The sequence below is a fragment of the Curtobacterium sp. 'Ferrero' genome, from assembly GCF_002412165.1.
Lineage (GTDB): Bacteria > Actinomycetota > Actinomycetes > Actinomycetales > Microbacteriaceae > Curtobacterium.
The window spans coordinates 1-52566 of record NZ_NXIA01000020.1 but is presented as its reverse complement, the minus strand read 5'-3'; the positions used below and the strand labels follow the sequence as shown (position 1 = coordinate 52566).

Here is a 52566-nt window from a genome sequence, read left to right as displayed (position 1 = left end):
GTTCCGGGGCGACGATCCCGATCGTCAGCGCGAACATGAACTCGGTCACCGGGCCCCGGCTCGCGGCCACCCTCGCCCGGCGCGGCGGCCTCGGTGTCCTCCCGCAGGACATGCACCTGCAGGACCTCGACGCGGCGATCCGGTGGGTCAAGGACCAGCCGGTCGACTTCGACACCGCCTACGACCTCGGCGCGGACACCACCGTCGCCGAGGCGCTCGAGCAGCTGCTCCCGGTCGCCGGGCGCGGCGTGGTCGTCCGCGACGGTGCGGGCGAGTACCTCGGGTGTGTCCCGGCCACCCGGCTCGGCACCGCGGGCCCCGACGCGACCCTCGGCGACCTGCTGCACGGCGCCTCGACCGCGATCGACGCGGAGGACGCCGGCACCCCGCGGCACGTGTACGACGTGCTGACGGCGGCGGAGGTCGACTTCGCACCGGTGACCCGGCACGGCCGCGTCGTCGGCACGACGAGCCCCACGAGCGCGATCCGGTCCGACATCTACACGCCGGCCGTCGACCGCGACGGTCGGCTCCGGGTCGCGGCGGCGCTCGGCATCAACGGGGACGTCGCGGCGAAGGCGAAGGCGCTCGTGGCCGCGGGCGTCGACGTGCTCGTGCTCGACACCGCGCACGGCCACCAGGAGGGCATGCTCCGTGCCCTCGACACCGTCGCCTCGCTCGACCTCGGCATCCCGCTCGTCGCCGGCAACGTCGTCACCGCCGACGCCGTGGCGCACCTGGTCGGCGCCGGCGCGTCGATCATCAAGGTCGGTGTCGGTCCGGGTGCGATGTGCACCACCCGCATGATGACCGCGGTCGGTCGTCCGCAGTTCTCGGCCGTCCTCGAGACCGCCGCGGCGGCGAAGTCGCTCGGTGCGCACGTCTGGGCCGACGGCGGCGTGCGGTACCCGCGCGACGTCGCGCTCGCCCTCGCAGCGGGGGCCTCTGCCGTGATGATCGGCTCGTGGTTCGCGGGGACGCTCGAGGCGCCGGGCGTCCTCCGGCGCGACGCCGCTGGCAAGGCCTACAAGGAGAGCTGGGGCATGGCCTCCGCCAAGGCCGTGCGGGAGCGGTTCGAGCGGCTCGACCCGTACGAGCGGGCACGCAAGGCGCTCTTCGCCGAGGGCATCTCGTCCTCCACGATCTACCTCGACCCGGAGCGGCCGAGCGTCGAGGACCTGCTCGACATGATCACCACGGGCATCCGCAGCTCGGCGACGTACGCGGGGGCGTCGTCGCTGGCCGAGTTCCACGAGCGGGCCCTCGTCGGCATCCAGTCGGCGGCCGGCTACGAGGAGGGCAAGCCCCTGCCCGTCAGCTGGTAGCGCGGGCCGCAGGCGCCGGGCGGCGACGCGCGCGTCGCGAGAGCGACAGGGTGCCGCCTGATCGCGGCGGGGATCTGTCGCTTTCGCGGGGTGGACGGCGACGTTCGGCGGCAGCCTGTCGCTTTGGCGAGATGGTCGCGACCACCGTCGGATGGAAGGCGCGCTGCCAGGCTGCACCGCGCCTCCAGACCGTCCACCGTCGCGAGAGCGACAGGGTGCCGCCTGATCGCGGCGGGGATCTGTCGCTTTCGCGGGGTGGACGGCGACGTTCGGCGGCAGCCTGTCGCTCTGGCGGGGTGGTCCGCGACGTTCGGCGACAGCCCGTCACGACGGCGGGGTGGTCGCGACCACCGTCGGACGGGAGGCGCGGTGCCAGCGGGCACCGCGCCTCCCGTCCGTCTGCTGCGTGCGGCTAGCGGCGTCGGGTCGCGTCCTCGACCTCGCCGACGAGTTCCTCGAGGATGTCCTCGAGGAAGAGCACGCCGGTCGTCCGGCCCTCGGCGTCGAAGGCCCGCGCCACGTGCCGACCGGCGCCGCGCATGGTCGCGAGGGCGTCCTCCAGGTCCATCTCCGTGTACAGGGAGATGAGCTGCCGGATGCGCTTCGGGGGCACCGGGTCGTCGTACTCGTCCGGCCGGAGGTCGATGACGTCCTTCACGTGCACGTAGCCCGTGGGGGAGCCGTCCTCGGCGACGAGCACGTAGCGGGAGAACCCGCGCTGGGCCACGGCCCGTTCGACGTCGCCCGGGGTGGCGTCCTCGGGCAGGGTGACGAGCTCGGCCATCGGCACCGCGACGTCCTTGACGTGCTTCTCCGTGAACTCGAACGCCATCCGGAGCGTGCCGCCGTTGTCCACGAGGGTGCCCTCGCGGCGGGACTGCTCGACGATCGTCTGCACCTCCTCGACGGTGAACGCGCTGACGGCCTCGTCCTTCGGTTCGACCCGGAACAGCCGCAGCACACCGTTCGCGGCCTCGTTGAGCCCGACGATGACCCAGTGCAGGCCGTGCCCGATGTACCAGAGCGTCGGGACGAGGAGCAGGGCCGCCCGGTCCGGCATCGAGAACGAGATGTTCTTCGGCACCATCTCGCCGAACACGACGTGCAGGAACGACACGAGCAGCAGCGTGATGACGAACGCGACGGTGCCGATGACCTCGACGTTCCAGCCGGTGAGGTGGAGCGGCCCCTCGAGGAGGTGGTGGATCGCCGGCTCGGACACGTTCAGGATGAGGAGCGAGCACACGGTGATGCCGAGCTGCGTGGTCGCGAGCATGCGGGTGGCGTGCTCCATCGCCCACAGGGTCATCTGCGCGGCCTTCGACCCCTCCTGGGCACGCGGCTCGATCTGCGAGCGCCGTGCGGAGATCACCGCGAACTCGGCGGCGACGAAGTAGGCGTTGCCGAGCAGGAGCACGACGAGCCAGAAGATGCCCCACCAGTCGGCGGCCGACGAGGCGGACCCGCCGGCGGCGACGACGGTCATCGCGGTCATCGGGTGCCGCCCTTCGTGGTCGTGTCGTCGACGGTCGGGGTGGACCGGGTCGACGGGATGATGATGCCGGTCGCCGGCGTCTCGGCGACCACCGGGTCCGGTGTCCAGCGGATGCGGTCCACGCGGCGCCCGTCGAGTCGTTCGACGCGGAACACGCCGCCGTCGATGCGGACCTCGTCGCCGACCACGGGGAGCCGGCCGAGCGTCGACATGAGGAACCCGCCGACGGTCTCGTACGGGCCGTCCTCGGGCACGGTGACCCCGGCGCGGTCCTCGAGCTCGTCGGGGCGGAGGAGACCGGGGAACGTGAGCCACCCGCGGGAGCGCACGACGTCGATGCGCGCACGGTCGTGCTCGTCCGACACCTCGCCGACGATCTCCTCGACGAGGTCCTCGAGCGTGACGACGCCCGCGGTCCCGCCGTACTCGTCGACCACGATCACCATCTGGTAGCCGCGCCCACGCACCTCGGCGAGCAGTGTGTCGCCGGGCATGGTCTCGGGCACGCGCTCGGCGTCCGTCATCAACGCGCCGACCGGCACGTCCGGACGCTTCTCGCGCGGGACCGCGACCGCCTGCTTGACGTGCACGATGCCGACGACGTCGTCCGCGTCCTCCTCGATCACGGGGAAGCGGCTGAACCCGGTGCGCCGTGCGAGGGCGATCACGTCCTCGGCCGACTCCGACACCCGGATGGTCGACAGGCGGGGGCGGGGCGTCATCACGTCGCTCGCGTCGAGCTCGGAGAACGAGATCGTGCGCTCCAGGAGCGTCGCGGTGTCCTGCTCGAGCGAGCCCTCCGACGCGGAGCGGCGCAGGAGCGAGGTGAGCTCCTCGGCGCTCCGCGCGCCGGACAGCTCCTCCTGCGGCTCGATCCCCATGGACCGGAGGACCGCGTTGGCGGTGCCGTTCAGGACCGCGACGGCGGGCTTGAACACGGTGGTGAACCCGACCTGCAGCGGCACGACGAGCTTCGCGGTCCGCAGCGGGAGCGCGAGCGCGAAGTTCTTCGGCACGAGCTCGCCGAGGATCATCGACAGGAGCGTCGCGATCACGAGCGCCACGACCGACCCGACGGTCTCGACGACCGCCTCGGGCAGCGCCAGCGCGAGGAACGGCGCCTCGAGCAGGGTCGCGATCGACGGCTCGAGCAGGTACCCCGTGAGCAGCGTGGTCAGGGTGATGCCGAGCTGCGCGCTCGACAGGTGCGTCGACGTGACCTTCAGCGCGCCGATCACCGGCCCGAGTCCGGCCTCACCGCGGTCACGGCGGGCCTCGACGTCGGCCCGGTCGAGGTTGACCAGCGCGAACTCGGACGCGACGAACACGCCGGTGCCGAGGGTCAGCAGGATGCCGCCGACCAGCATGACGACGTCGACGGGACTCATTCGTCACCCCCCGGGCCGTGCGGGGAGGAGCTGCTCACCGTGTGAGCGGCGGGTGAGTGCGAGGGCGAAGATGCGTTCGGAGGATCGTCCACAGTGCTCGACATCGTACTGCCTGCGCGTCCGGGAAACCGTGAGGACGTACAGGTGTGGGCACCTAGGCCGTCACCCGCGCCCGGTGGTACTGCTGCGGCTCGTAGTCGACGGCGACGCCGAGCTCGGCCGCGGCCCGGAGCGCGAACGACGGGTCCCGCAGGAACTCCCGCCCGACCATCACGACGTCCGCCTGCCCGGTCGCCACGATCTGCTCCGCCTGGAACGCCTCGGAGATCATCCCGACGGCGATCGTCGGGATGCCCGCGTCGCGCCGGACGGCGGCTGCGAACGGCACCTGGTAGCCGGGGCCGACCGGGATCGGCGCGCTGGCCACGTTCCCACCGGTGGACACGTCCGCCAGGTCGGCGCCGTGCTCCGCCGCCCACCGGGCGACCTGCGTGGTCTCGTCGAGGGTGAGGCCGCCATCGACCCAGTCGGTCGCGGAGAACCGCACGACCACGGGGAAGCCGTCGCCGACCTCGGCTCGGATCGCGTCGAGCACCTCGAGCAGCGCCCGCGCCCGGTTCTCGAGCGAGCCGCCGTACTCGTCCTCGCGGCGGTTCGACAGCGGTGACAGGAACTGGTGCAGCAGGTAGCCGTGCGCCGCGTGCACCTCGACCAGGTCGAAGCCCGCCTCGACCGCACGCCGGGCGGCCGCGGCGAACGCGAGCGCGACGACGCGGATGTCCTCGGCGGCGAGGGCCCGCGGTTCCGCGTAACCGTCGAACGCGACGGCCGACGGGGCGACGGTCGCCCAGCCGCCCTCGTCGGCGGGGACGGTCCCGCGAGCGGTCTCCCAGGGGCGGTACGTCGAGGCCTTGCGCCCGGCGTGGGCGAGCTGCACGCCCGCGGCCGCGCCCTGCGCGTGCACGAAGTCGACGATCGGCCGGAACGCGTCGCGCTGCTCGTCGTTCCAGAGCCCGAGGTCCTGCGGGCTGATCCGCCCCTCCGGCACGACGCCGGTGGCCTCGACCACGACCGCGCCCGCACCGCCCTTCGCGAACGACCCGAGGTGCACGAGGTGCCACGGTGTCGGGACACCGTCCTGCCGCTCGACCGAGTACTGGCACATGGGGGAGACCCAGATGCGGTTGCGGACGGTGAGGTCCCGGACGGTGATCGGTTCGAACAGGGCGTGCGTCACGCGGTGGCTCCTTCTGGCGTCGTCTCCGCCAGCTCCTGCAGGAACGCGCGGAGTCCGGACGGCGACGTGTAGTGGTGGCCGACCGCTCCGATCGCATCCGCGCCGGCGGCGTTCTCGGCCCTGTTGTCGACGAACACCATCTGCGCGGGCGTGATTCCCAACCGCTCGCAGGTGGTGCGGTAGACGGACGGATCGGGCTTCAGGACGTGCTCCTCCGCGCTCACGACGACCGTCTCGAACAGCGACCCCATCGGCGACCGGCGGTACGGGTCGCCGAAGTCGAAGCCCGCGTTCGAGAGCAGTGCCACGCGGGTGCCGGCGTCGTGCAGCTCCTCGACGAGCGCGAGCGTCTCCGGCTCGACCTCGAACCAGCCGGTGAAGTCGATCGCCCAGAACCGGTGCACGTCCGTGACGCTCCAGCTCCGGCCGGTCCGCTCGGCGATGGCACGCCAGTACGCCAGCACCGACAGGTCACCGCGGTCCAGGTCGTGCCGGAGCTCCTGGTACACGGGGAACAGCTCCGCCGCGGGCACCCCGGTCGCCGCGACCAGGGCGTCCCGGGACGCGTGCGGCGTCCGGCTGATCACCTCGCCGTAGTCGAAGACCACCACACGACCGGGGAGGAACAGGCTCATGCGCCCCACCGTACTGTGGGCACGATGAGCGACCCCGTGCCCTTCCGCCCGTCCGACGCCGCAGCCTGGGTGACCGCCCCGCACGGCGAGTCCACCAAGTACCGACGGGGTGTCCTCGGCGTCGCCACCGGCTCGGACCGGTACCCCGGAGCCGCGGTCCTCGGCACCGACGCCGCCGTGCACACCGGCGTCGGCATGGTCCGCTACGTCGGTCCGTCGCGCGCCACCGAGCACGTGCTCTCCCGTCGCCCCGAGGTCGTGTCCGGCGTCGGCCGGGTGCAGACCTGGCTCGTCGGCTCCGGGATCGCCGCCGACTCCCTCGACGAGCTCGACCAGGCCACCGCCGAGGCCTTCCGGCACGCGTCCGGTCGGCCGGGGTCGGGCGACGGCGTCCCCGTGGTCGTCGACGCCGGAGCGATCCCGCTCGTCGGACTCGGGCCCCTCGCCGTCCTCACCCCGCACGCCGGCGAGGCCGCACAGCTCCTCGGCGAACCCCGCGACGCCGTCGAGGCCGACCCCGCCGCCGCCGCGCTCCGCGCCGCACGGCAGACCGGCAGCGTCGTGCTCCTCAAGGGTGAGCACACCCACGTCGTCACGCCCGACGGCGACGTGCGGCTCGTCGCCTCCTCCGCCACCCCCTGGCTCGCCACCGCCGGCGCCGGGGACGCGCTCGGCGGCGTCCTCGGCGCGCTCGTCGCGACCCGCCAGGGGGCGGCCGAGGCTGCGGGAGCGTCCCTCTCGCCGTCCGACCTGGCACACCTCGCCGCGACCGCGGCCGTCGTGCACGGCCTCGCCGCCCGCCGCGCCTCCGGCGGCGGCCCGTTCCCCGTCACCGCGCTCGTCGAGCGCCTGCCCGGCGTGGTCCGCGACCTCGTCGTCGACGGCGACGCCGGCTGACCGACACGGGCCGGACGGGAGGCGCGGGGCGGCGCCGCCCCGCGCCTCCCGTCCGGCCCCGGTCGCCGTGGCGACCCGCACAGCGGACTGCGGGACACGGCTCGGTACGCTCGTCCGGTGCAGCGGAGACCCTGGATCGAGCCCGTCCTGTTCGTGACGGCCTTCGTCGGCGTGCACGCGCTCCTCTGGTGGCTCGCCGTCACGGTCCCCAACCAACCGATCGGCGACGTGACGATCACCTACCGGCGGTGGATCGAGACCGGTCAGCAGGCGCACTTCTGGGTCGGGATCGACGAGGACTGGGTGTACCCGATCCTCGCGATCGTGCCGATGGCCGTCGCCGCGCTCGGCGGGGTGTCCTCCATCGCCACCGGGTGGCTGCTCCTCATGGTGGTGCTCGACGCCGCGGCCTGCGCGCTGCTCTGGCGGCACCACACCGCCGTGGGGCCCGTCCGGCTCCGCGCCGTGTGGTGGTGGCTGCTGTTCCTCCTCGCCCTCGGACCGATCGCGCTGGGCCGCATCGACACCGTCGCGACCGCACTGGCGTTGGCCGGGGTCGCGTTCGTCGCCTCGCGCCCGGCCGTCGCGTCCGTGCTCCTCACCGCCGCCGCGTGGACGAAGGTGTGGCCAGCGGCACTCGTCGGCGTCCTCGTCCTGCTCCGCCGCGGCCACCGGGGTGCGGTCCTCGGCGGCGCGCTCGTGACCACCGCGCTCATCGTGCTCGTCGACGTCCTCTACGGCGGCGCGGCGCACCTGTTCTCGTTCGTCGGCGAGCAGGGGACCCGGGCGCTGCAGATCGAGGCGCCGCTCGCCACACCGTTCCTCTGGGCGGCCGCGGCACACGTCCCCGGGGCCGCCGTCTACTACGACCACGAGATCCTGACCTTCGAGGTCTCCGGAGCCGGCACGCACGCGGCCGCCGCAGTGTCGACGCCGCTCATGGCGCTCGCCGTGGTCGCCGCCGTCCTGCTCGCGCTCCTCGCCGTGCGCCGAGGAGCCGCCCGCGCCGAGGCCGCGCCGCTCCTCGCGCTCGTCCTCGTCGCCGCGCTCATCGCGACGAACAAGGTCGGGTCGCCGCAGTACGTCGGCTGGTTCGCGGTGCCGATCGTGTGGGGGCTGGTCGCCGGGCCGGGGAGCGCTCGCCGGTTCCTGCCCGTCGCGGTGGTCGCGCTGCCGATGGCGTTCCTGACGCAGCTCGTGTACCCGGGCTACTACGACCAGGTACTCACGGTGCAGCCGTGGATCCTCGTCGTGCTGACGGTCCGGAACGTGCTCGAGGTCGCGCTCCTGGTGTGGGGGTTCGTCGCGCTCGTGCGGCTGGGGCGGGCGGGGCAGGCCTCGAGGTCGGGCGCGTCGGGCGGGTCGTCGCGCTCCTCGCTCGAGCGCGGCAGGATGGGCGCATGATCGTCGCCTTCTCCGTCGCTCCGTCCGGTGGACCTTCCGCTGCCGAGGACGGCTCCGTGCACGATGCCGTCGCCGCCGCCGTCCGGGTCGTCCGGGAGTCCGGGCTGCCCAACCGCACCTCGTCGATGTTCACCGAGCTCGAGGGGGAGTGGGACGAGGTCATGGACGTCGTGAAGCGGGCCACCGAGGCCGTCGCGCCCTTCGGCACGCGGGTGTCGCTCGTGCTCAAGGCGGACATCCGCCCCGGGCACACGGGCGAGCTCGACGGCAAGGTCGAGCGGCTCGAGGCGGCGCTCGACTCCTGAGACGCCGTGCGACCCGCGACACGCCGCGCGCCTCCCGCGGATGTCGGTGGTCGGGTGTGTCCTGTCGGTGACGGACGCGAGGGGCGTCCGCACGACGACGAGGAGCTGCTCATGATGCACGACGGCTGGTGCCCCGACTGCGACCTGCGTTCGGTCGTCATCGACTCGGACACCGTCGGCGACCACGCCTGGGCGACGTGCAGCGAGTGCGGGGCCGGCTGGGTCCACCGCGACGAGCTGCCCGAGTATTCCTCGACGCAGGCCGCCGGATCGACCCAGGAGCGTCGCGCGGCGTGACGTCGGCCTGAGCCGGGGCGCACTCGCTCGAATCGATTCGGCACGGCGTCTTCCGTGGCGGGGTTGGAGCGTTCTACACTGCTTGCAGCGGCCCGGTCCGACCGGGCCGTCACCCGTTCGCCGCTGAACCGGGGCCGCCCGATCCGGGCTGGCCGATCCCGCGCCGGCTGCCGTTCGCGTCGGGTTCCGGACGGCCCGCACGGACACGTGTCCCGCTGGTCCGTGCCGGCCGGTCCACTGCTCGTGTGAGGACCGTCGGCGTCCTTCCGCAGCCCCTGTCCGCTCCCGTCCGAGAACAGGCTCCATGACCCACCTCACGCCGACGCGCCGTGCCGTCGCACTCATCGCCCTCGCCCTCGGCGGGTTCGCGATCGGATCGACCGAGTTCGTCGCCATGGGGCTCCTGCCGAACATCGCCGCGGCGCTGCTGCCCGGCCAGTACGCGGCGGACCCGGACGCGGGGATCGCCCACGCGGGGTGGCTCGTGAGCGCGTACGCCCTCGGCGTCGTCGTCGGCGCCCCGACGATCGCGGCGGTGTCGGCGAAGTTCCCGCGGAAGGGGCTGATCCTCGTCCTGCTCGTCGGGTTCGTCCTGGCCACCGTCGCGAGCGCCGTCCTGCCCTCGTTCGGGCTCGTGCTCGTCGCGCGGTTCGTCGCGGGCCTGCCGCACGGGGCCTACTTCGGCATCGCCTCGATCGTGGCGGGCGACATGATGGGACCCGGCAAGCGCGGCAAGGGCATCGCGATGGTGCTGCTCGGGATCTCCGTGGCGAACGTCGTCGGCGTGCCCGCGATCACCTGGGTCGGACAGGTCGCCGGCTGGCGCATCGCGTACGGCGTCGTCGCGGGGCTGTTCGCCCTGACCTTCCTCGCGGTCGCCGCGTTCGTGCCCCGTTCGGCTCGGGACGAGCACGCCACCATCGCCCGGGAGCTCCGGGCCTTCCGCGAGCCGCAGCTCTGGATCGTGATGGGCCTCGGCGCGATCGGGTTCGGTGGCTTCTTCGCGGTGTACTCGTACATCTCGCCGCTCGTGACGAACGTGACCGGTCTGCCGGAGTCGGCCGTGCCGCTGGTCCTCGTCGTCGTCGGGCTGGGCATGGTCGTCGGCGGGGTCGTCGGCGGCCACCTCGCCGACCACAGTGTGCGGCGCACGATCTACGGCGGGCTCCTCGCCCTCGTCGGAGCCCTGCTCGTCACGGTCCTCGCGGCGCAGTGGACGGTCGGGATGTTCGTGGGGGCGTTCCTGCTCGGTGCGACCTCGTCGGCGATCCCCCCGGCGGTGCAGTCCCGGCTGATGGACGTCGCCGGCGATGCGCGGACGATCGCCGCGGCGCTGAACCACTCCGCGTTCAACATCGGCAACTCGCTCGGCGCTGCGCTCGGCGGGGCGGTGATCGCCGCCGGGTTCGGCTTCACGGCTCCGGGTTGGCTCGGCATCGTGCTCGCGCTGCTCGGTGTCGGGGTGACGGCGATCAGCTACGGGGTCGAACGCCGGTCGACCGCCCGCGCGGCGCTCCGCTCGTCGCACCCGTCGACCGGACCGATCACCGCCCCGGTCCCGACCGTCTGACGCGCCGCCCGCGGTGCCGATCGCGTCCGGACAACGAGAGTCACCCCTCATCACGTCGGTGCGTGGTTCGGGGTGACTTCGGTTGTGCGAGAGCCGTGCTGGCCGCGCTACAGGCCGAGCGGGCTGCCGTCCTGGACGATGATGCCGTCGGTGATCGCCCGCTTCCGGAGCGCCACCTTCGTGCCGACGTCGAATCCGGCGACACGGTACTTCTCCCGGATGCGCTTGAGGTAGCTCTTCGCGGTCTCCTCCGAGATGCCGAGCTGGTACGCGACGCTCTTGACCGGCTCGCCGCCGCCGTACAGTGCCATCACGCGGCGCTCCTGGGCGCTGAGCTTCGGCACGCCGCCGACGTCACCCGAATTGATCGCCAGGTCGAGCTCGGCCGACACGTACTGCTCCCCACGCTGGGCGGAGCGGATCGCCTCGACGATCATGTCGGCGTCCTCGCTCTTCACGAGGTAGCCGAGGGCGCCGGCGGCCAGGGCCTCCCGCACCACGTTCGGCTCCGAGTAGGTGCTCATGACGACGGTCTTCACGCCGGCGGTCTTCAGCGTCGAGATCTTCAACGAGACCGGGATCGAGTCCTTGAGGTCGAGGTCCAGCAGCACGACGTCGACCGGGAACGCGGGGCTCGTGAGCAGCTCCGGCCAGGTCGTGACGGCGGCGACCAGGGTGATGTCGTCCGCGGCGTTGCGGATCCACTCGGTGAGCGCACCGAGCAGCATCTTGTGGTCGTCGACGAGTGCGAGTCGGATCGGTTCCTCTGGAGTCGCCATGGTGGCGTCCTTTCTCGGGGTCTGGCCCGATCCTAGGGGGAGGGGGCGCACGGCTCGGGCAGGCTGGTCAGGGTGTCCGGCGGTCGGTCGGGCTGCCGTCGGGCAGCCTCGTCGGTCGACGGGAGCGGGCTACATCGTCGGGTGTCGGTCCACGACGCAGTGGGCGACGATGCGGAGCACGCCGTCCTGCACGGTCTCGGTGAACGGCCCGATGCGCTGCAGCGCGCTCCAGGTCGCCGGTCCGAGGCGTCGGCGGGTCACCCCGCGGGACTCGATCACGATCGGCACGTCCATCGTCTCGTCGGTGACGGGGTGCCCGTCGGACCCGACGGGCCCGAGCGTCACGGAGACGACGGCCTGCCCGGGTTGCGCCGTGCGGCCGTCACCGGCCATCTGCCACACCGCCTGCAACAGTCCGTCGCGTTGCGCGGGGGACAGGTGCCCGGCGAGCGACGACGGGTCGGCGACGCTCACCGCCCGGCCCAGGTGGTCCGACTCCGTGATGGCGTGGTAGAGCCAGGTCTCGCGCCGACCCTCGATCAGGTGCAGCCGCAACTCGGTGGCGAGCGACGCCGCGACCGAGGCCGAGGCGTCCGACAGCGGCAGCGGGTCCGTGCCGTTCGCGACGGCGTCGAGGAGCTTCTCGGCTGCGAGGTCGAGCCGGGCGAGCTCGTCCGACGCGAGCATGCCGACGGCGAACTGCGGCGCCTGCACGTTGCTCTGCACGAGGACGCGGTCGAGCTCGCGCTGCACGAGCTGTCGGAACCGGTGCACGACGAACAGCGCCACCGACGGCGGGACCACCACGAGGGCGAGCAGCGACACCATGGCCGGCAGCGTGTCGGTGGTGACGGGCGTCGAGGCGACGCTCATCCCGATGAACGCGGCGCCGAGCACCCCGATGGCGACGGCGACCTCGCGGGCCGGCCGGAGGGTCGTGATGGGCAGGAGCGCGAAGCCGGCGGCGACCGACGCCGTCGCGGTGTGGGCGATGTCGTGGTCCGGCCAGATGCCGATGAAGTCGAGTGTCACCACGCACGCCAGCACGACCCCGATGAGCGCGAAGGCCGGGCCGGTCAGGCGTTCGCCGTACGTGAGCAGGCTCAGGCCGACGCCGATCGCGGCGACGAGGTACAGCCCCCACGCGGCGGCGGGCAGCCACGGGTCGGTGTACTCGGGCCAGCGGACGAGGAAGAACACGATGCCGGCGACGGCCTCGATCGCGGTGAGCACGGCCCCGCCGAGCCCGAGGTACCCGGCGCCGAGCGACGCGCCCGGCTTCGCCGCCTGCCGGAGCGAGCGGGCACCGGTGGACGTCGACGGCAGGCCGCGCGCCTGCCGACGCTCGCTGCCCCGGTACCGCTCCCGTGCCTCCCGGCGGGTCCGCGGAGCGGGCTGCACGGTCTCGCCGGGCAGTCCGCGGCTGATGGTGTCCTCGGGGAAGCGGCTCGTCATCGGGGTGCCTCCAGGACCACGGTGGTGCCGGAACCCGGCGCGGAGAAGAGCTTGGCGTCGCCGCCGACCTCGCGGAGCCGGTTCACGACGCTCTCCTTGAAGCCGAGCCGTTCGGCACTGACGTCGGTGATCTCGAACCCGACGCCGGAGTCCGTCACCATCGCGCGCACCGTCTCGGCGTCGTGGACGATCGTGACGTGGGCCTCGCCGACCCCGGCGTGCCGGCGGACGTTCTCCAGGCACTCCCCGAGTGCGAGGAGGAAGGCGTCGAGCACGTGCGACGGCAGGAGGACCTGCCCGGTGCCGTGCCAGCTGACCTCGAGCCCCATCCGCCCGAAGCGCTGCTTCACGGACTCGAGGGTCTGGCCGAGCGGCGACTCTTCTTCGCGGGTGAGCGAGTAGTCGCCGGACTGCTGCGGCTGCGGGGTGGCCCCGAGGCGGAGGTGGCGGAGGAGTCGGGCGTCCTCGGCGGCCTGCTCGCGCATCGCCTGCTCGGAGACGCCGACCCCGGAGTGCGCCAGGAGCGTCAGCGTGGCGAGCACGGTGTCGTGCAGGAGCCGCGCTCCCTGCCTGCGCTGGGCCTCGGTCTCGCTGGCCTGCCGTTCGGCGCGGTGTGCGGTGCCGATGCTGTAGATGCGGCGGGCGACGCGGGGGATGCTGCGGGAGATCCACGCCGCGATGACCGCGATGAGGACCCAGCCGAGCACGACGCCGCTGACCGGGCCGGACAGCACCGAGCCGGTCGCCCACACCATCGAGCCGACGCTGACGAGCCCGGCGAGCACCGTGAGCGCGAGCCCCAGCGGCTGCCCGCGCTGCGCCATCAACGGCGACGACAGCGCACCGGCGGCGAGGGGGATCGCCGCACTGGCGATCACGGGGCGTGTGGGGCCGTCGACGCTGAGGAGCAGCAGCGCGAGTGCGCCGAGGCCGGCGGCGAGCACGAGCGCGGTCCACCAGACGGAGCCGTTCGACCCGAAGAGCACGAGGCCGGCGATCATGACCGCGATGCAGGCGAGCGCCCCGACGAGTGGACCGACCGGCACGGCGAGGGCGCACAGCACGCCGACGACGCTGATCAGTGCGCAGACGACGCCGACGACACGGGTGGTCGACCGGAGCAGTCGGTCGCGTTCCTGTGCGATCAGTTCCATCGGTGTCCTGTGCGGTCCAGCAGTGTGAAGACGAGTGTCGGTCAACCCGAGCAACCGCCATCATTCCACGCACGGCACCCGTTGGGGGGTGTTCGGCGCGGCATGCCCGATCGGATGTGTCGACGATCGTCGTCCGGACCGACGCGCCGGCGGCTCACCCGAGGAGGCGACGGAGGTGCTCCCCGACGGCGTCGTGCTCGATGAGGAAGCCGTCGTGGCCGAACTCGCTCGGGATCACCGCGGCTCGGTCGCCGTCGAGCGTGTGCGGGATGCCCGCCGCGATCCGGTGCTGGTCCTCCACGGGGAACAGGCGGTCGCTGGAGATGCCCACCACGAGCGTCCGAGCCGTGATCGACCCGAGCGCCTCCCGGACGCCACCGCGACCGGCACCGACGTCGTGCGAGTCCATCGCGTGCGTGAGCGTCAGGTACGAGGACGCGTCGAACCGGCGCGTGAACTTGTTGCCGTGGAAGTCGAGGTAGCTCTCCACCGAGAAGCGGCCGTCGTCGCCCAGCGGGGACACGTCGCTCTGCCAGGACCGGTCGAACCGGCCGTTCAGCTCGTCGGGCGCCCGGTAGGTCATCAGCGCCATCCGCCGGGCCAGCGCGAGCCCCCGGTGCGGCCCCTCGCCCGGCTCGGAGTCGTAGTAGTCGCCGCCCGCGAAGGCCGGGTCCATCTGGATCGCCGCCCGCTGCAGGGAGTTCGCCGCGATCTGGTCGGCGGTCGTCTGCGCGGTGCTCGCCAGCACGGCGAGCCGCTCGACCCGGTCCGCGTGGCTGATCGCGAACTCGAGCGCGTGCATGCCACCCATCGACCCGCCGACCACCGCCGCGAACCGCTCGATGCCCAGGCGGTCCGCGAGTCGCGCCTGCACGGCCACCTGGTCGCGGACGGTGACGAACGGGAAGCGGGAGCCCCACTCGACGCCGTCCGGTGCGACCGAGGACGGGCCCGTCGTGCCGTGGCAGCTGCCGAGCATGTTCGGGACGACGACGAAGTACCGGTCGGTGTCGATCGCCCGGCCTGGTCCGACGACGTCGCCCCACCAGCCCGCCGTCCGGTGCCCGGGGCCGGCGTCGCCCGTCACGTGCGAGTCGCCGGTCAGGGCGTGGAACACCAGGACGGCGTTGTCCCGCGTCGGCGACAGCGTGCCCCACGTCTCGTACGCCACCCGGACGGACGGGATCCGCCCGCCGCGGACCCACTGCTCCCCGAGGGACTCGAAGCGCCGGTGGCCGGGGTCGTCGCCGGGGCGCCAGGCGCCCGTCACGGGGGGCTTGCCGAGCGTGCCGAGGGCGGTGCCGGGCACGAGGGACGAGGGCACGGAGTCCTCGGGGGTCGTCTGCCAGTCCATCGTCCGACCAGTCTGCCGGGAGGCCCGGGTCACCGCCGCCGTGTTACGTCGCCCCGGGCGGGTCGTCGTGCCGTAGGGCGCGTGGTCGCGCAGGGCGGCGCGGCCTCTGCACGCATGTGGCGAGCACGACGAAGCACGTGTCGATCGACGCGTGCTTCGTCGCGGTCGCTACGCGACGTTCGATGCGCGCGCAACGATCGACGTCCCACGTGTCGATCGACACGTGGGACGTCGAAACGCTCGCGTTTCCTGGCCGGGGCGCGGGGCGCGGGGCGCGGGGCCCGGGCGGGGCCGGGGCGCGGGGCGCGGGGCGCTACGCGCGCAGGCGCTCCGACTCGGCACGGGCCGCGGCGAGCCCGGCCTCGAGGTCCGCCCGGAGGTCCTCGACGTTCTCGATCCCCACCGACAGGCGGACGAGCCCCGGCGTGACCCCGGTCGTCAGCTGCTGCTCGGGCGTGAGCTGCGAGTGCGTGGTCGACGCCGGGTGGATCACGAGCGAGCGCACGTCGCCGATGTTCGCCAGGTGCGAGAACAGCCGCAGGTTGTCGACGAACGCCTTGCCCGCGTCCACGCCGCCCTTGAGCTCGAAGGACAGCACGGCTCCGGCGCCCTTCGGCGCGTACTTCGTCGCCGCCGCGTACCAGGGCGAGGTCGGCAGCCCGGCGTACGACACGGAAGCGACGTCCGGGTGGCGGTCGAGCCACTCGGCGATCTCCTGCGCGTTCTGCACGTGCCGCTCGATCCGGAGCGACAGTGTCTCGATGCCCTGCAGGAGCGCGAACGCCGTGTCGGGGGAGTTCGAGGCACCGAGGTCGCGGAGCAGCTGCACCCGCGCCTTGATGATGTACGCGAGCTGGTCGCCGACGGCCTGCGCGAACACGGCCCCGTGGTACGACGGGTCCGGCGTGTTGAACTCCGGGAACCTCTCGGCGTGGTCTGACCAGACGAACCGGCCGCCGTCGACGATGACGCCGCCGATCACGGTGCCGTGCCCGCCGAGGAACTTCGTCGCCGAGTGCACGACGATGTCCGCGCCGTGCTCGAACGGGCGGATGAGGTACGGCGTCGCGATCGTGTTGTCGACGATGAGCGGCACACCGGCCTCGTGTGCGACGCCCGAGACGGTCTCGATGTCGAGCACGTTGATCTTCGGGTTGCCGATCGTCTCCGCGAAGAACAGCTTCGTGTTCGGGCGGACCGCGCGACGCCACTCCTCGGGGTCGTCCTGGTCCTCGACGAAGGTGGTCTCGATGCCGAGCTTGGCGAGCGTGTACTTGAAGAGGTTGTACGTGCCGCCGTAGATCGACGAGGACGACACGATGTGGTCGCCCGCACCCGCGATGTTGAGCACGGCGTAGGTCTCCGCGGCCTGCCCCGACGACACCAGGAGCGCGCCCGAGCCGCCCTCGAGCGCGGCGATGCGCTGCTCGACGACGTCGTTCGTCGGGTTCATGATCCGCGAGTAGATGTTGCCCGGCTGCGCCAGCGCGAACAGGTCGCGGGCGTGGTCCGAGTTCTCGAACACGTACGACGTCGTCTTGTAGATCGGCGTCGCGCGCGCACCCGTGGTCGGGTCCGGCTGGGCGCCGGCGTGGACCTGCGTGGTCTCGAACCGCCAGGCGGCGGCCTCGTTCGTGCTCATCGGTGCTCCTGTCGGTCGCGGTGGTCGGGTGCGCGCCGTCGGCCGGGAGGCACGTGGCGGCGCTGCGTTCCGCGTCACGCTACGCACGTGGCCGGTCGTGCACCAGCGCCACCGCCACACGACGTAACGCGCGTCACGGAGGCGAGCCGTGCCTCCCGGACGGCGCAGCGCGCCCACCGCACCGTGCCCACCGCGCTGTGCCTACCGCGCCGTGTCCTTCCGGAACAGCCAGTCGACCTTCGGCTCGAGCAGCCAGCGCATCGCGCGCCGCACGAACGGCTGCGCCAGGAACAGGCTCACCGCGCATGCCAACGCGACCATCAGCAGCACGTACGGCCACGCCGAGTGCTCACCGGCCAGGATGCCGCTCTCCCGGATCGGGTACAGCACGAACGTGTGCAGTAGGTAGACGTACATCGTCGCCGCCCCGAACCGCGTGATCCAGACCGTCCGACGGGGCACGAGCAGCAGGAACGACGTCGTCAGCACCGCCGCGAGCACCATCAGGCCCAGCCGGACGGCACCCGCCCACCAGGCGTCCTCTCCGAGTCCCGAGTAGGAGTCGTCGTAGAAGAACCAGTGGTGCAGGTCGAACTCCTTGAACTGCGGGATCCAGATCGCACACGACACCGCCCACGCCGCGAACACAGCAGCCGCGGCCACCCGCACGCGCACCACCGTCCGTCGAGGCGCGTCGTACCAGCGGTCGAAGAGCCCCCACTGCTTCACCTGCCAACCGACCAGGAAGAACGGCAGCAGGCTGATCGCCCGGCTCAGCGACAGCGTCGAGTCCACGTTGTCGAAGTAGCCCACCCCGATGCTGAACACGACCGCCCAGAACAGCGGCCACCGCAGCTGCGCCAGGTACGGCAGGATCAGCCGGAAGATCCCGAGCGCGAGCAGGAACCACAGGGTCCACGTCGGCTGCGTCGGGTTGAACTCCTTGCCGCCCTCCACGATCGCCTGCACCACGGTCCAGATCGTCTGCATGATGACGTACGGCACGACGATGTCGCGGATCGTCCGCTGCATGCGCTGGGCCGTCGGGGTGTCCGCCGACGAGAAGTACCCGCTGATCACGCCGAACGCGGGCATGTGGAACGCGTAGATGAACGTGTACAGCGCCAGGGCGTGCTCGCTCGCCGACGTCTGCCGTTGGATCGCGTGACCGATCACCACGAGCGTCACCGCGAGGAACCGCGCCGTGTCCCACATCGGGATGCGCTGCGACACCCGCCCGGGCTCCAGGCGCGTCGTCGTGGCTGCGGTCGTCATGGCCCGACACGCTACCGGCTGCGCGGGCGTCGTGATCGCTACGGTGGACCGACACACCCATCCGTTCGGAGGAACACCCATGACATCTCGTCGCGCCGTCGTCACCGGAGCCAGCTCGGGCATCGGAGCCGCGACCGTCCGGCTCCTGCGCTCCCGCGGCTGGGACGTCCTCGCCGTCGCCCGGCGCGAGCAGAAGCTCCGCGCGCTCGCCGAGGAGACCGGAGCGACCTACCTCGTCACGGACGTCACCGACGCCGACGCGGTCGCGGCGCTCGCCGACCACGTCCGGGGGTCCGGCGGTGTCGACGTGCTCGTGAACAACGCCGGCGGCGCACTCGGTTCGGCCTCGGTCCAGGAGTCCGACGTCGAGGACTGGCGCGCCATGTTCGAGGTGAACGTGATCGGCACCAAGCGCGTGACGGCGGCGCTCCTGCCCGTCCTCCGGTCGACGGCCCGCACCGCCGGGCACGCCGACGTCGTGACCGTGACCTCGACGGCCGGGCACGTGGCGTACGAGAACGGCGGCGGGTACAACGCCGCCAAGTTCGCCGAGCACGCGCTCGTGGGAGCCCTCCGGCTGGAGCTGAACGGCGAACCGATCCGGGTGGTCGAGATCGCACCCGGTCTGGTGAAGACCGACGAGTTCGCCCTCACCCGCTTCCGGGGCGACGAGGCGAAGGCGGCGGCGGTGTACGACAACGTGCCCGAGCCGCTCGTCGCCGAGGACGTCGCGGAGGCGATCGTGCACGCCGTCGAGCTCCCGGCGCACGTGAACCTCGACCTGGTGACGGTCCGGCCGGTCGCGCAGTCGGCGCAGCACAAGCTGGCGCGGGGTCCGCTGACGCCGAAGGCCTGAGCTGAAGAAGATGGTCTGAGCGGACGCGGCGGTCCGGCCGCTGCTCGTCACCGGCCCGGCGGTCCGGGGTCGTCCGCCGGGCCGGTGCGCACGCGCCCGGACCGGTGCGCACGCGCCCGGACCGGATCGCGGGTCGCGGGCGCGGGGTCCGTGCCGGTACCGTGGTCGGATGCCGATCAGCAGCGACCCCGAGCCCGTGGCCCAGGCTCCCTCGACCGTGACCGTGACGAGCGGGCCCGAGGTGCTCGGCTGGTTGGAGTTCGGCGACGCCGCCCGCCTGCTCGCCAAGGACGTGCTGTCGTCCGGTTTCGAGCCCGAGGTCGTCGTCGCGGTCGCCCGGGGCGGGCTGATCATCGCCGGTGCCGTGGCCTACGCGCTCGGCACGAAGGAGTGCGGCTCGATCAACGTCGAGTTCTACACCGACGTCGAGCAGCGGCTCGAGGAGCCCGTCATCCTCGCGCCGGCGCTGGACGCCCCGAGCCTCGCCGGCAAGAAGGTGCTCGTGGTCGACGACGTCTCCGACTCCGGCCGCACCCTGCGGCTCGTCGTCGACATCATCGCGAACGCGGGCGCCGACGTCCGCAGCGCCTGCCTGTACTCGAAGCCCGGCACCGTCCTCGAGCCCGACCACGTCTGGCGTCGGGTCGACGGCTGGATCACGTTCCCGTGGAGCGCGCTCGCCCCGGTGACGGCCGAGTCGTGAGCATCCACCTGGTCGGCGGCGGACTCCTCGCCGCCGCGGACGCCGCCGCCCCGTTCACCGCGGAGGCCACCGCGCGTGCCGCCGCCGTCGGCCGCACCACGCCGCGCATCGGGCTGCTGTCCGTCGCCCGCGCCGACGGGAGCTCGCCCGCCAGCACGGCCGACATCGCGGAGACGCTCGGGGGAGCCCGCGCCGCCGAGGTCGTCGTGACCGAGGTCGCAGCCGGCGCCGTGTTCGACACCGCCGTGCTCAGCGACATCGACGCGCTCGTGGTCGCGGGCGGTGTCACGCCGGACTACCTCACGGCGATCGCCCCGATCGTCGACCAGGTCCGGCTCCTGGTGTCCGACGGCCTGCCCTACCTCGGCTACTCGGCCGGCGCGATGATCGCCGCGGACCGTGCCCTGGTCGGCGGCTGGCGCATCGGCGGGGTCGAAGTGTGCCCGGAGGAAGCGTCCGAGGGGCTCGACGAGGTGGAGCTCCGCGAGGGGCTCGGGCTCGTCGACCTCACCGTCGACGTCCACGCCGTGCAGGCCGGCACGCTCGCCCGGCTCATCGCGAGCGCCGAGGCCGAGTTCGTCACCGCCGGGCTCGCGATCGACGAGGACACCACGCTCGTCGTGGGCGAGGGCGCGCTCGAGGTCCGCGGCACCGGCAGCGTCTGGCGGGTGATCGCCGGCGAGGAGTCCGTGTCGGTCGCCACCATGGGCGCATAGGCCCCGTGGAACCGAGGCCCCTCGCCGAGCTCGTCGACCCCGGGTGGGCCCGCGCGCTCGCCCCCGTCGAGGACGACGTCCACCGGATGGGCGCCTGGTTGCGTGCCGAGGTCGCGGCGGGGCGGCCGTACCTGCCCGCCGGTGCCGACGTGCTCCGTGCGTTCCGTGACCCGTTCGACGACGTCCGGGTCCTCGTGCTCGGGCAGGACCCGTACCCGACGCCCGGTCACCCGATCGGCCTGTCGTTCGCGGTCGACCCCGGGGTCCGGCCGGTGCCGCGGAGCCTCGCGAACATCTACACCGAGCTCCGTGACGACCTCGGCGTCGAACCGCCGGCGCACGGCGACCTCCGCGCCTGGTCCTCCCGCGGCGTGCTGCTGCTCAACCGGGTGCTCACGGTGCGCGCCGGTGACGCCGGGAGCCACCGTGGCAAGGGGTGGGAGGCCGTCACCGACCAGGCCGTCCGGGCCCTCGTCGCCCGGGGCCGTCCGCTCGTCGCGGTGCTCTGGGGCGCCCAGGCCGCGACCGTCCGGCCGCTGCTCGGGGACACGCCGGTCGTCGCATCCGCCCACCCCTCCCCGCTGAGCGCCCGCCGCGGCTTCTTCGGCAGCCGTCCGTTCTCACAGGTCGACGAGCTGCTCGTGGCGCAGGGGGCCGAGCCGGTCGACTGGTCCCTGCCCGCCTGACCGCTGCGCGCGCCGGACCGATGCGCGCGCCCGTCCGCCGTGTGTGCCGCGGAAGCGACAGACGCGCGTGCTCGTCCGCCGTGTGTGCCGCGGAAGCGACAGACGCGCGCGCTCGTCCGCCGTGTGTGCCGCGGAAGCGACAGATGCGTGCGGGCCGCCGGCGGGCATCTGTCGCTTTCGCGCCCCATCCGCACCGCGCCCCATCCGCACCGCGCCCCATCCGCACCGCGCCCCATCCGCACCGCGCCCCAGCCGCCCCCACACGCCGAGCCGCACGGAACCGGCATCGTCGGTGCTCCGACCCGTAGGCTCGACCCGTGCTCGAGGAGGAATACCAGCGACGACGGGTGCTCCCGCGTCACCTGCGCGCCCCCGTCCCGCAGGAAGCCGCGTTCGCCTACACGATCCGCGCGGCCGAACCCACCGACCTGCCCGACGTCCGCGAGATCCACACGCACTACGTCCGGAACTCCTCGGTCACGTTCGACCCGTCGGCGTTCACCTTCGCGGCGTGGAAGCGACGGTACGACGAGGTCCGTCGCCGGGGGTTGCCGTTCCTGGTCGCCGAGAACCCGTCCGGTCAGGTGCTCGGGTACGCCCTCGTCGACCCGTGGAACCCGCGCGACCGCTCGAACCACGTCGTCGAGGACTCGATCTACCTCGGCGCGGCAGCCGGCGGGAAGGGACTCGGACGAGCGCTCATGGAGGCGCTCCTCGACGAGTGCCGGGCAGCCGGCGTGCGCGAGGTCATCGCGGTCATCGCCGACCGCCAGGCCGAGGCGTCGATCCGCCTGCACGAGCGACTCGGCTTCGAGGAGGTCGGCCGGATGGGCAAGGTCGGCTTCAAGTACGACCGTTGGCTCGGCACGGTCACGATGCGGCTCCGCCTGCGGGGACCGCGCCTGTTCGCCCGCGCCCGCGACACGCGCTGACGCAGCCCGACGCGCACCGCGCGCAGCTGGCGGACCGGCACGACGCCGACACCGCCTGTCGGGAGGCACGGGGCGGACCCGCACCGTGCCTCCCGTCCGTCAGGTGGTCGGCGCCTCCGCGACGAACTCCTCCCGCGTCACCCGCAGCAGCTCGCGCGCTGCCGCGCCCGCGCCCGCGCCGTCCCCGGTGACGAGCAGCCGCCCGACCTCGGCGTGCCGTTCCGCGGCGTCCCGCGTCCACTCGGTGATGGTGTCGCGCGCTTCGGACGTCCGGGTCCGCAGCAGCGCCTCGACGGTCCCGGCGAAGTGCGCGAACACGGCGTTCCCGGACGCGGTGAGGAGCCCGCGGTGGAAGCGGACGTCGGCCTCCAGGTAGGCGCGGCTGTCCTCCCGCGCGCAGGCGTCGAGCATGTCGGTCGCCGCGTCGAGCACGGTGGACGCATCCGCGGCGCCGGCGGCCAGCGTCGCCGCGACGGGCTCGACGCCGAGCCGCAGTTCGAGGAGCTCCCGCTGCTGGGTGAAGTAGGCGGGGGAGGCACCGCGCCACCGGATGACGGTCGGGGCGAGCAGCTCCCACGAGGCGGCACCGAGCACTTGCGTGCCGACCCGCTGCCGGGGCTCGACCAGCCCGAGCGACTGCAGGACCCGCAGGGCCTCGCGCACCACCGAGCGGGACACGCCGAACTCGTCCGCGACGTGCTCGGGCCGGACGACGGCGCCGGCGGCGAGCTCGCCGTCGACGATGCGCTGCCCGAGCGTCTCGAGCACCTGGGCGTGCAGTCCTCGCGGGGTCGGCATCGTTCCTCCATGCAGTACGGGTCACGCGGTCGCCGTGACGCGAGGTCCATCGAAGCGGCAGACTGCGCCGCAGGGTGCTCGGCACGCGGCACGACGTGATGTAGTCTGATTAATCAGATTATTCAGGTCGGTGCTGCGGCACCAGACCGACGAACGAAGGCGACGGAGCCGCGCAGCTGCGGTTCCAGGAAGGGGCCCAGATGCCTCACGCTCTCCCGGTCCACTCGACCGTCCTCGCGGCAGGGGGTGGTGGGACCTCGACGGTCGACCCGTCGGGTCCCGTCGTGCAGCTCGTCGTCGCGGCGCTCATCGGCGTCGTCGTCATCATCGGGCTCATCACCTGGCTCAAGGTGCACCCGTTCATCGCGTTGACGATCGGCGCGCTCGGGGTCGGGATCGGCGCGGGACTCGCGCCGGACAAGGCGGTCACGAGCTTCGGCAACGGCTTCGGCGCGACCATGACGAGCGTCGGGATCCTCGTCGGCCTGGGGTCGATGTTCGGCAAGATGCTCGTCGACTCCGGAGCGGCCGACCGGGTCGTGGACACGCTCGTCCGCCGGTCGTCCGCGGCGGCCTTGCCCTGGACGCTGGCCCTGATCGGCGCGCTCATCGGCCTGCCGATGTTCTTCGAGGTCGGTCTCGTCCTGCTCATCCCGATCATCGTGCTGGTGGCGAAGCGCAGTTCCGTGCCGATCATGAAGATCGCCGTGCCCGCGCTCGTGGGCCTGTCGACCATGCACGCCTTCGTGCCGCCGCACCCCGGGCCCCTGGTCGCCATCGCGACGGTGGGCGCGAACCTCGGCACGACCCTCGCCTTCGGCATCGTGCTCGCCATCCCGGTGATCATCCTGTCCGGCCCGGTCTTCGCGTCCTTCGCGGCGCGGTGGGTCGACATCCCGGCACCCGACATCTTCGGCTCGCGCGGGTCGGCGCACGGTTCCGACGACCCGGCATCCGCCGGACGGGAGGCGCGGCGCGGCCCCGCCACGCAGGACACGGCCTCCCTGCCGAACGGCAAGAGCGACTTCACCCGCGTCATCAGCGAGCCGCGCAGCCCGTCCTTCACCGTGGCGGTGGTGGGCATCCTCCTGCCGGTCGTCCTCATGCTCGCCCAGGCCGTCCGCGAGGCCACCGCACCGGACGCCTCCGGCACGTGGGTCGGCGTGCTCGACTTCCTCGGCACCCCGATGATCGCGATCGGCATCGCCGCGCTCTACGCCATCGTGTTCTTCGCGCTCGGCGGCGGCATGGACCGGTCGGCGGTCTCGAAGTCCCTCGAGAGCGCGCTCCCGCCGGTCGCCGGCGTGCTGCTCATCGTCGGTGCCGGCGGCGGGTTCAAGCAGGTCCTCATCGACACCGGCATCGGCGGGGTGATCGCGGACGCCGTGCAGGAGTCCGGCGTGTCGGTGCTGCTCGTCGCGTGGGTGGTGTCGGCGCTCGTCCGCGTCGCCACCGGTTCGGCGACCGTCGCGACCGTGACCGCCGCGGGCATCATGGCGCCCATCGCACACGACCTGTCGTCGCCGATGACCTCGCTGCTCGTGCTCGCGATCGGTGCCGGCTCGGTGTTCCTGTCGCACGTGAACGACGCCGGGTTCTGGCTGGTGAAGGGGTACCTGAACACCACCGTGGGCCAGACGTTCAAGACGTGGACGGTGCTCGAGTGCCTGATCTCCGTGTTCGGCCTGCTCGGCGTCCTGCTCGCCGGGGTGTTCGTCCGGTGAGCGACGGGACGAGCGGCGCCCGTGTCCTGGTCGTGATGGGGGTCTCCGGCTCCGGCAAGTCGACCCTGGCCGCGAGCGTCGCCGAACGGCTCGGGTGGGAGTTCGCGGAGGGCGACGCGATGCACCCGCCCGCCAACGTCGCCAAGATGGAGGCCGGCACCGCGCTGACGGACGCGGACCGGTGGCCGTGGCTCGACGTCGTCGCGGAGTGGATCCGGTCGCACCTCGATGCGGGCGCGCCCGGCGTGGTGACCTGTTCGGCGCTCAAACGGTCCTACCGCGACGTGCTCCGGGCACCGGGTGTCGTGTTCGTGCACGTCACGGGTGACGACACCCTGATCGCGGAGCGGATGGCCGGTCGCGCCGGGCACTTCATGCCGACGTCGTTGCTGGCGTCGCAGCTGGCGACGCTCGAGCCGCCGCAGGACGACGAGGCGCACCTGACCGTCGCGGCCGCGGGGAGCCCGGACGAGCAGGTCGCGGACGTCGTGGGGCGACTCGGGATCACCGTGCACTGAGTGGTCGGGCGCCGGGGAGCGGGCGCGTCCCGTGGTGGAGGCACGTCCCGTGGTGGAGGCGCGTCCCGTGGTGGGCACGTCCCGTGGTGGGCGCGTCCCGACCCCCAGTGGTCGGGGCGCGCCCACGGTGCGTGAACGGCTGGCAGCCCTGGTCAGGCCTTGGACACCATGATCCAGCTCACCTGGATCCCGTACTTCGTGCTCGGCGAGATGCGCAGGTCGGTGATGCCGTCCTTCCCGACCTGTGTCGTCGCCGACAGGGTCCGGTAGGTGCCGTCGATGGGCTGGTCCGTCGCGATCGTCCGACCGTCGAGCGACACGGCCGCCGCGCGTCCGGGGGCGCTCTTCGTCCACGGGTCCCAGAACCCGACGTCGACCCGGTAGCGACCGTGCCGGAGGCCGCCGAGTGCGTACTCGAGGTCGGTGGCGTCGGCCTGCCACCGGACGGTGGTCGTGATGCTGCCGCCGCTCGTCCCCGAGACCCCGCCGGTGGTGCCGAAGTACCCCCAGTGCGTGCCGGTCCGCGGGTCGACGCCGAAGCGCTGGTCCGCGGTGCTGTTCAGGAGCCGGTCGCCCCGGCGGTGGAGGAACGCCAGGTCGGCGGTGTGGTCCGCCGTGCCCTGTCCGCCGGCGTCCACGAAGTACGCCAGGTGCTTCGGCAACACCGTGACGTCCCGGGTGAACGTGCGCCCGTCGTCGAGCGTGCCGGTGACGGTCTGTTCACCCGCGGTGCGCAGCGGTGCGTCGGCCCAGGAGACCCGGTGCGTGCGGGCGGTGCCGCCCTCGCGGACGCTCACGCGCTTCGGGAGCGCTCCGGAGTCGCCGAGCGTGACCTGGCCGGGCACCGCGGTCGTCACCGTCCACGGCTGGTACGTCCGCAGGTCTGCGAGGGTCCACTCGCCGGTGTCGCACGAGAACGTCATCGAGCCGCCCTCGCCGAACCGCACCGGCAACCACACACTCGGGGCGGTGCGCAGGTCGTCGGCGTTGTTCCAGCGGTCACCGATGTACACCACGCGTCCGTCGCCGAGGTTCAGGAGCGAGGTACTCTGGGAGTCGCAGGTCGTGCCGGAGTCGGTGCCGGTCGCCGGGTTGCCGTGGGCCGTCCACGTGCCGAGGATGTCCGTCGCCGTGGCGTACGCGGCCGCGTTCGGCGCCCAGCCCGTCGCGCCCGAGGTGACGAGGTAGTAGGTGCCCCCGACCTTCGTGAGCGCCGGTGCCTCGCGCTGCCCGCCGATCCAGGGCTGCGGCCGCCGGAAGTCGACGCCCTCGACGGCCTTCGACGGGTCCGCCGACAGGTTGGTGTAGTCGGCGTCGAGCTTCGAGATGTAGAGCGTGAGGTTCTCCTCGCTCGCGTAGACGATGTAGGCCGTGCCGTCGTCGTCCACGAAGAGGTTCATGTCCCGCGCCATCCCGGGGGAGTCCGGCTGGTGGTTCGACGGATCGTCCGCGGGTACCCGGTCGAGCCGGTACGAGTCAATGTAGCGGAACGGCCCGGTCGGTGAGTCGGACACGGCCACGCCGGCCTGCGCCTTCGCGTACTGCGCGTCCGAGGTGTCCGTCGGCCCGTCGGCGTGCACCCACATGACCCACTTGCCGGTCTTCGCGTTGTGGATCACCTTGGGCCGTTCGAGGATCGCGCCCGGACGGGTCGTGCTCGGAGCCGTCACGCCGAGGTCCCGGTACACGGCGTCCCGCTGCGCCTGGTCGTAGCCTCCGTAGAGCGCGGCGAAGTACGGATCGTCGAAGTCCGAGCGACTCGTCATCGTCCGGAGCGCCAGGCCGTCGTCCTCCCAGTTGTACAGGTCGTACGACGAGTACACGTGGACGCCGCGGGTGTCGCTGTACCCGTTCACCCGGTCCTCGCCGTACCAGTAGTAGACGGTCCTGCCGTCCGTGTCGGTCGCGGTGACGACCTGGCCGCCGTGGCCCTGGATCGGCTCGCCGGTGTCGTCGAGCCACTGCTCACCCGGCCGGAACGAGCTGTACGTCGTCGCGGCGGAAGCCGGTGCGGCCGCCACCCCGGTGGTCGCGAGCCCGGTGGCCGCGAGCACGGCGGCGATCCCGATCGCCACGAGTGTCCGCCATCGTCGCGTGCTGGTGCCGGGAGTCCCGGCGGTGTCGTTGCGAATCCCCATCGATCCGCTCCCTCCTGCTTCGGACGTTGCCCCCTGATCGGCCGTCGTCGGCCGTGGCAACGTCAACATCCTTGAGGGAGCGGTCTCCGCTCGCAAGGAAGCTCCCGGTGTTGCCATCCGTTGCCATCCGGTCTGCGTGTTCGGCCGGAGGCGAGCAGGACACCGAGCGGATCAGCGTTCGGTGACCCGGCCGCCCTCCACCCGCCAGTGACGGTCGAGGCGGACGGTCTCGAGCATGCGTCGGTCGTGCGTCACGAGGAGGAGCGTGCCGTCGTAGGAGTCGAGCGCCTGTTCCAACTGCTCGATCGCGGCGAGGTCGAGGTGGTTCGTGGGCTCGTCGAGCACGAGGACGTTCACCCCGCGGGCCTGCAGCAGCGCCAGGCCGGCACGGGTCCGCTCCCCGGGTGAGAGCGCGCTCGCGGGACGTCCGACGTGGTCCGCCTTCAACCCGAACTTCGCGAGCAGGGTCCGGACGTCCGCCGTGGTGTACTCGGGGACCACCGCCTCGAACGCGGCAGCCAGCGGCGCATCGCCCGTGAAGGCCGCCCGTGCCTGGTCGATCTCGCCGACAGCGACGCTGGACCCGAGGGACGCCCCGCCGGTCGTCGGAGCCTGCTTGCCGAGGAGCGCGCGGAGCAGCGTCGACTTGCCGGCCCCGTTCGGACCGGTGATGCCGATCCGGTCACCGCCGTCGACCTGCAGCGAGACCGGTCCGAGCGTGAAGTCGCCCTGCACGAAGGTCGCGTCGGACAGCGTCGCGACGACCGCCGAGGACCGCGGCGCGCTGCCGATCGTGAACTCGAGCTGCCACTCCTTGCGGGGCTCCTCGACCTCCTCCAGCCGGGCGATCCGGGACTCCATCTGGCGGACCTTCTGCGCCTGCTTCTCACTCGACTCGGACGCCGCGCGACGGCGGATCTTGTCGTTGTCCGGGTTCTTCCGCATCGCGTTCCGCACGCCCTGGCTCGACCACTCGCGCTGTGTGCGGGCGCGGGAGACGAGGTCCGCCTTGGTGGCGGCGAACTCCTCGTACGCGTCGCGTCGGTGCCGGCGGGCGATCTCGCGTTCCTCCAGGTACGAGTCGTAGCCCCCGCCGAAGAGGCGGTTGGCGGACTGTGCGAGGTCCAGCTCGAGGACGGCGGTCACCGATCGCGCCAGGAACTCGCGGTCGTGGCTGACGAGCACGACACCGCCGCGGAGCCCCCGGACGAACCCCTCGAGCCGGTCGAGGCCGTCCAGGTCGAGGTCGTTCGTGGGCTCGTCGAGCAGCACGATGTCGAACCGCGACAGCAGCAGGGCGGCGAGGCCGACGCGAGCGGCCTGACCGCCGGACAGCGCGGTCATGAGCGACTCCGGCCCCACGCCGTCCTCGTCCGCGCCGACGGCGAGGCCCAGTTCGCCGAGCACGACCGGGATGCGGTCGTCGAGGTCGGCCGCGCCCGCCGCGAGCCACCGGTCGAGCGCCGCCGAGTAGGCGTCCGCCGCGGCGTCCCCTGCGTCGGGTGCTCCGAGCGCGGCGGCCGCGGCGTCCATGGTCGCGGTCGCGTCGGCACACCCCGTCCGCCGGGCGATGTACGCGGCGACCGTCTCGCCGGGCAGGCGTTCGTGCTCCTGCGGCAGGAAGCCGACGAACGCGTCGGTCGGTGCGAGAGACACGCTGCCGGCGAGCGGCTCGTCGACCCCGGCGAGCAGCCGCAGCAGGGTCGACTTCCCGGCGCCGTTCACCCCGACGACGCCGATGACGTCCCCGGGTGCGACCGTCAGGTCGAGGGAGTCGAAGAGCGTGCGTGCGGCGTACCCGCCGGAGAGTCCCTTGGCGACGAGCGTGGCGGTCATGCGCCAATCGTCCCATCCCGGGGCGCCACCGACGGACCGAGCACCGCCCGGGAGTCTGGCGCCGTCCGGGTCCGGACCGTCGCAGACGTCCACCACCGGTAGCCTGCGGGGCATGACCGACAGCGACGACTGCGACTTCTGCGCGCACCTCGCTGCGGACTCGTTCGACGTCGTGTTCCGTGGCGACCTCGTCGTCGCCGTCCTCGACGCGCACCCGATCAACCCCGGTCACGTGCTCGTGCTCCCGACCCGGCACGCACCCGATTTCGCTGCGCTCGACGACGGCGAGGTCACCGAGCTGGCCCGCGTCGCCCAACGCGCCGACCGCGCGCTCCGCGATGTCCTCGGCCCGGTGGTCGAGGGGACGAACCTCCTCATGTCGAACGGCGTCGCGGCCGACCAGGGGGTGCCGCACGCCCACCTCCACGTCGTGCCGCGCACCTCCGACGACGGCTTCGAGTTCCGTGAGGACACGACCCGGTACCCACATCCTCCACTGGCTCCCGGTGACCGGGCAGCGATCGCGGCGCGCATGGGTGACACGCTCTGACGCGGCCCGTACCGGCGACCCCGTATCCTGCGACGGTGGACACGACACGCTCGTCCGGCACGACCAGGCGCCGGGTGGAACTCCGGATCACCCGACCGCCGTTCACCTGGTTCGCCCGCCCGACCGTGACGATCGACGGCGTGGGACACCCGGCCCAGTGGGGGACCGGGACGTGGGCGGTCCCGGACGAGGGCGGCACCCGCATCGGCGTGTACCTCTACAACCGCGTGTGGCGCTTCGGTGCGGCGACCAGGACCGTGACGGCGGACGACGTCTCGCTCGTGTACCGGGCCGGACCGCTCCCCGTCGGCGCAGGCCGCCTCGACGGCGCCTGACGCGGCAGCGCTGGACCAACTGACGGACTGCGGACGGGAGGCGCGGTGCGGGCCCGACCCGTGCCTCCCGTCCGATCCGGTGTGCGTCCGCACCGTCACTTCCGCACCGTCACTTCCGCGTCGAGGACGCAGCCGAGGGCGGCGGCCGCCGCCGCCGCGCTGCCGCTCTGGGTGGCGGCTGTGCGCGGGGAGCTGGACGGCCGAGAGGATGGAGCAGACCACGCGGGTGCGTCGGTCGGAGAGGACACCGTGTCGGACCACACCAGCAACCCCGGACTGCAGGCGATGATCGAGCGAGCAGGGCGGATCACCGCCGACGAGGCCGAGTCGCTCGACGTCGTCTGGAAGGCGGACGAGGCCATCCTGCTGCCGGAACCGAGTGCATCCCTCGCGATCCAGGGCGGCGCCGACGGTCGGATGGTCACGAACGCCGACCTCGTGGCCGCCTGGCAGCACGCCCTCGAGGCCGCCGGTGCCGCAGGACGCGTCGAGGAGATCGAGGCCGCACAGGAGGCCGGGCGCGCGGTCCGGCACTCGGACGCACGACTCCGGGACCGGGCCGGCGCCGAGGAGGCTGTCCGGTCCGCGGTACTCGCGACCGGGGTGCGCGACCTCGTCTCGGACGACGAGTACGCCACGCTGACGGCCGCCTGGCGGAAGGTGCTCGGGGACGTGAGCCGGTGACCGACACCACCTGCCACATGTCCATCTCCCTCGACGGCTTCGTCGCGGGACCCGACCAACGCCTCGACCAACCCCTCGGCCGACGAGGCGGGGAGCTGCACACCTGGCACCTGCCCGGCGCCGATGTCGGTGCGGCGGACCGTACCGCCGCCGGCTGGCTCATGCGACCCCGCGGCGCGTACGTCATGGCGCAGAACATGTTCGGGCCGCCTCGCCACGGGCGACCGGACGAGTGGACCGGCTGGTGGGGCGACGAACCGCCCTACCACGCGCCGGTCTTCGTCCTCTCGCACCAGGAGCACGACCCGATCGTGCTCGACGGCGGGACGACCTTCCACTTCGTCACTGACGGGTTCGACGCCGCCTACGCCCGCGCCGTCGAGGCAGCCGGTGACGCCGGGGTCGACATCGCCGGGGGAGCCGCCACCGTCCGGCAGGCGCTCGCCGCGGGCGTGGTCGACGAGCTGACGCTCGACATCGCACCGGTGCTGCTGGGGTCCGGGGAGCGGATCTTCGCGGACGGTTCCGAGACGTTCGACTTCGAGCCGGTCGAGGTGCTCCACTCGCCGCTGACGACCCACATCCGCTACCGGCGTCGGTAGACAACGGGCCGTGGCTCCGTCCCGATCGGCGCCGCGGTCGGCCGCCGAGCAGCCTGTCCTCGGCGGGCGAGCTGAGGCCCCGGCCAGGAGGTCGTGGGGTGCCATCAGCTGACTGCTCGTCCTGGTACGAGCTGAGTCTCGGCGGACGATCGGCTCTGGGGAGTGCACATCCCGTCGCAGTGTGCATGTGCACAGCGAGGCGAGGGACGTTGGGTGCGATCGTCGATGAGGAGTGGAGCGACCCGTCGCGCGGATGACGTCACGAGGACGCCCAACCGACAGGATGGTGTGATGTCTCCGCGGGCCAATGTGTCTCCCGTCAGAGGGCGTCTCGGCGCACTGGCGGTGTTCGTTGCGGTCATCCTCGTCCTCGCAGGGGTCGCGGCCGGCGGCGTGTTCTGGGGTGTGTCGGCGATGTCCAACGGGCCCGGCGGAGCAGCAGCGCCGACGCTGGCCGGCGAGTACGGAACGTGTGACGAACATTCCCCGTGGTCCTGCCGAGCGGTGCCGCGTCGCGCCGTCGAGAAGCAGTTCGGGTGAGCCGTACCCGACGTCCGGACAGTCCTCGTCGCGGAAGCGGAGCCAGTAGCAGCCGTGACCGGTACCCCGCAGATCCGAGTGCTGCTGGAAGGGCCTGCCGGCGCAGACGTCAACGCCTGGCTGGCACTGGTCGATGACGTTCACACCTCCGCTGCTCCTTCCGAGGCGCCAGCGCTGGCGGAGATCGGTGTGACGTCCGTTCGCGGTGGCACGAGAGACTTCACGAAGGTGTACTCCGGCGAGTACCACGGCCACGTCTACGTCTGGGCGTACAAGCACCTGTAGCGCGGCTCCGCCGCATCGAGCTGCGGGCAGATCCCGAGTCACCGGTCATGGCCGGAACAGGCCAACCCTTCACGGGCGACTCTGGTGCGCTCCTCGTCGCGCCGGGCCGGCGCAAGACGGCTGATGTGCCGGAATCGCTCGGCCCTGAGACGGTCAGTGAGTCGCCCGCGATCGTGGCCGCCACCTTCTCCGGCGCCCGAGGCGACCGGGCGTCGTGAGGTGGTGAGGAGCGGAAGGACTGCACGAAGTACCGTGAGGTGATGGGGGACGTGTGGCCTGACCGACTGGACCTGCCGCTGACGGGCGGTTCGCTCGCTGCGATCTCGGAAGACGACTGGCCGATCGAGTACGCGCTGAGTCGGGACGCGGAGGTCACCCGCTGGACCTTCTACCCCGCGTCCATGACCAAGACCCAAGCCCGCGACCGATGCCGCTCGTTCGTGACGCGCGCTCGGGAGGGACGGTCGTTCCGGTGGGTCATCTCCACAGGTGATGGTGTGCGCGCGGGAACGTGCGGCGCGGCTCCGCGCGGCGACTCGGTCGACTTGTTCTACGCCGTGCTCTCCGAGCACCGAGGACGGGGCCTCGCGACGGATGCCGTTGGTGCGCTTGCGCGAAGCGCATCGCAACTGTCCTTGAGTCCGCAGCTCGCGATCGAACCCGAGAACTCGGCTTCGACCCGGGTGGCGGTTCGCGCCGGATTCGCATCCAACAGGGAACGGCGTGAACCGGACGGGGTCTTGGTGCGGATCTGGGAGAGATCCGTCACGACCTGACCGGCATCGACGCTCGGTCCGTGACCGGCGGTGGCTGGTCGTCGCAGTTCCGTCTCAGTGGCCGATCGGCGACCTGACGCTCGACCGATCGAGCAGCAGGAGGCCTCTGTCCGGCGTCCGGTAGACCACGGCGGATCAGTGTGTTCCGAGCAGCGTGCCTCGGCTTGATGGGCTTGACTCGACGTCATGGGTGCACGCGACGATCAACCGACCGGATGGGGTTGGGCGCGTTTCTGGTTCTTGACTGCGGTCGCCGTCGTCGTCGGCCTGATGCTCGTCGGTGGTGCAGTGATCGCGGCTCAGGGACGCCTCCTCGGAGGCGATGATGGAGCTGACTGCATGACGAACCCCGCTGCTGTCGGTGCTGTAGTCAGTGAAGAGGTCGGCGTCAGCGTCACCCCGTCGTACTGGCCGCTCGGTACCGACTGCACGCTCTCTAGCCCGTCTGGTCAACACGTGACAATCTCTGAGGCTGATTGGGCGATGACGGCCGTGGCAATGATCGGCGCCGCTCTCGCCGTCGCGCCCGTCGCTCTCCTGCCGCTTACCCGGCGAAGCGCCTCCCGCTCGCCCGTTCGATAGCCGATCGGTCACCGGACACACTCGCAGTCGCGATCGCGGGAGGGGAGAGTCGGGACGGTAGCCTGCGCTCCATGGTCAAGCCTGTCGATGTCGACGTGTTGTCGGCACTGCTGCGTCGTTCCGCGGAGATGCCGGACTTGGAATACAAGTCAACTTGGAACCCAAGCAAGAAGCGGGACCTAGTCGAGCTGTGCAAAGACTTCGCGGCCATGGAGTCCCTGCCCGACGGTGGGTATGTGGTCGTGGGTGCCAACGACGACGGCTCGCCCAGTGGTACCTTCTCGCCCGCCAACCCACGCGATTACGACGAGCAAAAGATCCGGTCGAAGGTCGTCAAGGTTCTCGGTGAGCCCCTCGACCTGAGCGCCAGCCTTCTCACATGGGAAAACTCGACGTATCTGCTGATCGGCATCGGGCCTCACCAAGACGGGCTCCGCATCATGGTGAAGGACGCCGGTCACGAGGGCGGTGACGTATGGCGGGAAAGCGATGTGTTCGTGCGGCGAGGCACATCGAGTGTGCGGTGGAATCAGCATGAGGCCAGGGGCATCCTGGAGCGCATCGTGGCGGTACGCAAGGAGGAGTGGCGAAAAGACATCTTCGAGACCATCCGGCAGGCGTCTCCGAACTTGGATCGGGCCGGCTACGTGGACCTCGCGGCGGACATCCCGGTCGATTCCTTCACTGTTGCGGCCACCGAACTGATTCGACGGCAGGATGCCGTAGGCCTCGACACTCTCGTGCGTCGCATAACGAACACGGCGCGGGGCATCGTCGAGCGAGCACGAGCGAACGGCGACGTCGACAACGAAGCCGCAGCTATCGAGGTCCAGCGCGAGTTCGATCGGCTGAACATAGTCGCAGTATTGACGGCGCGTTACGGCCTCTCCGACCCGTTCGCCGAGGTGATGGAGAGCTACCGAACGATCTACAGCGCGAACGACGATGAGTTCATGCAGTATCCGTCGACCTTCGTGACGAGCCATCGCCTCGTAATGACAAGCGCCATGGCCTTGGGTGCTGCTCTCGTCAACGAGAAGCGCTGGCAGCAGGTCTACGCCCTCGCGCGGCTAGCTCCGATTCACACGCACGATGGCTATTGGACGAGCCTGCTTCGCAAGGCCGAGGTCATGGCGGCGCGCTCCGCACAGGCTCGACGGGACGAGGACCTGACACGGTCCGGCATTATCGCGGAGGCCACCCCCATCGCAGATCGTCTGTTCGCTCTCCTCGACGAGAAGGGGCGAGCGGACACGGTGACGCTGCTGGTGCAGTTCGACGTTTTGCGCGGTATCGCCACTACGGACCCCGAGGACAGCCGACCAGGTGCCTACCCCAATTTCTCGTTCTACCGTTCTGCCCGAGCGGAGCCAGCGTTTCTTGCCGTGCTCGATGATGATCGAGCTCGTTCCGCGTTCTCATCGAGATCCGATGATGAGCTTCGATCCGTCTTTCAGCTCATGGACCAAGGAGCGCGACAGGAGGGGATGATGTACCACGGGTGGCACGGGTTCCAGAACCCGCGCCTGGCTCACTTTGTCGGTAGTGCGCGGGGTTAGAAGAGGCTGAGACCACTCGTCGTATCGGTCGATTATCGTCCATCGGACGAAGGGTGCACTGCTCGGCGTAGCCTCTGCCCATGTTCGCTGCGGGTGCATCAGGGACGTGGATCGCGCTGCCCCTCCTCGGGGCTGTGCTGGTCTACGGCATCGTCCTCGGGATCATCCGCAAGCGAAACGGCAAGGAGTGACCGCCTGCCGATCGGTCACCGAACGCTCGCCGTGGTTAGGTACGGGATGTGATCGAGATCGTTGAGTATCAAGCATCTTGGTCCGCACGATTCACCGAGCTGCGGACTGCCTATGGTGAAGCGCTGCGCACGGCCGGCGCCGGGTACCGATCGATTGAGCATGTCGGAAGCACGTCCGTGCCCGGGCTCGCTGCCAAGCCCATCATCGACGTCGACGTGGTTGTTGAAGCCTCAGACGCCGAGCAGGCCGCCCGCGCGCTCTCTCACATCGGATTCGAGGCGCGCGGAGACCTGGGCGTGCCAGGACGTATCGCGTTCTTCACGCCTGAGAGGTTCGCTCCGAGCAACACCTACGTCATGACTGACGGGTCCCTCGCGCTACGGAACCATCTCGCCGTTCGCGAAGTCCTCCGTGCTGATTCGGAGCTGCGTGACGAATACGCGGCAGCGAAGCGGCAAGCGGCGAGGTCCGCCGGGAATCCGGGAGAGTACCTCGTTCTGAAGAGCGACGTCTTGGACAAGATTCTCCGCCGCGCCGGACTCTCGGCTGAGGAGCGAGCAGAGGTAGCAGATGTGAATCGCTCAATAGCTGCCAGGGGCGCCAAGAGCGGCTGACCGGCCGGTAGCCGATCCGTCTGCGGAGTGCTCAGTCAGGAACCAAGAAGACTGAGTGCCCCAGCAACGGCTACGCCGCCGCCCACGAGGACCGCCACCAACCCGCCGATGATCGCAGCCAGACGTTGATCCTTGTTCATCCCCATGCTCCGAGCTTAAGAGTGTCCGTTAGCCGATCGGCTATCGGACAACGGTTAGGATCGGACTCATGGGGGAGCGCACAGCGGCATTCGGACGCAGGAATTCGAGTGGGTTGCGGTTTCTGCGCGATGTGGTCGTCATCCTCCTCGCGGCGCTATTGGTGTCGTTCCTGGTCAAGACGTTCTTGCTTCGCTCGTTCTACATCCCGTCGGGATCGATGATGAACACCCTGCAGATCAACGACCACGTGATTGTGAACGAACGCGCGTCCCTGCATCGTGGCGACGTGGTGGTGTTCCACGACCCCGGTGGATGGTTGGACGCCGGCGGCGCGGTCGAAGGGCGAACCGCCTCGCCACGAAGCGCGTTCTCTGAGTCGCTGAGCGCGGTCGGACTCGGCGTCGACAAAGACGACGAACTCATTAAGCGGGTCATCGGACTACCGGGCGATCACGTCCAGTGCTGCCACGCGCTCGGTCAGATGGAAGTCAACGGGGTCCCACTCGTTGAACCGTACGTTCGCAGAGCGGCCGGGCAGGCAGCCTCCGGTATCCCGTTCGACGTGACGGTCCCCGCTGGTGAGCTGTGGGTGATGGGTGACAACCGCTACGCGTCGGCCGACTCGCGCGTGCACCAAGGTCTGCCTTCAAAGGGGTTCGTGCCCGAGAGCGACGTCGTCGCACGCGCGTTCGTCATCAGCTGGCCCGCGCAACGATGGAGCTGGCTGAACGACTACCCGTCCGTCTTCGCCGGCACCGACAGGAAACCCCGGTGACACAACGCGACCGGTCCCGGTAGACGATCGTCTATCGAGACCCAGTCAGTGGTGGTCGTGGACGACGGCGTGGCCGAAGCCGCGGCTGATCATCCACCGGTTTACGGGGGTGGTGACCACGAACGCGAGGGCGAGGGCGAGTGCGAGGGATCCCCAGAACAGCCACTGGTTGAGCTGCGCGTCCATCGCGCCGGGGATCGCGACCACGACCGTGTTGTCGATGATCTCCATGACCGCGATCGAGACGGTGTCGGCTGCGAAAGCGACCTTGAACGCCGCTGCGAGTGTCAGGCCGGACTTGATGACGCCGCGCATGGTGAGTGCATAGCCGAAGATGAACGCGAGGACGATCGACAGGACGATGGTGCCGGCGTTGTGGAAGCCAGCAGCGGTGCCGATCACCATGCCGAGGACTTCGCCGATCGCGCACCCGGTGAGGCAGTGCAGCGTTGCTTGTGCTGCCATCGACCACGTCGTCGTTCCGTGCCCGGCGCCGTGGTCGGCGTGCTCGTGTCCGCTCATCTGGTGGTGCTCGTGCGTGTCCATGCTGCTCCGATCTGACGCGGCTGGCGTCAACAGTTCACGTATACCCCTGGGGGGTACCATGCGCTGTAACGCGGAACCCTTCTCTGTGTTCCCGAATCGGCCGATCGCGGCGGGTTCGGTGTGAATCCGGACACCGAGTTGCCGCCGCCGATCGGGGTACCGCACCATAGAAGCGCCCATCCGACCCGTCTGCTCGAAAGACTGATGCTCACCACCACCGCCTCCCCGCGCCGCCGGCTGCTGCTGCAGGCCACGGCGACGCTGGCGTTGCTGCTGCTGGTCGGCTTCACAGTCCTGATGCACTCGATGGCCGGGCACGCCGCCGGCCACGAGCACCCGATGGCTGCTCCCGCGGCCACCGCTGAGCACAGCCTCGTCGCAGCCGCTGGCCACGACGAGCACGCGGCTCCCGTGGCCGCGGTGATGACTGTCCTCACCGATGCGGGCTGTGACAGCGGCCTGTGTGCGCTGATGTGCTCCCTGATGGGGATGGCGTGCGCGCTGACGATCGCGCTGTTCACGTGGGCGCTGCTGCGCGTCCGGACCGGCGGCATCCTCTACCTGCTCTCGCGACTGCTCGCCCTCGCTGACCGGCTACCACGCACGATCGCGCCACCGAGACCCCCGTCACTGACGGCGTTGCAGATCATCCGCATCTGATCCGCCCCGGTGGAGCCCGCATCACCGCAGGTGCGAGTTCCGCATGCCCAGATCCGGGAGGCGTCCGCCTATCCGGAACACCTGACGCATCCACGGGAACGGAAAGATCATGCACACCACCACCACCACGCGCGCCCTCGCGGTCGCGGCCGCACTGACCCTCGGCCTCACCCTCGCCAGCTGCTCCACGGGCAACAGCAGCTCGGAAACGGGTTCGTCGTCCTCGTCGACGTCGGCCGCGTCGGCGCACAACGACCAGGACGTGATGTTCGCGCAGATGATGCTGCCCCATCACAAGCAGGCCGTCGAGATGAGCGACATGCTCCTCGCCAAGGGCTCCGGCGTCGACACCGACGTCACCGACCTCGCGAAGCAAATCAAGGCCGAGCAGTCCCCAGAAATCAACCAGCTCACCACCTGGCTCAAGGGCTGGGATGAGCCAACCGAGTCGGAGCACTCCGGGATGGGGCACTCCATGTCCGGGATGATGTCCGACTCCGACATGGACGACCTTGACCAGGCGTCCGCGAAGGACGCCGCGAAGCTCTACCTCGAGGAGATGATCCAGCACCACAAGGGCGCCGTCGACATGGCCAAGACCGAAGTCACCAAGGGCAAGAACACCGACGCCGTCGCGATGGCGAAGTCGATCGTGTCGAGCCAGACCGAGCAGATCACCCAAATGCAGGACATGCTCGCGTCCCTCTAAGCCCCGGGGTGGCCCCGGTGGGTTCGCCCTTCCCACCAGACCCGCGACCGGCCCCGCGGTAGTCCCCCGTCGCCGAGCTTCAGCGTTGCACGCCCGTGGAGCAGCATCCATGTGCGCCTGTTGTTGCTTTCTTACCGATTCCTGGGTGGGTCCCAGGCACGGTGGTGGCGCTCGCGCAGCGATGTGCTGGGATGGGCGTCGATCAGGTGGCGCCGGAGCGTCTCCCCCCTCACGCTTCGGCGTCACCTGGATACGACCGCCTCGACCACAGGCGGACCAATACTGTCGAGTTTCCGAGGAAGGACACGCATCATGCGTATCGGCTCGAGCATCGCGCTCATCGTTATTGGCGCGATCATCGCGTTCGCGGTCGACTACCAAGTCGCCGGCGCCAACCTGAACCTGATCGGTTTCATCCTGATGATCGCTGGCGTGGTGCTGCTGATCATTAGCCTCGCCGTCGCGTTTGGTGGGCACCGCACCACGACGACGACGCGGTCCGGTATCAACCCGGCATCTGGTGAGCAGATCACGCAGCAGGACCGCCGCGACGGCACCTACTGAGGATCGCGCCGCCGCGGGCTGCGGAGCCCCATCCAGCTGATCAGGGCGGCCCCCGCGGTTGACGCGGCAAGCACGCCGAGCGCGGCCGGGAGCGTCCAGGCGGCGGCGATCACGCCCACGAGGAGTGGCCCGCCGGCGTCGCCTGCTTCCCGGCCAAGTTCCGCGTTGCCCATCGTCCGGCCCATCCGCTCCTCCGGGGTGGCCGCGGCGAGGTGTGCGAATGCGAGGGGGGTGGTGATGCCGATCATCAGCCCGAACGCGATCGCGGCGACGAACAACGTGACCGCGTTTGGGGCGACCGCGAGGACGACCAGCGCAGCCGCCGCGACGAGGAGGCTTGCGGCGCTGCCGGTGCGTGTGTGGATCCGTCCGTCATCGCGGAGCCGTCCGATCTGCGGCTGGACCACGGTCGAGACGAGTGCGAGGACCGCGATCGCCGCGGCGCCGACCACGGCGGGGAGTTCGAGCCGCGTGGCGAGCAGCGGCAGGAATCCGACGGCCACGCCGAGCACGGCTGTCGTGGACGCCAGCACCAGGGTCGGGATGAGGAAGCTGCGGTCGGTCGTCTGACGGACGAGGTCGAGGACGGTGTACCGAGGTCGCGGCTGTACCGGCAGCGACGGCATCGAGACCGTCACCCAGATCGCGGCGACCGCGGCGAGGACCGCGAGCGCGAGGTACAGCGCGCGGATGTCGAACGCCTGGACGAGGACGATGCCGAGGAGGGGGCCGAGGACGTAGCCGAGGCTCTTCCATGCGCCGTAGCGGCCGAAGTACCGGCCGAGGCGCTGCTTCCCGGCGATCCGCGCGACCGCCGCTGACGAGGCGGGGCTGAACGCGGAGGCCGCGGCGCCCTGGCCGAGCCGGGCGAGTGCGAGGACGATGACGGTGGGGACGACGATCGCGAGCAGGGACGCGGCGACGAACGCGACGAGTCCGCCGATGATGACGGGTTTCGCACTGATGCGGTCGCTGAGCGCTCCGAACAGTGGCTTCAGGATCACCTCGGCGATGTCGTAGAGCGCGAGGACCGCTCCGAGGCCGAGCAGGCTCAGGCCGATTTCGTCGGTCTCCGCGCCGAGGACGCTGGCGACGCCGTGGGCGCCGAACGCGGTGGTGAAGCCGGCGAGGTAGAGGGGCGCGAGGTGTCGTGTGGGCGGCTGAGAAGTCGTCACGGGCTCAGTCTGATGGACGACCGAGACCGGCATGTGCTCTGTGACGGTCCGGCGGAGCCGGTGATCCGAGCGGTGACGTGGGTGTCGACTGCGATTGCGACGGAGGTGATCATCATCGACAGCCCTACGGAGGCGGTCACGTCGGTCAGCCAGTGGTACCCGAGGTACAGGCGGCTGAACACCTGGACCGCGATCATGACCGCCGCTATCGAGAAGAGGAGCACCGTCACCCATCGCCGATGCGTCCGGGATGCGATGAGGAACGCGCCGATGAGGAAGAAGTCGCTGGCGCCGAGGACGTGGCCGGACGGGAACGAGAAGGTGTGGTCGGGCCCGAGGAGCATGAGGCCGATTGGGGGCCGCGGGTGCCGGACGAGCGGCGCGGTGAGCTGCGCCGTCGCCACCCCGAGCACCATGCTGCTGGCGAGCAGGATCGGACGCCACGCATGGCGGGCGAGCAGGAACCAGACGACGGTGACGACGAGGACGATGATCGGCATGCCGACGGGGCCGAAGACGATCGCGAGGAACACCATCACGCCGGTCCGGTCCGGCTTCCGCAGGCTGTTGAACCACGTCTCGACCGGCCGGTCGAGGTACTGCACCCCGGAGCGGGTGAGGACACCGACGAGCATGGAGGCGAACACCAGGGCACCGACGATCGCGAGGATCACCGAACCGCGCAGCAGCACGGCCCGCTCCTCAGCGGTGACCGCGTGCCGCTCGAGGGTGAACTTTCTCCCCCACCATCCTCGCTCGACGCTGCTCACCGCTGCGCCTGCGCCTGCGCGTGTGCCTCAGCGGTGCGGCGCCGGCGGCGAAGCAGTGCGCCGATGACCAGGGGCAGGACGGAGACGACGACCACGACGATCATGACCGCGTTGATGTGTTCCGCGATGAGGGGGATGCCACCGAGCAGCACACCGGCCGTGACGAGCAGACCGACCCAGGCGACGGCTCCGACGACGTTCCAGAGCATGAACCGGCCGACGGGCATGCGTGCGGTTCCTGCGGCCAGGGGGACGTAGGTGCGGACGACCGGCACGAACCGGCCAAGGACGAGGGAGATCCCACCCCATCGAGTGAAGAACGCCTCGGACTCCTGGAGTCGCGCCGGTGTGAGCAGGCGGGCGCCGGGGCGAAAGAGTCGACGTCCGACCCGGGCGCCGAGAACGTACCCGATCACGTCACCGACAATCGCTGCGACGACGGCGACGATGGCGACCTGCCAAGCGGTGACGCCGAGGGTGGCGCTGAGGATCGCGGCCGTCACCAGCAGGGAGTCGCCCGGCAAGAACGGGAACAGCACCCCGGATTCGACGACGACCAGGAGCGCGATGCCGGCGAGCACCCACGGGCCGAAAGCGTGCAGCAGCGACGCGGCGTTGAACAGGTGCAGGGCGAGCGGTGTCACAGGGCGTTTCTCCAGGTGGTTCCGGCCGGCGGGTGCCGCCGAGGGGTGCGGGGGGTGCGGCCGAGCATGCTGCGGACGGCGTCACCAAGCGAGCGGTGGTGTCGCCACTCGCGGACCGTCAGGGCCACGATGACGAGGTCGAACAGTGTCAGCAGTGCCAAGCCGACGCTGGGGTGCAGGACGAACTCGTAGCCCTGCCAGATGACGAAGCCACCGAGCGCGGCGATCGCCCACGGGTAGAGCCGGCGGGAGCCGCGGAAGATCGCAGCGACGATGCCGAGCTTCACCAGCCCGTGCGCGATCAGGTACGCCGCCGCGAACAGTGTCGCGTCGGCGCTGAGGGTCGCGACGCCGTGACGGATCAGGTGCGCGAGGAGGTCGTCGGGGTCCTCCTGCAGCTCACCGGCCGTGACCAGCCGGGCCGCTGTCTTAACCTGCGCGGGCCGGAGGAACAGCAGCGGGATTCCGACCACGAGCTCGATGAATCCGTCGATCGCTTTGAACGCGAAGCCGACCAGGAAGACCAGGTCGAACCACCGTTCCCGTGTCCACCGTGCGTGCGTCATAGGAGCAGCGTCGGTCTGGGGGGCTCAGAAACGACTAAGACATGGCCTGCGTAGTTGTCTTACCCGTTTCTGGGGACACAACTCGCACAGTGAGTGACGAGGTGATGGAGATGGCGCTTTGGATCGGGCTCGCGGCGGCGGGTGTCGGTGTGCTCGGTGTGCTGAGCGTAGCGGCCGCGTTGATCGCGGTTGCGGTGGAAGCCGACCGGGAGGGGCTTCTCGATGCTGACTGACGTCCACACCAGTCCTCGAGCAGTGCCCGCTCACCCATTCTGGGCATCCCGGCAGCGGCCGGCACGGCTCATCGCGCCCGGCGCTGTCGGGGTCCTCGGGTTCCTCATTGCGGTCGTCGGCAGCTGGGTGCCGAGCGTCTGGTACGACGAAGCCGCAACCGTGACGTCCGCGACCCGGTCGTGGGCGGCGCTCGGTCGAGAGATTCAGCACGTCGACATCGTCCACGCCACCTACTACGCATTCATGCACCTCTGGTTCGCGGCCGTCGGGTACTCACCGTTCACATTGCGGCTGCCGTCCGCGATCGCCGTCGGCGTCACCGCAGCACTGGTGGTCGTCCTCGGCGTCCGCCTCATCAGCATCCGGGTCGGCGTCGTCGCCGGAGTCTTGTTCGCCCTGCTCCCCCGGGTGACATGGATGGGTGCGGAAGGACGCTCCTTCGCGATCGGCGCGCTGCTCGCGACGGCCGCGACGCTGCTGCTGCTCACCGCGCTCGAACGCACAAACACGTCGAGCCGGCGGGCCTGGCCATGGTGGATCGCCTACGCGGCGGTGTCGTTCATCGGCGGTGCGGTGTTCCTGTACCTGGTGCTCATGACCGTCGGCCACGGGGTGAGCGTCGTCGCAATCCGGCGACTGCAACGACGGTCCTCGCGGGGACCGCTGCTCGCGTGGGCGGTCAGCGCCGGGGCCGCGATCCTGGCCGTGGCGCCCCTGGCCGTGCTGTCGTCGGCGCAGTCGGCGCAGATCTCCTGGATCCGCCACATCAGCTGGCACACCGTCAGCGAGGTGCTCGTCACGCAGTTCTCCTACAAGAACACCGGCTTCGCGGTCCTGCTGTGGGTGCTCGTCGCGATCGCTGCCGCGGCCGCGGTCCGGCCGACCGTCGTGCGGCAGCTCGTCGCCGTCGCGGGACCGTGGGTGCTGGTGCCGACACTGGGGCTGATCGCCGCGTCCATGGTGACGCATCCGCTGTACTCACCGCGGTACGTCGCGTTCGCAACCCCCGCCGCCGCCCTCCTGATGGCTGCCCCAACCGCACTGCTACCGGAGCGGTGGTTCCGGCCGGCGGCAATCGTCGTCGTGGTCCTCGCGGTCGGGCTGACCGCACCGAGCTGGGTCGCGCAACGGACCGTCACGGCCAAGGACGACTCGGCGTGGAGCGAGGTCGCGGCCCTCATCGGACGGCAACGGCTCGCCGAGCCCAGCGATGCCCGCGACGCGATCCTCTACGGCCCGGTGCAGCGGCACCCGAAGGCGACATCCCGGATCATCGAGGAAACCTACCCGGCCGTGTTCGCTGGGCTCCGCGACCCACTCCTGATCAGCCCGGCAGGTGCCGGCGACTCCCTCTGGGAAACGCACCGCCCACTCTCCGACGCCGGATCAGCGGTCGGCGAAGCGTCGACGGTATGGCTGGTGACCGCGACGAAGCCCGACGTACGGGCCACCGTCACAGCAACGCTCCAGCGTGCAGGGCTGCACGAGGCGCAGCAGTGGAAGATCGCCCGGACCTGGGTCATCCGCTACAACCGCTGACGACGGTGGCTACGCGGGGGTGCCGAGCCGGTACCCGCGGCCGCGAACGGTCGCGACGAGGTCCCGTTCGGTCTTCCGGCGGATGTAGTGCACGTACGTGTCGACCGTGCCGAGCTGCTCACCGCGCTCGAACACTGCGGACAGCAGCTGCTCCCGGGTGAACACCCGGTCGGGTTCCGCCGCGAGGATCGCGAGGAGTTCCGACTCACGGTCAGTCAGCGCCACGCGGCCGCTATACGGCGAGTGGACGGTGTGGTCCTCCGGGTAGAACGACCATCCACCGATCTCCACAACCCGGCCGAGAGTGTCGTCGCCGCGCGTCAGGACACGGAGGCGGGCGTTGAGCTCGTCGAAGTCGAACGGCTTCACCAGGTAGTCGTTCGCGCCGGCATCGAGGCCCAAGACACGGTCGTGGACCTCGCCCAGGGCCGTCAGCATCAGCGCAGGAGTCGTCACCCGGAACCGGCGGAGCTCACGGACGACGTCGAGACCATCACCATCTGGGAGCCGCCGGTCGACCACGAGCACGTCGAAGAGCCGGTGCATGGCCGCCTCGAGCGCATCCACCCGCGTCGCGACGAGTTCCACGTCCCACGAAGCGGCGAGGACATCGCGGATGATCGGTCCGAGCCGGGGATCGTCCTCGCCGACCAGCACTCGACCTCGCCCTGTCATGCTCCCAGCCCCCGTCCCACGCGTCGCGTCGTCGCGTCGTCGCGTACGAGCGGCAGGGTGAGCGCGAACACCGTCCCAGTCTTTCCGGTGCGTTCGACAACGACGTCCCCGCCGGCTCGCACCGCGATGTCCCGAACGAGTGCCAGACCGATGCCGTTGCTCGTGCGGGTCGGTTGCCCAGACCCGCTCGGGGTGCCGTGCGCGAAGCGATCGAACACCCGCCGTGGCGCGATCCCGGTGATGCCCGCGCCCTCGTCTCGGACACGAATGACCACCCGCCCGCCGACGACCGTGTTTTCCACCCACACGGCACCGCCCGTCGGGCTGTGGCCAATGGCGTTGTCGATTAGCGCGACCAGGCAGCGTCGCAGCTGTGTCGGCGTTACCCGGAGTAGCGCCTGCCCTGGCGTCACGACGAGGTGCACGTTCCGATCCCGAGCGAGGACCGTCATGTCCTCAGCGGCGTCGGCAAGGGCACGATCCAACGGAGCTTCGGCGCGTTCGTCGGAGCGGCCAGCGGCTGTCGCGAGCAGGTCCTCGACCACCTCCGCCAATGCCCGGATGTCGTCGCGGAGCGCGTCCGCGACGGCCCGCTCCGACGTTGCTGCGGGGAGCATCGCCTGCAACTGCTGGGCGCGTGCGCTCAGCACCGTCAACGGGGTCCGCAATTCGTGGCTGGCATCGGCGACGAACGTCCGCTGCAGCCGGTACGCCTCCGCAAGTGGCCGGACAGCACGGCCGGCAATCAGCCATGTCGCGGCGCCGGCGAGGACGACCGCCGCAGTGCCGACGACGAGGACCGCGATGAGCAGGTCGAACGTGTCCAAGTACACGTGGACGTCTTCCGGCCCATGCCGCTCGAGCTGCTGCGCAGGGGTGAGCTGCCATACCACGTAGACCACGACCAGGACGATCACCGCGAACACGAGCGCCGCGGACACAACCGCCACCCGCAGTCCGATCCGGAGCGCAGACCGCCGATACACGCGACGGTCCGGATCGTGGTCGGTAACGCCCTTCGCCACCGCCATGACCGACTGACCGAGTCGCTTCACCGGATGTCCTCTCACCGCTATCGACGGCTGTCGCCGGAGCGGTGCCGACCAGTCTGCTCCAACCGCGCCGCAGCGCGGCGGAGGACGACGTCGACCCACAGCAGCCGTGCCGCCGGGGCCACCGCTAGCGCCCACAGCACCGATGCGACCACATCAGCCGGCCAGTGCACCCCGTCAATGCACAGCGCCGTCGCGACCGCCACGACGCCCACTGCTCCCAGCAGCGCGGCCAAGCGACGGCGACGTCGGTCCGCGATGAGCATCAGCGCCGCGAGCAGCAGCGCGGTCACGAACACGACGTGCCCACTCGGGAATGACGCATCCACCTGCGCGGGCACGAACGGGTGCGTTAGGCCGTGCGGGCGGGGCCGGCCGACGATGATCTTCAGCGCGGCGGACGGGAGCCACGTCAGCGCGACCACGCCTGCGAACGCCGCCGCGACCTGAAGCTGCCGTGTGCGGGCAAGCACGATTCCGGTGATGACGACCGTCAGCAGGATCGCGGGCACCGGCTCGAACACGGTGTAGACCGCAGTACAGAGCGCTCCAAGAGCGCCGATGTGCAGCACGTTTAGGGTCGCAGACAGCGAAGCATCCGCTGGGAAGGCCCGCACAACGAACCCCACGACCGCGAGGAACACGACCATCACGATCGCCCGTTTTACGGGCACCCTCCACCGTGCCGGCGAAGTGAAGATCGGAAGGACGCGCAGGTCACTGAGGTGGGTCACTCTCCCAGTGGAAGGCCATACCTCCAAGAAACAGCGAAGAACACCCGCGACGAAAGGTGCCGCGCGGATCGCGATCGGTCACCGGACGACCCCACATCTTCGGACCCTGCACAGCCGCATCGGGATCTGTTCCGGCAGCCGCGGTGGAACTGCGCCCTGGATCTCAACCACCGTTGAGGGTGTGGGGTGGCCTCATGCGGATCAAAGAAGCCCTGCTTCCCACACGCTCCACCTCGGCTGTTGTCGCGTTCTTCGACCGACTCGGGTGCGTCGTCACCCGGGACGGTCCGAGTGTGACTGTGAGGATCGGCCTAAGCGAGGTGCGCTTCGTTGAGAGGGACTTCGACGGCTCGCACCACCTCGCGTTCACCATCCCGACCGGAACATTCGCCAGAGCCCACCAGTGGCTCGAACAGCGCACGCCGCTTCTGTCCATCGATGATCGAACGGAGTTCGAAGGACCCGAATCGTGGAACTCACGCTCGATGTACTTCGACGGCCCTGATGGTCAGGTGCTGGAACTGATCGAACGAAGAGGCCTGCCAAGCAGACACGTAGAGTCCTTCACCGCCGCTGACCTCGAATGCGTGAGCGAGATCGGAGTTGCAGTCCCTGACGTCCTCGCCGCCGTGACCACGCTCCGAGCAGCGGGCATCCAGCCCTACGGAAACAAGCCCACCGGCGACTTCGCCGCCGTCGGAGACATCGACGGCCTCCTGATCCTGGTCACGCCCGGTCGCGCATGGTTCCCAACCACCTCGCGCCACGTCGCAGACACTCCGGTGACCGTGAACACCTCCGTCGAGCGGGAACTGACGCGCGGAGCCGGAAAATCTCTTCAGCCCGCGAATGCGAACCCGGCCGAGAGGGCGCCGACGGACTGATGGTCTGCAAGGCTGCGGGCATGCCATGGCCGCGCGCTGTCCGTCTGAAGTCAGACCGACTTGTCCTCGAACGCTTGTCGATCGAGCATGCCGACGTGATGGTGAACGTGCTCGCGCCGAGAGAGCTGTACCGCTTCACCGGCGGCGAGCCGCCGAGCACTGAAGAACTCCGGGCGCGCTACACCCGCCAAGCCCGCGGCCAGTCCGAAGACGGCGCCGCAGGATGGCTGAACTGGATCACCCATCCTCGTAACGGCGGCCCACCGATTGGGTTCGTGCAGGTGACTCTGCACCGGGCAGCCGAGGGCATGACCGCGGACCGCGCCTGGCTCGTCACACCGAGCGCTCAAGGACACGGTTTCGCAACCGAAGCCGCACAACAAGTAGCGATGTGGCTGCACTCGATCCACGTACAGGAGCTCAACGCGCTCATCCACCCGGAACACGAAGCCTCGGCCCGCGTCGCCCGACGAATCGGGATGCACCCGAAAACAATCAGCCACGACGGCAAGATCCTGTGGCGGAAACGGCTCACTGCGACGGGCACGCGCTGAACGTGGTCTCGATAGCCGATCGGTCACCGAACGCGCGCCGTGATTAGCGTGTGACCATGCTCCCTCTCTCAGTCGCGCTGCCCCCAGGGGGCGGAGGCTCCCTCCCCGTCTGGATTTGGATTCCGATCGTCGCGGTCGTGATCGTCGCCGCGGTCATCCTGTTCCTCCGGAGGAGCCGCTGATGACGTCTCGATAGCCGGTCCGCAAAAGGATCACCGCGTCCGTGCGGGGCTTCGGACTTCTACGGTCCCGCTCAAGACCGATTCCTGTCTCACATAGGTGGTCCGCGAACCATCTCAGTGCACGCAGGCCTTCCGGACACCTCGAGACGCACGAAGGCTGGGCTGTGCCCTTGTCGAGGGAGCGCCTCCGTGCTGCCGAACAACGGGCCCATGATCCGCATCTCGGACATGTTGGCTGCCAGTCGGACAAGTCAGCTGGCGGAGGACGGCCGCCGGCGTTGCGTCGGGTGCCGCGGGAGTCGCAAGCGGTGCCGAGGGTCAGTCGGCCGAGCAAGCACCGCTGTGGAGCGACCGCTCCGTCGCGAGGCCGACGGGCGTCGGGATGGTCGTCGTCCGTACGGTGCCGAGCGGCCCCGACCAGGCGAGCTCGACTGCGTCCACGGTCGAGACGGCGACGTCGGGGCGCCGGTGGATCGTCAGCACGATGGTCGAGTCCCCGCGGGGCAGGTCGACGTCGACCGGTGCGACGGCTCGGTGCCCGTCGATGATCCCCTCGTCGGCGCTGTACCCCTCCGTGAGCCGGACGCCGGGCACGATCCGCACCGGCACCGAGCCGTCCGCGCCGTGCACGCCGGTCGCGCGGGCACCGAGCAGGTGTGTCTGCCCGGTCTCGTGCACGGACAGGGTGACGAGGGTGGTCAGTGGGTCACCGCCGTACGCGACGCAGCTCCGACCGAGGTGGGCGTCCCCTCCGCCGGCCTCGCCGACGGTGACGGTCGGACCCGGGCGCAGCACGACGCCGGCCAGCACGGCGAGGACGAGAGCGGCGGCGGCCGAGACGGCGAGTGCGGTGTTCCCCCGGTTCACACCCGGAGCCTACCGGTGTCGGGCCCGACCCCTAGGCTGGCCCGGTGTTCGAACTGCACCACCTGACGGCCCAGGAGCTCTGGGACTGGATCCGTCGCGGCGACGTCAGCGTCAGGGAGGCAGTCGACCACTACCTCGGGCGTGTCGACCGGATCGACCCCGGTCTCGGTGCCTTCGTGACCGTCACGGCGGATGCCGCCCACGACCGCGCCGACCACCTCGGCGAACGCGTGCCGACGTCGAGACCGCTGTGGGGCCTCCCGGCCGGGGACAAGGACCTGTACGACCGAGCCGGCGTCGTGACCCGGAACGGGACGACCAGCCTGCCGGCACGAGCCGCTGCCGCCGACCACGCACTCGTCGCCGCCGCCGACGCGGCGGGGAGCATCAGCCTCGGCAAGACGGCGACGCCCGAGTTCGGCATGTCGTCGTCGTCCGAGACCCGGTTCGGGACGACGCGCAACCCGTACGATCCGGACAGGGCGCCCGGCGGCAGTTCGAGCGGTGCCGCGGTGGCCGTCGCGGCGGGCCTGCTGCCGGCAGCGGTCGGTTCCGACGGCGGCGGGTCGGTGCGGATCCCGGCTGCGGCCACCGGGCTCGTCGGGCTGAAGCCGAGCCGGGGTCGCGTGCCGTCCCTGCCCGGTCGGTCCGGCGTGGGTGGCCTGTCGGTCGCCGGGCCCCTGACCCGGACCATCGCGGACGCCGGCATGCTGCTCGACGCGCTCGTCCGACCGACCGGTCTCGACGAGCCGGAGCCGTACGCCCTCGTCACTCCGGACGTCGGTGAGGGGCCGTTCACCGCGGCGGCCGTCCGGGGTGAGGGGCGGTTCGTCGTCGGGCTGCTCGACGGATCGCCGTGGGACGACACCGTCGAGATCGTGGTCGATCCGGCCGCGCGGGCCGCGGTCGACACCGCGGTCCGGGTGCTCGGGGAGGTGGGGCACGGGGTCGAGGACCTGACGATGCCCCGGGTTCCCTACGCCGACGCCTTCCGGGTGGCGTGGGAGTCGAGTGCGGCGCGGCTGCCCTCGGTGCCGGGGATCGACCCGGCGCAGTTCACCCCGCTCGTGTCGTGGCTGGTCGGACGGGGACAGCGGCTCACGGGGACGCAGGTGCTCGACGCGATGACCGCACTCGACGCGTTCTCGGCGTCGGTGATCGCTGCGTTCGGCCGGTTCGACGCCGTGCTGACCCCGACGCTCGCGCTGACGCCCCGGCCGCTGGGTTGGTACGGCGACGATCCGGAGGAGGACTTCCGACGGCAGTGCGCCTACTCGCCGTGGACCTCGATGGCGAACGTGTCGGGGTTGCCGGCGATCACGCTGCCGGTGGGTGTCACCGGTGACGACCATCCCGACGGCGGCGGGTTGCCGATGGGCGTTCAGCTGATCGGACGCCCGGGTGGTGAGCGGGTCCTGCTCGCGATCGGTGCGCAGCTCGAGCGTCGGTTGCGGTGGCAGCGGCGGCACCCGCCGGCGTGGGGCGCCTGAGCGTTCGGGGCCGGGGCTCGTGGACGGGTTGTGCGAATACGCCGGCCCACGACCCATCACACCCACCGATCACTCACGCTGTTGCAACGACCGACTGAACCCAAGCTGTCGCACGACAGCGGCGTTGTCGTTGGTTGCGTGTGCAACTGTTGCGCGTGCATCATCCGACGAAGCTCGCGTCGTTCGACGGGTGCGATGTCGTTGCTTGCGCCCGCAACTGTTGCGCGTGCATGATCCGACCAAGCTCGCGTCGTTCGACTGGTGCGACGTCGAAGCGCGGTTGTTTCCCGGCGCGGGGCGCCCTACGGCAGCGTCGGCGCGGGCGCCCTACGGCAGCGTCGGCGCGGCCGACACGAGCTCCCGCGTCACCGGGTGCTGCGGCGCATCCAGCAGCGAAATCGGCCCGTGCTCGACGATCCTCCCCGCCGACATCACCGCCACGGTGTCGCACAGCCGCTGCACGACCCCGATGTCGTGCGACACGAGCACGAGCGTGAGCCCGAGGTCGTCCGCGAGCGAGCGGAACAGGTCGATCACTCGCGCCCTGACCACCACGTCGAGGGCGCTCATGGGCTCGTCGCCGAACAGGATCCGCGGTGAGTGCACCACGGCCCGGGCGATCGCGATCCGCTGCCGCTGCCCACCCGAGAACTCGTGCGGGTACCGGGAGGCGGCATCGGCGGGCAGGTCGACCCGTTCCAGCACGGACCGCACGAGCGACTCGTGCGACCCTGGGATGCGCAGGGCCCGCAGCGGTTCCCCGACGATCGCGCCGACGCGCATCCGCGGGTCCAGCGAGGCGTAGGGGTCCTGGAACACCACCCCGGTCTCGCGACGGAACCAGCGCATGGCGCGCGCGGAGGCCGAGGCGAGCACCGGACGGCCGGCGGCCGACACGGACCCGGTGGTGGGCGCCTCCAGTCCGGCGAGCAGGCGGACCAGCGTCGACTTGCCGGATCCGGACTCGCCGACGATGCCCAGGCGGCTGCCGGCGGTGACCGTCAGGTCGATGCCGTCGACGGCGGTCCGGACCGGCCCGGGCTCGAACGGGCCGCGCCGGGGGAGCCGGTAGTGCCGCCGCAGGTCGACCGCTTCGAGGAGTTCGTTCACACCGTGCCTCCGGGCGTGCGGCGGACGGTGGCCCGCGCGGCCGCCACGAGCGCCGCGGTGGCCGGGTGCGCGGGGGAGTCGAGCAGATCGCGCACCGAGCCCTGCTCCACGACGCGTCCGGCGTCGAGGACGACGGCGGTGTCGGTGATCCGGGCGAGGACGGCGAGGTCGTGCGTGACGAAGACCATCCCCGCGTCGAGTCCCTCGAACAGGTCGAGGATGCGGGCCTCGGTGGTGACGTCGAGCGCCGTGGTCGGTTCGTCGGCCACCAGGTAGGCGGGGCGGCCCGCGAGCGCCATCGCGATGCACACACGTTGCCGCTGGCCGCCCGAGAGCTGGTGCGGGTACTGACGGAGGAGCGACGCCGGGTCGGGCAGGCCGACCTCGGCGGCGAGCTCGGCCGCGCGCCGTGCCGCGGCACGACGGTCGAGCCCGTGGTGCAGGCGGAGCGGTTCGGCGATCTGCGCGCCGACCCGTCGGAGCGGGTCGAGCGCGGTGCCGGGTTCCTGGAACACCATGCCGATGCCGGAACCACGGTGGCGTGCGCGGTCGCGGTCCGGCATGCCGACGAGCTCGGTGCCGTCGAGGCGGATGCTGCCGGACACGGCGGCGCCCGACGGCTCGAGGCCCATCAGGGCCAGCGCGGTCATCGACTTGCCGGAGCCGGACGCGCCGATCACGCCGACGCGGCGGCCGGGAGGCACGGTGAACGTCACACGGTCGAGCACCGTCCGCCCCGCGATGCGGACGGTGAGGTCGCGCACCTCGAGCCCGCCGCTCGCGCCCGGCGCGTGGTCCGCGCCCGGCCTGTGGTCCACGACCGCGCCGTCGGCGCGGTGCCCCGTCGTCGGCTCGGT

Annotated in this window: 53 protein-coding genes; 29 read left to right on the top strand and 24 right to left on the bottom strand. The window is 71.1% G+C overall.

Annotated elements, in window-relative coordinates:
* On the top strand, nt 1–1325 hold a 1325-nt coding region (locus tag Csp2054_RS15045), incomplete at its 5' end, for a GuaB1 family IMP dehydrogenase-related protein (protein ID WP_096900266.1).
* A gap of 412 nt (nt 1326–1737) precedes the next feature.
* Here the strand turns inward: Csp2054_RS15045 and Csp2054_RS15040 are convergent.
* The 4 genes from Csp2054_RS15040 to Csp2054_RS15025 all read right to left on the bottom strand — a co-directional run bounded on the left by Csp2054_RS15040 (nt 1738) and on the right by Csp2054_RS15025 (nt 6080).
* Entirely contained in the window at nt 1738–2820 is a 1083-nt protein-coding gene (locus tag Csp2054_RS15040) for a hemolysin family protein (RefSeq protein ID WP_255252769.1), read from the bottom strand.
* Entirely contained in the window at nt 2817–4208 is a 1392-nt protein-coding gene (locus tag Csp2054_RS15035; RefSeq protein ID WP_096900265.1) for a hemolysin family protein, read from the bottom strand. The genes Csp2054_RS15040 and Csp2054_RS15035 overlap by 4 nt, the downstream gene beginning before the upstream one ends.
* Nucleotides 4209–4362: 154 nt before the next feature.
* Complete coding sequence (locus tag Csp2054_RS15030) at nt 4363–5445, bottom strand: NADH:flavin oxidoreductase/NADH oxidase (protein ID WP_096900264.1); 1083 nt, start codon at nt 5443–5445, stop codon at nt 4363–4365.
* Nucleotides 5442–6080, bottom strand: a complete 639-nt coding sequence (locus tag Csp2054_RS15025) for an HAD family hydrolase (protein WP_096900263.1) — start codon at nt 6078–6080, stop codon at nt 5442–5444. The genes Csp2054_RS15030 and Csp2054_RS15025 overlap by 4 nt, the downstream gene beginning before the upstream one ends.
* A gap of 24 nt (nt 6081–6104) precedes the next feature.
* Here Csp2054_RS15025 and Csp2054_RS15020 point away from each other — a divergent pair, with 24 nt between their 5' ends.
* The 5 genes from Csp2054_RS15020 (at nt 6105) to Csp2054_RS15000 (ending at nt 10553) form a co-directional block, all read left to right on the top strand.
* Nucleotides 6105–6977 (top strand): NAD(P)H-hydrate dehydratase, encoded by an 873-nt coding sequence (locus tag Csp2054_RS15020; RefSeq protein WP_096900274.1) that lies wholly within the window; start codon nt 6105–6107, stop codon nt 6975–6977.
* Nucleotides 6978–7094: 117 nt separating this feature from the next.
* Entirely contained in the window at nt 7095–8381 is a 1287-nt protein-coding gene (locus tag Csp2054_RS15015; protein ID WP_096900262.1) for a glycosyltransferase 87 family protein, read from the top strand.
* Complete coding sequence (locus Csp2054_RS15010) at nt 8378–8686, top strand: MTH1187 family thiamine-binding protein (RefSeq protein WP_096900261.1); 309 nt, start codon at nt 8378–8380, stop codon at nt 8684–8686. Before Csp2054_RS15015 ends, Csp2054_RS15010 begins: the two co-directional genes overlap by 4 nt.
* Nucleotides 8687–8797: 111 nt before the next feature.
* Nucleotides 8798–8983, top strand: coding sequence for a hypothetical protein (locus Csp2054_RS15005; protein ID WP_141399288.1), 186 nt, complete (start codon nt 8798–8800; stop codon nt 8981–8983).
* A gap of 304 nt (nt 8984–9287) precedes the next feature.
* Entirely contained in the window at nt 9288–10553 is a 1266-nt protein-coding gene (locus tag Csp2054_RS15000; protein ID WP_096900259.1) for an MFS transporter, read from the top strand.
* A 107-nt stretch (nt 10554–10660) separates the two neighbouring features.
* Here Csp2054_RS15000 and Csp2054_RS14995 read toward each other — a convergent pair whose 3' ends face one another.
* The 6 genes from Csp2054_RS14995 to Csp2054_RS14970 form a co-directional block, all read right to left on the bottom strand.
* Nucleotides 10661–11332 carry a response regulator transcription factor gene (locus Csp2054_RS14995; protein WP_096900258.1) on the bottom strand — a complete coding sequence of 224 codons (672 nt, stop codon included), beginning with the start codon at nt 11330–11332 and terminating at the stop codon, nt 10661–10663.
* A gap of 129 nt (nt 11333–11461) precedes the next feature.
* Nucleotides 11462–12787 (bottom strand): hypothetical protein, encoded by a 1326-nt coding sequence (locus Csp2054_RS14990; protein ID WP_096900257.1) that lies wholly within the window; start codon nt 12785–12787, stop codon nt 11462–11464.
* Nucleotides 12784–13941, bottom strand: coding sequence for a sensor histidine kinase (locus Csp2054_RS14985; protein ID WP_096900256.1), 1158 nt, complete (start codon nt 13939–13941; stop codon nt 12784–12786). Before Csp2054_RS14985 ends, Csp2054_RS14990 begins: the two co-directional genes overlap by 4 nt.
* A gap of 154 nt (nt 13942–14095) precedes the next feature.
* A complete protein-coding gene (metX, locus tag Csp2054_RS14980; protein WP_096900255.1) occupies nt 14096–15295 on the bottom strand; it encodes a homoserine O-acetyltransferase MetX in 1200 nt (399 codons plus the stop codon).
* 313 nt (nt 15296–15608) lie between these two features.
* The gene (locus Csp2054_RS14975; RefSeq protein ID WP_096900254.1) at nt 15609–16937 is read right to left on the bottom strand and encodes a bifunctional o-acetylhomoserine/o-acetylserine sulfhydrylase; all 1329 of its coding nucleotides are present in this window, start codon (nt 16935–16937) and stop codon (nt 15609–15611) included.
* A 201-nt stretch (nt 16938–17138) separates the two neighbouring features.
* Nucleotides 17139–18212, bottom strand: a complete 1074-nt coding sequence (locus Csp2054_RS14970; RefSeq protein WP_096900253.1) for an acyltransferase family protein — start codon at nt 18210–18212, stop codon at nt 17139–17141.
* A gap of 79 nt (nt 18213–18291) precedes the next feature.
* Here Csp2054_RS14970 and Csp2054_RS14965 point away from each other — a divergent pair, with 79 nt between their 5' ends.
* The 5 genes from Csp2054_RS14965 to Csp2054_RS14945 all read left to right on the top strand — a co-directional run bounded on the left by Csp2054_RS14965 (nt 18292) and on the right by Csp2054_RS14945 (nt 22105).
* Nucleotides 18292–19068, top strand: a complete 777-nt coding sequence (locus Csp2054_RS14965; RefSeq protein WP_096900252.1) for an SDR family oxidoreductase — start codon at nt 18292–18294, stop codon at nt 19066–19068.
* Nucleotides 19069–19237: 169 nt separating this feature from the next.
* Nucleotides 19238–19771, top strand: a complete 534-nt coding sequence (locus Csp2054_RS14960; protein WP_176491743.1) for a phosphoribosyltransferase — start codon at nt 19238–19240, stop codon at nt 19769–19771.
* On the top strand, nt 19768–20487 hold the full coding sequence (locus Csp2054_RS14955; RefSeq protein ID WP_096900272.1) for a Type 1 glutamine amidotransferase-like domain-containing protein: 720 nt from the start codon (nt 19768–19770) through the stop codon (nt 20485–20487). Before Csp2054_RS14960 ends, Csp2054_RS14955 begins: the two co-directional genes overlap by 4 nt.
* Nucleotides 20488–20492: 5 nt before the next feature.
* Nucleotides 20493–21173, top strand: a complete 681-nt coding sequence (locus Csp2054_RS14950) for a uracil-DNA glycosylase (RefSeq protein WP_096900251.1) — start codon at nt 20493–20495, stop codon at nt 21171–21173.
* A 317-nt stretch (nt 21174–21490) separates the two neighbouring features.
* On the top strand, nt 21491–22105 hold the full coding sequence (locus Csp2054_RS14945; RefSeq protein ID WP_096900250.1) for a GNAT family N-acetyltransferase: 615 nt from the start codon (nt 21491–21493) through the stop codon (nt 22103–22105).
* 99 nt (nt 22106–22204) lie between these two features.
* Here the strand turns inward: Csp2054_RS14945 and Csp2054_RS14940 are convergent, their stop codons facing one another.
* On the bottom strand, nt 22205–22903 hold the full coding sequence (locus Csp2054_RS14940; protein WP_096900249.1) for a FadR/GntR family transcriptional regulator: 699 nt from the start codon (nt 22901–22903) through the stop codon (nt 22205–22207).
* Nucleotides 22904–23103: 200 nt separating this feature from the next.
* Here Csp2054_RS14940 and Csp2054_RS14935 point away from each other — a divergent pair, with 200 nt between their 5' ends.
* Complete coding sequence (locus tag Csp2054_RS14935; RefSeq protein WP_217990932.1) at nt 23104–24627, top strand: GntP family permease; 1524 nt, start codon at nt 23104–23106, stop codon at nt 24625–24627.
* Nucleotides 24628–24662: 35 nt separating this feature from the next.
* A complete protein-coding gene (locus tag Csp2054_RS14930) occupies nt 24663–25145 on the top strand; it encodes a gluconokinase (RefSeq protein WP_096900270.1) in 483 nt (160 codons plus the stop codon).
* Nucleotides 25146–25297: 152 nt separating this feature from the next.
* On the opposite strand, the gene Csp2054_RS14925 is transcribed toward Csp2054_RS14930, so the two are convergent.
* Together Csp2054_RS14925 and Csp2054_RS14920 are read right to left on the bottom strand one after the other, a co-directional pair.
* Complete coding sequence (locus Csp2054_RS14925) at nt 25298–27283, bottom strand: glycoside hydrolase family 43 protein (RefSeq protein ID WP_176491742.1); 1986 nt, start codon at nt 27281–27283, stop codon at nt 25298–25300.
* A 171-nt stretch (nt 27284–27454) separates the two neighbouring features.
* Nucleotides 27455–29119, bottom strand: a complete 1665-nt coding sequence (locus Csp2054_RS14920; protein WP_096900247.1) for an ABC-F family ATP-binding cassette domain-containing protein — start codon at nt 29117–29119, stop codon at nt 27455–27457.
* A 112-nt stretch (nt 29120–29231) separates the two neighbouring features.
* Here Csp2054_RS14920 and Csp2054_RS14915 point away from each other — a divergent pair, with 112 nt between their 5' ends.
* The 8 genes from Csp2054_RS14915 to lepB all read left to right on the top strand — a co-directional run bounded on the left by Csp2054_RS14915 (nt 29232) and on the right by lepB (nt 36754).
* The gene (locus Csp2054_RS14915) at nt 29232–29669 is read left to right on the top strand and encodes an HIT family protein (RefSeq protein WP_176491741.1); all 438 of its coding nucleotides are present in this window, start codon (nt 29232–29234) and stop codon (nt 29667–29669) included.
* Nucleotides 29670–29704: 35 nt separating this feature from the next.
* The gene (locus tag Csp2054_RS14910) at nt 29705–30004 is read left to right on the top strand and encodes a hypothetical protein (protein WP_096900246.1); all 300 of its coding nucleotides are present in this window, start codon (nt 29705–29707) and stop codon (nt 30002–30004) included.
* A gap of 249 nt (nt 30005–30253) precedes the next feature.
* Complete coding sequence (locus tag Csp2054_RS14905) at nt 30254–30688, top strand: hypothetical protein (RefSeq protein WP_141399287.1); 435 nt, start codon at nt 30254–30256, stop codon at nt 30686–30688.
* On the top strand, nt 30685–31290 hold the full coding sequence (locus tag Csp2054_RS14900; RefSeq protein ID WP_096900244.1) for a dihydrofolate reductase family protein: 606 nt from the start codon (nt 30685–30687) through the stop codon (nt 31288–31290). Before Csp2054_RS14905 ends, Csp2054_RS14900 begins: the two co-directional genes overlap by 4 nt.
* Nucleotides 31291–32375: 1085 nt before the next feature.
* Nucleotides 32376–32891 carry a GNAT family N-acetyltransferase gene (locus Csp2054_RS14885; RefSeq protein ID WP_141399286.1) on the top strand — a complete coding sequence of 172 codons (516 nt, stop codon included), beginning with the start codon at nt 32376–32378 and terminating at the stop codon, nt 32889–32891.
* Nucleotides 32892–33544: 653 nt separating this feature from the next.
* Entirely contained in the window at nt 33545–35032 is a 1488-nt protein-coding gene (locus tag Csp2054_RS14880) for a helix-turn-helix domain-containing protein (protein WP_096900240.1), read from the top strand.
* Nucleotides 35033–35271: 239 nt separating this feature from the next.
* Nucleotides 35272–35838: a GrpB family protein gene (locus Csp2054_RS14875; RefSeq protein ID WP_096900239.1), complete on the top strand. Its 567-nt coding sequence runs from the start codon at nt 35272–35274 to the stop codon at nt 35836–35838.
* Between the two features lie 208 nt (nt 35839–36046).
* Nucleotides 36047–36754: a signal peptidase I gene (gene lepB, locus Csp2054_RS14870; protein WP_096900238.1), complete on the top strand. Its 708-nt coding sequence runs from the start codon at nt 36047–36049 to the stop codon at nt 36752–36754.
* A gap of 45 nt (nt 36755–36799) precedes the next feature.
* Here the strand turns inward: lepB and Csp2054_RS14865 are convergent, their stop codons facing one another.
* On the bottom strand, nt 36800–37300 hold the full coding sequence (locus Csp2054_RS14865; protein WP_096900237.1) for a DUF4396 domain-containing protein: 501 nt from the start codon (nt 37298–37300) through the stop codon (nt 36800–36802).
* 120 nt (nt 37301–37420) lie between these two features.
* Here Csp2054_RS14865 and Csp2054_RS14860 point away from each other — a divergent pair, with 120 nt between their 5' ends.
* The 3 genes from Csp2054_RS14860 to Csp2054_RS14850 all read left to right on the top strand — a co-directional run bounded on the left by Csp2054_RS14860 (nt 37421) and on the right by Csp2054_RS14850 (nt 39233).
* Nucleotides 37421–37960 (top strand): hypothetical protein, encoded by a 540-nt coding sequence (locus tag Csp2054_RS14860; RefSeq protein ID WP_141399285.1) that lies wholly within the window; start codon nt 37421–37423, stop codon nt 37958–37960.
* A 109-nt stretch (nt 37961–38069) separates the two neighbouring features.
* Nucleotides 38070–38669: a DUF305 domain-containing protein gene (locus Csp2054_RS14855; protein ID WP_096900235.1), complete on the top strand. Its 600-nt coding sequence runs from the start codon at nt 38070–38072 to the stop codon at nt 38667–38669.
* A gap of 312 nt (nt 38670–38981) precedes the next feature.
* Nucleotides 38982–39233 (top strand): DUF6458 family protein, encoded by a 252-nt coding sequence (locus Csp2054_RS14850; protein WP_096900234.1) that lies wholly within the window; start codon nt 38982–38984, stop codon nt 39231–39233.
* On the opposite strand, the gene Csp2054_RS14845 is transcribed toward Csp2054_RS14850, so the two are convergent.
* The 4 genes from Csp2054_RS14845 to Csp2054_RS14830 are packed head-to-tail and all read right to left on the bottom strand — an operon-like array spanning nt 39227 to nt 42388.
* Complete coding sequence (locus Csp2054_RS14845) at nt 39227–40408, bottom strand: MFS transporter (RefSeq protein ID WP_255252768.1); 1182 nt, start codon at nt 40406–40408, stop codon at nt 39227–39229. The genes Csp2054_RS14850 and Csp2054_RS14845 overlap by 7 nt on opposite strands.
* Nucleotides 40405–41178 (bottom strand): phosphatase PAP2 family protein, encoded by a 774-nt coding sequence (locus Csp2054_RS14840; protein ID WP_096900232.1) that lies wholly within the window; start codon nt 41176–41178, stop codon nt 40405–40407. Before Csp2054_RS14840 ends, Csp2054_RS14845 begins: the two co-directional genes overlap by 4 nt.
* Nucleotides 41175–41822 (bottom strand): DedA family protein, encoded by a 648-nt coding sequence (locus Csp2054_RS14835; protein ID WP_096900231.1) that lies wholly within the window; start codon nt 41820–41822, stop codon nt 41175–41177. Before Csp2054_RS14835 ends, Csp2054_RS14840 begins: the two co-directional genes overlap by 4 nt.
* On the bottom strand, nt 41819–42388 hold the full coding sequence (locus tag Csp2054_RS14830; protein WP_096900230.1) for a DUF2127 domain-containing protein: 570 nt from the start codon (nt 42386–42388) through the stop codon (nt 41819–41821). Before Csp2054_RS14830 ends, Csp2054_RS14835 begins: the two co-directional genes overlap by 4 nt.
* An 89-nt stretch (nt 42389–42477) precedes the next feature.
* Between Csp2054_RS14830 and Csp2054_RS18280 the strand changes: the two genes are divergently transcribed.
* Nucleotides 42478–42621, top strand: a complete 144-nt coding sequence (locus tag Csp2054_RS18280; protein WP_176491740.1) for a hypothetical protein — start codon at nt 42478–42480, stop codon at nt 42619–42621.
* Between the two features lie 22 nt (nt 42622–42643).
* Complete coding sequence (locus tag Csp2054_RS14825; protein WP_096900229.1) at nt 42644–44161, top strand: hypothetical protein; 1518 nt, start codon at nt 42644–42646, stop codon at nt 44159–44161.
* A gap of 9 nt (nt 44162–44170) precedes the next feature.
* Here Csp2054_RS14825 and Csp2054_RS14820 read toward each other — a convergent pair whose 3' ends face one another.
* From Csp2054_RS14820 to Csp2054_RS14810, 3 genes are read right to left on the bottom strand one after another with little or no spacing between them, the layout of a single operon-like run.
* Complete coding sequence (locus Csp2054_RS14820; protein WP_096900228.1) at nt 44171–44836, bottom strand: response regulator transcription factor; 666 nt, start codon at nt 44834–44836, stop codon at nt 44171–44173.
* Complete coding sequence (locus tag Csp2054_RS14815; RefSeq protein ID WP_096900227.1) at nt 44833–45891, bottom strand: sensor histidine kinase; 1059 nt, start codon at nt 45889–45891, stop codon at nt 44833–44835. The genes Csp2054_RS14820 and Csp2054_RS14815 overlap by 4 nt, the downstream gene beginning before the upstream one ends.
* Nucleotides 45892–45908: 17 nt before the next feature.
* Complete coding sequence (locus tag Csp2054_RS14810) at nt 45909–46622, bottom strand: phosphatase PAP2 family protein (protein ID WP_096900226.1); 714 nt, start codon at nt 46620–46622, stop codon at nt 45909–45911.
* Between the two features lie 194 nt (nt 46623–46816).
* Between Csp2054_RS14810 and Csp2054_RS14805 the strand changes: the two genes are divergently transcribed.
* Nucleotides 46817–47506 carry a hypothetical protein gene (locus Csp2054_RS14805; RefSeq protein WP_096900225.1) on the top strand — a complete coding sequence of 230 codons (690 nt, stop codon included), beginning with the start codon at nt 46817–46819 and terminating at the stop codon, nt 47504–47506.
* On the top strand, nt 47506–48060 hold the full coding sequence (locus tag Csp2054_RS14800; protein ID WP_411897158.1) for a GNAT family N-acetyltransferase: 555 nt from the start codon (nt 47506–47508) through the stop codon (nt 48058–48060). The genes Csp2054_RS14805 and Csp2054_RS14800 overlap by 1 nt, the downstream gene beginning before the upstream one ends.
* Before the next feature lie 500 nt (nt 48061–48560).
* On the opposite strand, the gene Csp2054_RS14795 is transcribed toward Csp2054_RS14800, so the two are convergent.
* Nucleotides 48561–49109, bottom strand: a complete 549-nt coding sequence (locus tag Csp2054_RS14795; RefSeq protein ID WP_096900224.1) for a hypothetical protein — start codon at nt 49107–49109, stop codon at nt 48561–48563.
* A 44-nt stretch (nt 49110–49153) separates the two neighbouring features.
* Between Csp2054_RS14795 and Csp2054_RS14790 the strand changes: the two genes are divergently transcribed.
* Nucleotides 49154–50599: an amidase gene (locus Csp2054_RS14790; RefSeq protein ID WP_096900223.1), complete on the top strand. Its 1446-nt coding sequence runs from the start codon at nt 49154–49156 to the stop codon at nt 50597–50599.
* 327 nt (nt 50600–50926) lie between these two features.
* Here the strand turns inward: Csp2054_RS14790 and Csp2054_RS14785 are convergent, their stop codons facing one another.
* Both Csp2054_RS14785 and Csp2054_RS14780 read right to left on the bottom strand, forming a co-directional pair.
* Complete coding sequence (locus Csp2054_RS14785) at nt 50927–51709, bottom strand: ABC transporter ATP-binding protein (protein WP_096900222.1); 783 nt, start codon at nt 51707–51709, stop codon at nt 50927–50929.
* Nucleotides 51706–52527, bottom strand: a complete 822-nt coding sequence (locus Csp2054_RS14780; protein WP_096900267.1) for an ABC transporter ATP-binding protein — start codon at nt 52525–52527, stop codon at nt 51706–51708. Before Csp2054_RS14780 ends, Csp2054_RS14785 begins: the two co-directional genes overlap by 4 nt.
* Nucleotides 52528–52566: the final 39 nt, after the last annotated feature.

Excerpts from the sequence above, each read along its gene's own strand:
- Csp2054_RS15040 (WP_255252769.1), bottom strand. The coding sequence starts at position 2,820 with ATGACCGCGATGACCGTCGTCGCCGCCGGCGGGTCCGCCTCGTCGGCC.
- Csp2054_RS15035 (WP_096900265.1), bottom strand. The coding sequence starts at position 4,208 with ATGAGTCCCGTCGACGTCGTCATGCTGGTCGGCGGCATCCTGCTGACC.
- Csp2054_RS15025 (WP_096900263.1), bottom strand. The coding sequence starts at position 6,080 with ATGAGCCTGTTCCTCCCCGGTCGTGTGGTGGTCTTCGACTACGGCGAG.
- Csp2054_RS15020 (WP_096900274.1), top strand. The coding sequence starts at position 6,105 with ATGAGCGACCCCGTGCCCTTCCGCCCGTCCGACGCCGCAGCCTGGGTG.
- Csp2054_RS15010 (WP_096900261.1), top strand. The coding sequence starts at position 8,378 with ATGATCGTCGCCTTCTCCGTCGCTCCGTCCGGTGGACCTTCCGCTGCC.
- Csp2054_RS15005 (WP_141399288.1), top strand. The coding sequence starts at position 8,798 with ATGATGCACGACGGCTGGTGCCCCGACTGCGACCTGCGTTCGGTCGTC.
- Csp2054_RS15000 (WP_096900259.1), top strand. The coding sequence starts at position 9,288 with ATGACCCACCTCACGCCGACGCGCCGTGCCGTCGCACTCATCGCCCTC.
- Csp2054_RS14995 (WP_096900258.1), bottom strand. The coding sequence starts at position 11,332 with ATGGCGACTCCAGAGGAACCGATCCGACTCGCACTCGTCGACGACCAC.
- Csp2054_RS14990 (WP_096900257.1), bottom strand. The coding sequence starts at position 12,787 with ATGACGAGCCGCTTCCCCGAGGACACCATCAGCCGCGGACTGCCCGGC.
- Csp2054_RS14985 (WP_096900256.1), bottom strand. The coding sequence starts at position 13,941 with ATGGAACTGATCGCACAGGAACGCGACCGACTGCTCCGGTCGACCACC.
- metX (WP_096900255.1), bottom strand. The coding sequence starts at position 15,295 with ATGGACTGGCAGACGACCCCCGAGGACTCCGTGCCCTCGTCCCTCGTG.
- Csp2054_RS14975 (WP_096900254.1), bottom strand. The coding sequence starts at position 16,937 with ATGAGCACGAACGAGGCCGCCGCCTGGCGGTTCGAGACCACGCAGGTC.
- Csp2054_RS14970 (WP_096900253.1), bottom strand. The coding sequence starts at position 18,212 with ATGACGACCGCAGCCACGACGACGCGCCTGGAGCCCGGGCGGGTGTCG.
- Csp2054_RS14965 (WP_096900252.1), top strand. The coding sequence starts at position 18,292 with ATGACATCTCGTCGCGCCGTCGTCACCGGAGCCAGCTCGGGCATCGGA.
- Csp2054_RS14960 (WP_176491743.1), top strand. The coding sequence starts at position 19,238 with ATGCCGATCAGCAGCGACCCCGAGCCCGTGGCCCAGGCTCCCTCGACC.
- Csp2054_RS14940 (WP_096900249.1), bottom strand. The coding sequence starts at position 22,903 with ATGCCGACCCCGCGAGGACTGCACGCCCAGGTGCTCGAGACGCTCGGG.
- Csp2054_RS14935 (WP_217990932.1), top strand. The coding sequence starts at position 23,104 with ATGCCTCACGCTCTCCCGGTCCACTCGACCGTCCTCGCGGCAGGGGGT.
- Csp2054_RS14930 (WP_096900270.1), top strand. The coding sequence starts at position 24,663 with ATGGGGGTCTCCGGCTCCGGCAAGTCGACCCTGGCCGCGAGCGTCGCC.
- Csp2054_RS14925 (WP_176491742.1), bottom strand. The coding sequence starts at position 27,283 with ATGGGGATTCGCAACGACACCGCCGGGACTCCCGGCACCAGCACGCGA.
- Csp2054_RS14920 (WP_096900247.1), bottom strand. The coding sequence starts at position 29,119 with ATGACCGCCACGCTCGTCGCCAAGGGACTCTCCGGCGGGTACGCCGCA.
- Csp2054_RS14915 (WP_176491741.1), top strand. The coding sequence starts at position 29,232 with ATGACCGACAGCGACGACTGCGACTTCTGCGCGCACCTCGCTGCGGAC.
- Csp2054_RS14885 (WP_141399286.1), top strand. The coding sequence starts at position 32,376 with ATGGGGGACGTGTGGCCTGACCGACTGGACCTGCCGCTGACGGGCGGT.
- Csp2054_RS14880 (WP_096900240.1), top strand. The coding sequence starts at position 33,545 with ATGGTCAAGCCTGTCGATGTCGACGTGTTGTCGGCACTGCTGCGTCGT.
- lepB (WP_096900238.1), top strand. The coding sequence starts at position 36,047 with ATGGGGGAGCGCACAGCGGCATTCGGACGCAGGAATTCGAGTGGGTTG.
- Csp2054_RS14865 (WP_096900237.1), bottom strand. The coding sequence starts at position 37,300 with ATGGACACGCACGAGCACCACCAGATGAGCGGACACGAGCACGCCGAC.
- Csp2054_RS14855 (WP_096900235.1), top strand. The coding sequence starts at position 38,070 with ATGCACACCACCACCACCACGCGCGCCCTCGCGGTCGCGGCCGCACTG.
- Csp2054_RS14850 (WP_096900234.1), top strand. The coding sequence starts at position 38,982 with ATGCGTATCGGCTCGAGCATCGCGCTCATCGTTATTGGCGCGATCATC.
- Csp2054_RS14830 (WP_096900230.1), bottom strand. The coding sequence starts at position 42,388 with ATGACGCACGCACGGTGGACACGGGAACGGTGGTTCGACCTGGTCTTC.
- Csp2054_RS14820 (WP_096900228.1), bottom strand. The coding sequence starts at position 44,836 with ATGACAGGGCGAGGTCGAGTGCTGGTCGGCGAGGACGATCCCCGGCTC.
- Csp2054_RS14805 (WP_096900225.1), top strand. The coding sequence starts at position 46,817 with ATGCGGATCAAAGAAGCCCTGCTTCCCACACGCTCCACCTCGGCTGTT.
- Csp2054_RS14800 (WP_411897158.1), top strand. The coding sequence starts at position 47,506 with ATGGTCTGCAAGGCTGCGGGCATGCCATGGCCGCGCGCTGTCCGTCTG.